Source organism: Lysinibacillus sp. 1 U-2021 (assembly GCF_029916965.1).
In the GTDB taxonomy this organism is placed as follows: domain Bacteria; phylum Bacillota; class Bacilli; order Bacillales_A; family Planococcaceae; genus Lysinibacillus; species Lysinibacillus capsici.
Genome location: NZ_CP123966.1, coordinates 4,937,958 through 4,995,628, shown reverse-complemented (window position 1 = coordinate 4,995,628; position 57,671 = coordinate 4,937,958). Strand labels below are relative to the sequence as shown.

The window sequence follows — 57,671 nt, the reverse complement described above, 5'->3', positions numbered from 1 at the left end:
ATAAGCATGATTGGCTTTTCTATGAGATCGGTATACACCATCTCGCCTTTTTCTAATACAGGAAATTGCCGTTCAAGTTCCTCTAATTCTTCCATTCTTTCAATGGTTAATAGCTCTTTTTTAATCACTTGGGCGATACCAACAGGTTTCACAGCATTTGTGATACGTTCATCTTGAGATAGAATAAAATAGTTCATCTTTCGTCTCCTTTTTTCACACTGTCTACTTCCAAATGACACTAGCAGCCTGGAATGGATCTAGCTTTACATATTCCTTTGCTTCCTTAGAGAAAATAGCCATTTCTAAATTGGCTCCCGCAAAATTTGTATTTCTAACATTTGCCCCCATAAAGCTGGCCCCTCGTAAATTCGCTAGCTCAAAATTGGCGCCTTCTAAATTCGCATCGGTAAAACGAACCGGTAAATAGCCAGGTATTTCCCATTTCTGACGATCTAGTAGACCACTCGCTCCTTGTACTTGTTGAAAATTCGCTCCCTGTAACTGACTATTACTAAAATCCGCCTCATAAATTGTGCTAAAGCTCAAATCCGTGTCCATTAGCTGACTCTCCCGAAAGCTAGTACCAATCAACAGACATTCACGCATATGACAATTGGTTAAATTGGCTTTGTGGAAAAAGGCATAGCGAATATCCAAGCCTTCATATCGCCCACCTGCTAAATTTAAATGGCTAAATACCTCGTATGGATATTCCTCCTCTAATTGTTCATCTAGCCAAGCCTTTATTTCTTCACTATCCTTCGCTGAAAAATCCTCGCTATAGACAACCTCGTTCATATCCATAAACTCGCCTACACGTATCTCGACAGCCACATCCCGATCTAGCGCCAAATACTCTGGACATCGAATAATGTCAGGTAGCGCATATCTAGCGAGACTTATTACATATTGGTGAAAATGTTTGGCTTCCTGAAGTCTAATGCGATCTATATCTGCCTGAGTAATTGCCCCCATAAAAGTTTTGCTATACAAACTTAATTCTTCAATGTATTGCTCTAAAAAATGATGCGCCCAACCTGCATCATAAGTAGTTAAAAGTGGATGAATATCAAAAAACCATTCCTCATCCGTAGCTTCTACTAAATAGTGAGGGTTGCTCTCTAGTAGCTCTGTGCGTAGCATTGAAAACGTAATATGTGCAATCGGTCCTTTCTGTTGAAGCGTTTGCTGTTGTTTGAGTTGCTGACATATTTTTTGAAAAGACATCCTAAAATCCTCAGCGAGCCTATCCTTGGAGGCTTGAAAAAAATCCTCGAGCAATAAGAGATATTTCAACCGTCTTTTTTCTACTTCGTTATCATAAAAATGCTGTAAAACTCCCTGTGTCTGCATATAAGTCTCCTTCCTTCTCATTCACACGCAACCATTTTAATTTGCCTTTACTTCCTTCCCAAAAATCTGCACACTGCCATTCATCGTTATTTTACTTTCTTTGCATTGTAAAGAAATTTCTTCCTCCGCAGACAAAAGAATTTTCTTACTCGCATTCACTGATATATCTGCCTCAGAGATTAGTTTAATTTCTTTTTTACTAAATATTTCAATACCATTTGCTTCGTTTAGCCGAATAAAAATATCCCCATCCTGTGCAGTAATAACCACTTCAGTTGGACTCATTTTAATTTCTTTACCAAAGGCTGTACGATAATATTTGGTTGAGGGATCATCTAGTTTGTTCGTTGCTGAAGTATCTAAATTTTTTCGTATGGAGCTGCTAGAAATTCCTTCCTCCTCCCGATGTGAAGGAAAATAGACATGAACAAAATCATTAATTTCAGGCATACAATACCAACCACTATGTCCCTCTGCTGTATAGCCTGTAGAATAAAGAAACCAATGTGCTTTGCCTTTATCCTGCTTCTCATCAATCGCTAAATGCACCTTAATATGATCCTTTGCGACTTCTAATACTTTTCCTTCCAGTGATAAGCCTGAGATCGCATCGTTAAATAGTTCACTTTTATTCATGCCATTTTTCGTTGACAGCGTATAATAATGTTTCAGCAAGCCATCCTTCATGGTTGTGTATGCTTCACATATATAAAGCGTTTGTTGATGAAAAGTGACATGATCTCCTATTTCCATTACCTTATCTGTTTCCACCTCATAGTATAGAAAGTCATGCTCTCCCATACCTCCATTACCATTCTCTGTATATAGAAGGTAATCTGCTAGTTTTTTTCGGGTCGTATAATGGTAATCTTCTAGCTTGCCTTTAGCTCTACCAGCAGGCACACCAAAATGGAACTTTGGCTTATCAAAGGTAGCAGCAGGCACTAGTCCAGTGTTAAAACGTGAGGCTAGTCTTTTTAAAAATTGCCAATCTGTCTCTCGATATTGCAGGGTAAACTTGTCTAATTTAGCACCCTTTGTTGCTTCATCAATAATGTCAAGACCAGGATAAAAAGGATGTAATAGTTTGAATAAAGACGAATAGGTCATTTCCTTATCCTGATAGGAGCGATTTTTCTTTTTAATGTCTAGCTGGTAGGTGCTTGAAGCCGCTTCTACTTCAATATAATAAATGCCACGAACTGAACGAACCTTCACATCTAAAATTACACCTTTAAATAAGGGTGAAGGGATACCAAGATGATTAAGCTGATTTACTTCAATTGCTGATTTTGCCTCCGTCATTTCCACATATGTGTCTCTCGCTACTTCAGGCACAATACCAGTAAAACGTAACGTAGCATGTTCATTCATTTTTTTTACGATAGTAAGCTCTTGAATACTAATAAGCTCAAAAGGTAGAATTTGAATATTATGATAAGCTGTCACGACACTACTCATCGTATTCCCCCTCCGTTCCTACTATTTGAAGCAAATCGCAAGGATTCCATCATAGCTCTCGCAATCGGACGCCAAGTTTCAAGGTCCTCCTCCATACAATTGAAGGTTCCAATAAGTGCTATTCCTTCGATAGAGGCAAAGAACATTAAATTAAAAATATCGCCATCAATAGCCGGTGTAATAATCTCTAAAAAGCCTACTGTCTTTTCGTCAATCTTCAGGACATCCGTATCAAGCCAATCAGCTGAAGGTTGAGCTTGTTCAAGGATATCAATCATATTTTCTTGAAAAGCAGCAACTCCCTCCTCCTGTAATCGATGTGGAGTCAGGTTGAAGGCAAGATTAATCGATGAGGATTCATCTGTATAAATTAGATTTGGTCGACGGTCCGATGGGTACTTTAAGGCTGCTAATTCAGTAGACATCTTAGAAAATAGTTTTGGCATACGAATCGTCATTTTACCATCCAATAATGACTGCTCCATCACCCCTATCTTCTCATCATCAATGATGATGTAGCTTTGATAGATATTTACTTTTTCAAGGTCTTGCTCCTCCTGCTTAGATGCCTGCTCAGGCTCCTGTTCCTTTTGTATGGCTACTTGTCGCTGGGCTAGCTCATGTTGCTCCTGCTCTCTCATTTCATTTCTTAATGCAATAATTTTTTCATCTATAAACTTCATCCCAATCACCTTCCGTTTTTTCATCAACTATATTTCAACCTAACAACTATTATTTGCTTAGTCCCTACACATCCTTCATGACACAGAATTTGAAATCTGATCCTTCCATTGCCTCAACCATCTCATCAAAGGCATACCTGTTGGCAATGCTTCTCTCTACTTCTTCCTCACAAAAATATGAGTTTGAGTGCTATCTTTTCTATGTATAGGATCTTTTATTTCCGCCTTTAAAGTAATTTTAGGGAGATTAAAAATAATCTAAGGAACTATAAAAGTTCCTTAGATAATTAGTAGTGTTTTATCCTGCTGCAATCTTAGACAGCGTAGCCACCCTCGATTTTTGCCAAGTCTGTTTTGTCTTTCTTTTGTTTAATAAATAAGAAGAATTCACCGATACCTTCTGTGTCACCATATCTTTCTGTATAATCCACCACAAAAGCGTTCGGGAAATGAATTTTTCTTACTACTTGATCCGCTGAAACAACCTCTAATGTCACTTTACGGTAACAGTCAGCCTTTTCAGCTGGTACTAATGACCATAAACCTAATTTCATCGTATCATCAGAATTATCACCATCAGTTGCTGTAAGAATTTTACCTCTTACTTTTAAAGTGATCAAGTCTGGGTGCTTTTCAAAATATGGAAGCGTTAACAATTTATCTTTTAAGCGAAAGGCAAATTTATTTTCGCCCTCCGTTAATGTTCGGCTTTCCCAGCTCACAAGCTCACATAATAGGGCACGTAGTTTTTCGGGTGTATCCCACATAAAAGTATTCATAATTTTTGCTCCTTTTATAGTAAAGTATTTTATTTTCAAGATGATACAAATAGATAATTAGAATAGAAATGCATTTTTTACTATCATTTATATTCCACTATGTGAAATTAAATCTACATAGTGGAATATAAATTCATCGTAAATGCAAAACAACAAATTGTCAATTTGAATTTTTATGAATACTCGTAATTTTCTGCGCTAATTGAGTGGAACTATGTATATATTTCATGTAGCATCTATTTATATGCATAAAAATTAGTTAAAATAAAATGAAACTACATTTAAAAGCAGGGCTACATGTAAAAAATTGAAGGTACATAAAAATTTGATAATTTGCATGAATTTTAATTTCATAATGATCCTAGTTAAAGCTAAATGGATCTATAAAAACCTTAAGATAGTGATCATATGGGGAAATGAAAGGGAGTAATTGTAATGATTCAATCAATCGAAAGAGCTATGTTAGTTATAAATATACTGGCGAAGCATCCGAAGCGTTTTTTTACTGTGCAAGAAATTTTTAATGAAACAGACTTGCCTACTAGCACAATTTACAGATTATTATATACATTAGAAAGTTTTGATTTAGTAGAGAGAAATGAGAATAAAAAAGAATTTCGATTAGGGTATACATGGCTCCAACTTGGAATGAAAATGTATCATGAGACGGATATTAGAGAAAAAGCACATCCTCTATTAGAAAACCTTGCATATAATGTGCGCGAAACAATCTACTTAAGTATTGCTAAACAGTTTGCATCCATTATTATTGATCGAATTGATAGTCCTAAAAATGTCCGTATTATTGATATGATTGGTGAAAAAATTCCATATCCTATAGGAGCTCCAAATAAAGTATTACTTGCGTTTTCTAAAAGCGATGTACAGCAACAATTTTTCCAACAACTTGAGGAGCCTGAGAAAGAAAAATTGATAGAGAGCCTCAATGATGTAAGAGAAAAAGGCTTTGCCATAAGCGTTGGAGAAAAAACAAAGGGGACAGTATCCATAGCAGCACCTATATTTGATTCAAATAAACAAATAATTGCAGCCATTAGTGCAGAGTGCTTTGAATATGATACAGATGCTGGAAAATTAGAAAGTATAACACAGGAAGTTATTAAAACTGCACAGCAGCTATCTTTTGAATTAGGGTATATATAAGATTGCTTATTACGATAAAAACCATCTGATGTCAGTAATTAGTAGACATTAGATGGTTAATTTTTATATGAAAAGTGAGATTACTGTTGCTTGCTACTTATCAACCTTTTATAATAGTGGCTTTTCGAAGGTTTTATATTTAGCCATAGTAGAATGACAGCTACAAATGCCATCATAAAGGATGCGCTAACGACAACTGAGCGGATGGTTATCCATTCAGCAAAAATCCCAAAAATAGCAGTAAAAATAATAATAAAAAGAGCTTCAAAGAATCCATAAATACTTCCTATTCTACCCATGCTCTCAGAAGGAATATTATTTTGATAAAATGTATAAAATCCTGTATTCGCAAAGGCAGTAGCAAAGGATAATACAAAGCAACCTAAAGCGGCTATAAGAAAGGAAAAGGATGATGTAAATATTAAATAGCCCAATGCTGTTACGAGAGACCCCATACCTATTAACCAAGAAGTTGGTATTTTTTCAACAATAACAGAGTTGGTTAGCGAGCCAATTAAAACACCTACCCCTGCGATACTGACTAAAATACCATATTCTCCTTCGGATAAAGCTAATATTTGTGTTGCAAAGGCAGCCTCCAAAGAATCAGTAGCTGTCATCAAGATGATGATAGCACTAAACAACAAATAGACTACCATCACATAGGAATTTTTTAAGCTAAAGCGTATGACCATTTGCCAATCCTGAAGCAATACGCGATAAAGAGATGTTTTTTCTGTGTGATTAATAAATTTTTCAAGCGCTTCAATATTCGGCATTTTGAACGTTATACAGGCTGATAGAAATAAAGCAATCGCGTTTAAATATATGGCCATATAGGGTGTTCCGACTGTGAACAAGAAACCTGCGATTGCTGGCCCAGTTAGAAATGCACCAGAGTCGAGTAAACTGCGTAATGCATTAAAACGTTTCCTTTGTTCGATAGGAATTAACTTAGTGATATAAGTCATAGATGTCGGCTGATACATAGAGCTAGCTACTGTAATGAGAAAAACAAGGACATACATCCACAAGAGGCTTGAAAAGCAGGGGAGTATGACAATGAGTATAGATTGAAACATATTTAGAATAATCATTAGCTTTTTCTTATTAAAACGATCGATTAGGCTGCCTGACCAAAAATTAGTGAACAAGGAAGAGATCGCTCTTACAATATACAATCCAGAGACAGCCAGAGCAGATTCTGTGAGGTTTAACACAATTAAATTTAAGGCGATAAAATAAATCCATTCGCCAACACTGGAAACACCAATACTACATAATAGGATGGCAGGATAGCGCCAACTTTCCAAAGCTTTTCTCATATAAATTCCTCCTTAAGCAAAGTGACGATTTGCAAAATAAAAAACCCCACCCCCAAGACGATTAGTCTTAGGGACGAGGTTGTAGAATTTATATACTCACGTGGTGCCACCCTAGTTTACTATTATGTCACCATAATAGCCTTTTCAGTACGGCATAGAGCCTATGCTTATACTGTAACTCTATAACGGGAGTTCCCGTCGCACCATCATTCAAACAAAATCCAATGCGCTACTCCGAGGCTTGTTTCAATAATTCGTTCTTACTCGTTTTCAGCAATCCGAGCTCTCTGGGAAGAACTTCATTATTTACTCTTCTCTTCAATGTATTTTCGCTAGTGTAGCATATGTACATCATTTTGGTAAATAGTACTATAAAAAAATAACTAATTATTTTGTAGAAAGCTTTTTAATTGTGTTATAAGCGACTGGCAAAGCTGTATGGATAAAACAGCATTCAAAGGAATTTCAAGTGAATGATTAAGGTCCTCCAAAACTGCAAGCTGAAGGGTAGCAAGTTGCGCTAGCTTTTCCTGTGAATAGTGAGGGTCCGCTGTACCAATTGCCAAAAATGCATGTTTGTCTAATAGATTTGTCATTGTATGTTGAAGAGAAAGTAATGGGGTGAAAAGTACATAACGAGCAGGAATAGAAGGAGTCTGCTGCATATAATAATCGACAATCGGCATAGTACCTAAAGATTTTCCTAGATAAACGACTTCTCGATAAGGCTTTGATTGCAAGCTATTTTCTACTATAGGGTTGGCAACACGATAGACCATTTTTGATATGGCTTGGGAGTCCTGTTCGAATTGCTGTTGCTCAAATGTATAATTGATTTGGACGACATCATAGCCAAGTTCTAGCATTAATGCCGTAGAATAATAAAGTACAGGTTTATCATAGGTATATCCCGTACCAGAGAGCATAAAACATATTTTATCGCTTTTTCTGTCAAAAAAGTTATAGGATATACCATTGTACATGGAATGCTTAGGTTTGATTTTCATGAAGATTCCTCCATTTATAGTAATAATAGTTTATAATTGTACTATAACAAAGGGGGAGAAATTTATGAAGGCTATTATTATCAATGAGTTTGGAGCACCTAATGTTTTAACATCTATTGATTGTCCAAAACCGACTATTTCTGAGGGTGAAGTCTTAATACGGACAACCTATACAAGCGTGAACTTCGCAGATATTAAAAACCGTACAGGTAATAAAGCTAAAGCAAATTTTCCGATGGTTCTTGGTTTAGATGTTGCAGGGGTGATTGAAGAAGTTTTTAATGATAACAGTGGTTTTCAAAAGGGTGACCAAGTTATCGCATTCCCGAAAAACGGTGCTTATGCAGAATTTGTTGTAGCAAAGGAACAACTAGTTTTTAAAATTCCTAGGGGTGTATCAATAGAGAAGGTAGCAGCTGTACCGACAGTTTTATTTTTATCGTATATGTTAACACATCAAATAGCGGCCATTGGTCAGCAGGATGCTGTCTTAATTCATGCTGCTTCTGGTGGGGTAGGGACAATGCTTGTCCAAATGGTAAAAAGGCTCGGAGCTAAGCAGATTATAGGTACGGTAAGTAATTTAGAAAAAGCCCCAATCGTTTATCAGCTTGGTGCGGATCATGTACTTACATATGATCAATTTAGTACAAATGTCAATGAACTTACAAAGGGTCGGGGTGTTGATATTGTATACGATTCTATTGCAGGAGCTATCACCGAGGAGAGTTTAACTTGTTTAGCCCCTTACGGCACTCTTGTCCAATTCGGGAATAGTGGAGGCAGAGCAGGAAATATAAAAACAGCAGATTTACACAGTAGCTGCCGCAATATAAAAGGATTTAGCTTAGGTACGACAAGAGCTTTGAAGCCAGAACTGTTACAACAGGTGGCACAGGATATTTTCTCTTTAGTAAACGAAGACAGTTTTCAGGTGCCAATTGCTAAAATATTCCCACTAGAGGAAATGAAAGAGGCTCATGAATTTATGGAAAGTCGTCAGCATCAAGGAAAAATACTAATTAAAATATAAAAGCACAAAAAAGATGACACTCCAAATATGGGTGTCATCTTTTGTCCATCAACCATCTAGTTCAGTAAGTTTTTCATAAATACGTCTTTTACGATAAAGCATAATACCAGTTTCGGCTACATCCTGAATCATGCCTTTATTAGCATAGGCTCCAAAAACCATCCCTGCAATAGGGATCATTTGAAACAGCTTTTTCCAGCCTAGCTGATCACGATATGTGTAAAATACTTCCTGCCATCCTTGAAGCTGAGAAATCATGTTATCTGAAGCCTTTTTTGAGCTATTCATAGTAGAAAGCTCCTGTAAGATTGCTTCTTTACCAACAATATCAGCAGAGGTAAATTGTAAACATTTCACAATAAAAATACGTTCCATTTTATCGTTCGGATCATAGCCATGTATAATTGCTATTTCTTGCAAAGTTTTTAGTGCAGTCCCTAAAATCATAGGAATATCAATGGCTAAAGTAAAGATGCCACCAAAGCCAGTAGAGGCTCCTTGTACAGTAGCAAATTTCACACGTTCATTTTGTAATTTGTCACTGAGGGAGATCATGTCCTCTAAAGGAATCTGACCAATATCAGCTATAGTTATAATATGCTGTGTGGAAGAAAGGTCACGAATTTTTTGTATCATGGCTTGTTCATTGATTAAATACTTTCCACCTGACTGAATATAATTGCCTAGTTCATCTACCAATAAAGCAATTTTATTTTGAAGAAAGGTAGGTGTCATTTTATCTAATAATTTAAATGGTATTCTTCCTAATTTCTCCCAAAACCATAAATCTTTTTGATCTTTTTCCCACACTTGAATTTCTTGTAAATGCTGCTCTAATAACTCTCGATTCTCCATTATTGTCTTATCCCCTTATGTGTCCATTTAACTTTAAATACGAAAAAAAATATATAAAGTTTCGCTTTATTTAAATGAGATTTCAACAAACTAATGAATCACATGCTATTGCCAAACGGACGCAAGAAGTGCAATTCCTTCCTTTATTTGCTGAAGCGTCAATCCACCATACCCAATAATGATCATTGCTTCATTTGTTCCATTCTGATAGGAGGTAGAGCATGGATAGACTTGAACCCCTACCTCTTGAGCAAGATGGATCGCTCTACTCTCGGAGAGATGTTGTGGTAGCTTGATGACTATATGAAGCCCGGATTTTTCACCGATTACTTGAAATTCATTAGAAAAATGTGTAGAGATGGCAGTCAATAATGCTTGCTGCTTTTTACGATAGATTGTTCGCATTTTTGCCAAATGCTTATCGAATAGACCTTGTGCAAGAAAGTCTGCTAAGACAAGCTGGTCTACTTTGGAGACAACCGATTTTTGCTCAGAATGAAAAGTCATAAACGGCATAACTAGAGACTTTGGAAGGATCATATAACTAATGCGTAATGATGGAAGCAATGTTTTCGAAAATGTTCCGAAATAAATGACACGCTCAAGCTGATCCATTTTTGCTAAAGAAGGGATTGGTAGCCCCTTATAACGAAATTCAGAATCATAATCATCTTCAATAATAAGAGCCGCGTTCGAGTTAGCCCATTGTAACAATGCTACTCTTCTTTCTATGGTCATAATCATGCCTAATGGAAATTGATGAGCAGGTGTTGTGTATAACATGTGAACTGGTGTTGAAGGGAGTGTAATCCCTGAATAGTCCACAGGAATCGCCTTTGTGGACAATCCACATTGCTGTAAAACGGCACACACTCTTTTAAATCCTGGCTCCTCTAACCCAACGCGTGTCGCAGACCCAAGAAAATGACAAAGAGCCTGAAGCTGGCTTTGTGTACCACTATAAATAAATACCTGTGAAGCCTCACAGCTAACCCCACGTGAACGCTCTACATAGCGGGCAATCTCTGTGCGTAAAGTTGTCTCTCCCTCCCAAGGGCTTGTTGATAAGTTGTTACTATTAAAATGCTTTTTAATAAGCTTGTGCCAAGCAGTATAGGGAAAAGCCTCGTTGTCCACATGTCCATTTGTAAAATCAAATTGAATATTGTTAGGGATATTGATACTTGGAACAGATACATGCCGGGGTACTTGCTGTAGCCAATCCAATTCAAAGGGCGCAATAAAATAACCAGAACGCTCTTTACTATAAATATAGCCTTCTGCAAGTAACTGCTCATAGGCTTCCTTTATGGTGTGCACACTCACATTCAATGTTAGGGCGAGAGCTCGCTTAGAAGGCAGTTGTTCATGAGCAAGTAATTTTTTAGTGATAATAGCACGCTTTATTTCTTCATAGATCTGAATGTATTTTGCTTGATTGCCTGTAAATATAATGGAGAGCTCCACAAAATTGCCTCCCTTCTCTGGTATGGTTGATTTTTTAGTAATTGGTTATATATATCATATCAATTTTACCGTTAAATAAGTAAAAAAGGAGTGAAGTGTAATGGAGTTTATAACATTAGAAAATAAAGTAGTTAAACTAAAGCCTTTAGAATTAAGCGATTTACCAGGGATTTTAGAGACAGGAAGTTATCCAGAAATTTGGTCACATATGTCCATAACGATAGAAAAAAAGGAGGATGTGAATAAATTTGTGGAAAACGCCTTAAAGGCAAAAAACGAAAAAACAGAATTTCCATTTGTGATTGTGGATATACAATCAGGGGACATTATCGGGTCTACACGTTTTATGGATATTGATGACAAGCATAAGCGATTAGAAATTGGCTATACTTGGCTAACACCCACATACTGGCGTACAGCTATTAATACTAATTGTAAGTATTTGCTATTACGATACTCATTTGAGCATCTTCAATTACAACGTGTACAAATAAAAACGGATCATGATAATATCCGTTCTCAAAAGGCAATTGAGCGGATCGGTGCTACAAAAGAGGGAATATTGCGTAACCATATGATTCGTAAGGATGGGACGACTAGGCATACCGTTATGTATAGCATCACAATAGAAGAATGGCCACAGGTGAAAGAGCATTTAGAAAAGCTATTAGTTCCATTAGAATAGCCATAGGTATAAAAAGGAATTTGAATAATCCATAAAACCCTTTTTTCTTATAAAAAGTGTCAAAAAATAAAGGGGAGGGTAGAGTAGAGTACTGAAAAATTGAAAGAGGGTAATCTACTTGAAACCTAAATACACGTTAAGACAAATTTATGGTGATAATGCTGTGTATACACCAAGAACACCGTATAGTGATAATCCGTGGATGATGGATGATCCTCATAAGCTAGATGCTTTAACCTCAAGAGAAGTTGCTATTGCTGATATTCCCGTGCTAGTACATCGAGCAACACAAACAGAAAAGGCGCAAGAGCTTCATCAATTAGCAGGATTACCATGGGTCGAACAGCCTTATAGTTATGAGACTCAAGAGGAATATCTTTCACAGATCCAAACTTGGTGTAAGGAAGGGAAGACCATTGTATGCCAATATATACATGACCTGGAGCATATGGATCGTCAATGTTATTGGATGGATGCTGAGAAATTTAATGAGTTGAATACAAAAGCTTATATTGATCATTTAATCGATAGTAAATATGTGCCAAGTCGTCTTAATGTGGAGACGTATAGACTTTCAGATGCCATTAAAAATTGGCAGCCTCCTGTAGTATTAAAGCCTGGTGATGATTCGCCAACCTCGGGAGGATATGGCGTTACCATTTGTCATAATAAAGATGAATTGACGGAAGGTTTACGACAATTTCGCATGACGGGAACTGAAAGTATAATTATTGAGGAGCTTTTACAGACAAAGGACAACTATAGCTGTCAATTTGTTTACTCAGAGGAGCTAGGTATTCAATACTTGGGAGCTTCCCAGCAAATTACGGATGATAACGGCATTTACGAAGGGAATATCATTGTAGATAAAGTACCCGAAAAAGTAATTGAAGTAGGAAAGCATATTATGGAACGTGGCGTTGAGGAAGGCTTTGTAGGTGTGGCAGGCTTTGATTTAATTGTCACGGAAGCTGGTGATGTTCAAGCAATAGACTTAAATTTCCGCCAAAATGGTTCAACCTCAATGCTGATGTTTCATGATGCTTTAGGAAAGCCCATCAATAAATTTAGCTCCTATTCATCACAAAGCCCACAACAGAATGATCACTTCTATCAAACAATTAAGAAATATATAGAAAAAGGTATGTTATTTCCTTTATCTTTCTATGATGGTGATTATTTCGAGGAGTCCGTCCCTTCAAGATTTGTCGGTGTATGGTATGCAGATACGCTAGATGAAATTGAAAAACGGGAGAAGGAATTATTACCTGAAGAAAAGAATGGTCTTTAATCGACCATTCTTTTTTTATAGATAATTGCTGCGAAAATCCAAGAAAGAAGAGACCATACAATTATCGTAATCATAGGAATGAGAACATCTGCCATAGAATACTTACCTTCTAACGCCTCTGCTAAAAGTAATAACTGTGAGCTTGGTAGCCATTCAGCTAATTTTAAGATTGGGTAGGCCGAAGATAGAGCTAAGGCCAGAGGACCAAATGAGAAGATAACCATTACAGGCAACACAATAATAGATGCTTCCATAATAGATTTAGCAAATAAACCACATATTGTACCTAGAGCAATATAAAACACAGCAGAAAGCAATAATGCAATTGCTAAGATAAAAAGGTTTGCAGGTTCGTAGCCAACTAGAAAAATAGCCATTGTTACAGATACAATTGTAATAATTAGAACAAACAGGCTTTTACCAATTAAAATATCTCCAAGTGTGGCAGGGGAGAGCATAAGACTGCGAAGCGTGTTTTTTTCTTTTTCTTCTGCAATTAAACTACATTGTACGTAAGTAGTCACTATGGAAAATGTCATGTTAATTGGTAGAAAATACATGCTAATAGTATTTGCACCTAATTGATTATATAAAAACGCCATTATAAGTGGTAGTAATACCATAGATGATACGGCATAGTTACGTGAGAATTCCTTATAATCCTTCATCAATATAGCTTGAATACGTGCCATTGAAATGTTCATATTAAATCACTCCCTGTTATTTGCATAAAAATATCACCTAGTGTTGGCTCGTTTGTATAGATACGTGTAACTTGATCGGATTGCATCCATTGAAATAACTTCTCTGCATCTTGAGAACCATTTTCTATAATATCCTGTTCACCATTTTTAAGCTCTACTGTAATAGTGTCAGAGCCAAATTCTTTTTTTAGATCTTTTGGAGCGCCGATTGCTCGGATTTTTCCCCTATGAAGGAATGCTACACGGTCACAAAGTATCTCTGCTTCGCTCATATCATGCGTAGTTAAAAATATCGTTGTACCCAAGTCATTTAATCTTCGTAAGCCGTTATATATATGCTGTGTATTTACTGGGTCCAAAGCAGAAGTAGGCTCATCTAAAAATAACAATTCGGGCTTGTGCATAATGGCACGTGCAAGTGTAACACGTTGAATCATTCCTTTGGAAAGCTGACTGATCTTCTTTTTACGTTCAGCATATAAATTGACAAAGTCCAAAGCTTCTTTTACAGCAGATTGAGATAGCTGATATAAATTACTATAAAGTATTAAATTTTCTTCAATTGATAGTCTCGTATACAAGCCACTATTATCTGTTAAAATACCAAAACGTTTACGATTTTGACTTTGCTTCATTTCAGATGCATGCTGCCCAAATAATAGAACATTACCAGCCGATTTATCTGTTTGTGCTGTTAATATTTTAATTGTAGTAGTTTTACCAGAACCACTTGGGCCAAGAAAGCCGAATATTTCCCCTTTTTTAATGGTAAAGGAAACATCCTGTAATGCTGTTTCATTATTAAATGTTTTTTTCAAGTTTTGTACTTCAATCACTGCATTCATGTATAAACCTCCTGTTTGTTGTTGATGTCTACACTATAAACAACAAGTAAAAGGGGTACAGTAAAAATGGGGTGAATGGCAGAAAAAAAAGCATGGGAAGAACATTATTGAAGGTGACAGGAGTCGATTATTTCCTGGGAAATCTACTAAATTCCGAGTATTTCCTTTAAAGTTGCCAATTTATTTTTCGACAGTGGAACAACTGTCTTTTCTGTACTGTTGAGTGCTAAGCTATAGCTATTGCGTGTCCAAGTAATAATCTCTCGAACCTTTTGTAGGTTCACAATATAAGAACGATGGCTTCTAAAAAAGCCGAATGGTGTCAATTTTTGCTCTAACTCATTTAGCGATAGAGTACATGGATAAGCTTCACCTGCTACATAAATAGATACTTCTCCTTCAACACTTTCAATATAATCAATTTCGGGTGGATTAAATAAAATAATCTTTTCATTTTTCTTTGTTGGGATTTTATCTAGTCGAATGGGTGCATCTTCAAGAGGCTTTGGAGCTTGCTCAAGGCTACCCTCTTTTACGTCTAAAGGATGTAAGTCTGCCCCATCTAATCGATGTATAGTTGTACTTGCAACCATTAAGTCTTCTAGATTATTTGATAACAAAATGATAATTTTATGCTCTTTTGCGAGATTTTTTAGTAACTGTTGGATAGTTTGCTTTGAAAATTCATCTATATTTTGAAACGGTTCTTCTAAAATTTGAATAGATGCCGGATGTAGGTACATATTCAATAGTTTTAATCGCTGTTTTTCACTATTAGAAAGCTTACTAATTCTATTGTTTTTTTGTTCAGTAAGTTTAAAAAGCTTCAATATGTTCTCTGTTTCATTAGTTGGGCGGTTAAAAAGCTTTAAAATGAACTGGATATACTCGCGCGCTGTGAGTCGCTCATATAACGAGCTTTCACGAAAAGAAGTACACGTATCATCTCGTTTCATAAACCATTGCATTAATGTATGTATTTTGGAAACATCTGTATAGATGCCTATAATCGTGCCAGGTTGTAGAGAAAGATGGAAGCTTGGATAAATAACATTACCTGCTTCAATATATGGATCAACCTGAATATCAATATTTTGTTCCATGTTTATTCCTCCTATAGCTTGCTAGCTTGTAAAAAGTATTGAATATCGTTGAGTGCTTGCGAGTGGCTCAACTGACAGTAGTTTGAGTTAGAGGCATCCATAAAGCCATGTAAGCCTTGAAATTGTTTGATTTGAACATTCGGTATGCTTACAAGAGTATCCTTCAATGATTGAATATCAAAGCTATCTTCATGGCTAGGTAAGACAACCAAAGTTGGACAAGATGGAATGTTATCAAGGTATTGGCGGATCCGTGAGCCATATACACAAATGACACGGTGTAGGGGGAGTGTAGTTAATCTCCAGGCTAAAGTTGCACCTACACTATATCCAATTAATATTACCTCGTTGTAGTTATCACAAGCCTCCAATATTTTTGGTGAAAGCAACTCAAGAGGAGCATCAAAGCCAACTGTCTGTAAGAAAAAGTCATAGGCTTGTTTTTCCTGGTCATATGGAAATGAAAGCCCTTTTGGATAAAGTGAAATAAGGGAAACGGCAGTGTCCTCATCACTGTATATTTGTATTTGTTCTTCAATAAAAGGATTAACTCCATAGATTTCATGTAATATAAAAATTTTTCTTTTCATTGTGCCCTCGATCTTTTTTCCAATAGTGTATCAAAAAGTAAGTAAAACGTATAATCTGCTTTTAGAATGAATAGTGCAAAAGCATAATGATGAAAATTTTTATGGACAAATACATAAATTTAATATCATGATTTGTTATAATTTTATTTGATAATGATTATCATTATCGTATAATGGGATTAAGGAGGATTTTCCAAAGCAATATTTACATTTAGACATTTACGATTGAGCTGTATGCAGTTGAGCTAGTCCAATTGTTGAGATAGTAATGACCAAATGAAAGGTGTGTTAGGAATTGTTAGAACAAGAATTGTATGATGTAACCATTATTGGTGGTGGGCCAGCGGGTTTATATTCAAGCTTTTATTGTGGTTTACGTGAAATGAAAACCAAGCTAATTGAATCACAACCACAGCTAGGCGGTAAAATTCATGTTTATCCAGAGAAAATGATTTGGGATGTGGGAGGTGTAACGCCTATATCAGGGGGGCTACTTATTAAACAATTAGTTGAGCAAGCCTTAACCTTTAATCCTTCTATTTATACAAATGAAAAAGTGCTGACCATTGCTAAAAATGAAGATGGTATATTTGTCATCGCAGCAGAGTCAGGGAACATTCATTATTCCAAAACAGTTATCGTTGCTATTGGTGGTGGCATCCTAAATCCTCAAAAAATTGAAATTGAGGGGGCTGAACGCTTTGAAGTATCTAATTTAAATTACACAATTAAATCCTATGAAAAATTTAAAGATAAGGCAGTTATTATTTCTGGTGGTGGTAACACAGCGGTAGACTGGGCATTAGAATTAACGGAGGTAGCATCCAAGGTCTATTTAACTTATCGAAAAGATACATTGTCTGCACATGAGGCTCAAATTACAGAGCTTGCAAATAGTTCGATCGAATGCCATTTCAATTCTGAAATTACTAGGCTGATTGCAGACGATCAAGCAGGAATGATTAAAGCTATTGCTTTAACAAATCATGAAACTGGGACTGTAACAGAAATTCCTATTGATGAAGTTGTTATTAGTCATGGGTATGTGCGTGATAAAGAATTGTTAGATAATAGTCCATTAGCCATTGAGCGCAAAAATGATTATTTTATCGCTGGTACGATTAATAGTGAATCATCGATCCCAGGCCTTTATGCTGCGGGTGATATTTTGAGCCATGATGGTAAAATTCATTTAATTGCAGCAGCCTTTCATGATGCACTTCATGCAGTGAATAGTGCGAAGAAGTATATTCAACCTGATGCTTCTGAGGGAGGTATTGTTTCCTCACATAATGACATTTTCAAACATCGTAATCGTAAGCTATTACAGGAAAGTTTAAAATAATCGACTTTAGGAGCACTAATATATCGTTGGTGTTCCTTTCTTTTTGTCTTGATGTATATTTTAGAGGAAATACTTCTGGTGGACTATCAATATAACGCTGATTATAGAGTATATTTAAGAAAACTATACAAAGAATATGATTGTCATGGATATCGCGAAACATTTTAATAAAGAACCTATCTATTTGAGAAAAAAATGAGTGTTCGACAAATACTTATCTCGCGGATGTGTTGTATTTAAAAATCTAAAATGTACCTGACAAACTTTCATTTATCATTAAAGAATTTGCTGAAAAATCTCCAAGACAATTCCGTAAATAGATGAATTAACAAATACCTAATGAAAAAATAACTTTCATTAGGTGTTTTTCATCTAGAAAGAACATAGCTTTTCCTTTTTGGGACACCCTAAACTAGAAAAAATGACATGGGGTGATGATCATGAAAATAGAAAGGTCGTCCGAGTGGGAAGAGGGCTTTATCGATCGATTAAATCATCTTGAAAAATGGGATAGCTGGACATTGTACAAGATGAACTATGATATTGTGAAAATGAAACTAATTCCTGATTTTACAGGATTGCAGGCTACAAAGTATTTACCTAATTTACAACCTTTGAAACACCAGTTAGAAGCAGCCGAAACAGTGATTGAACGTATGAATGGGAAAGCTATTTTAGCTGATGAGGTGGGGCTAGGTAAAACAATTGAAGCGGGCTTAATCTTAAAGGAATACCTTATTCGAGGGCTTGTGAAAAGAGCTTTAATTTTAGCACCTGCTTCTTTAATTAATCAGTGGATTGAAGAGTTAAATATAAAATTTCATATTCCTGCCGTCGCATATAAAAAAAATTGCCCGATAGAGCGCTATGATGTCCTCATTATGAGTATGGATACGGCAAAAAAGAGTCCACATAGAGAGCGCATTTATGAGCAGGATTATGACATGATAATTATTGATGAGGCACATAAATTAAAAAATAATAAAACACAAATTTACGAGTTTGTACAAGGCTTAAAGAAAAAATTCTGCTTATTATTAACTGCCACACCTATTCAAAATGATATCTTTGAATTGTATTATTTAATCTCCTTATTAAAGCCTGGGCATCTTGGTAACTATGATGCCTTCCAATCGGCTTTCTCTGCTAGCAAGCATGATTTAGAACATGATGATTATTTAAAAGAGTTGGTTAATCAGGTAATGGTAAGAAATCGTAGGGAAGATACGGGGATTGATTGGACAAATCGTCGTGTTCAAATTGTACCGATTACATTTACGGACGAAGAAAGAGAAGTTTACGAAATGCTTGGCAACCTTCAAAACACAGGGTCATTTTCATTAATTACCTTGCAAAAAGAAATGTGTAGTAGCAAGGAAGCTACGGCATTAACATTAACGAATATGCTAGATGATCATGTACAACCACAAGAAATTGAAGCGATTATTACTAAATTAATGACCTTGGAAGTGAATTCAAAGGCGGAAAAGACATTGGAAATTGTTAAACAAGCAAATGACAAGGTTATTATTTTTACAGAATATCGTGCTACGCAAATTTATTTGCAATGGTACTTACATTCTAATGGCATATCAAGTGTGTTGTTTAATGGTAAATTTAATAAAAGTAAACGAGATTATATGAAGCACCTATTTAAAGAAAGAGCCCAGGTGCTCATCGCTACTGAGGCAGGAGGAGAGGGGATAAACCTTCAATTTTGTCATCATGTGATCAACTATGATCTACCTTGGAATCCAATGAAGCTAGAGCAACGTATTGGTCGTGTCCATCGTTTGGGGCAGGAGCATGATGTCCATATTTATAATCTCGCCATTGAACATACAATTGAAGAGAAAATCTTGGAATTGCTTCATACAAAAATTGATGTGTTTGAGAAGGTGGTTGGCGATTTAGATGCCATATTAACAAACTTTAAAGAATCTGTATAAGGTAGGGAGGTGCAGCTATGTATCCACAGCAAGTTCACCACTATTTAAAGGAATTTTTTATGGAGAATAACTGTGCAATTATAGGAGAAGAGAATCATTATCTAACCGTTCAATTAACGATAGACATCGATAAAAGAATTATGAATAGGCCATTTTATTGGCAATATGTTGAAGCAACGAATAGTGAACCAAACCCAGCGCAAGTAACCTTTATTACAAATCAAACAGCAATGGCTGGTAATTTATTTGGAGAAGCTATTCATTACGGCTCTCCACGTTTAAATCAGATATTTTTAGCTACAAGGGAACTAGGAGCTTATGTTCAGTTGTTTGAAAAAGTGGATCGTGAGATGGGGCAGGTTATTTTAACGCCCTGGTTAGGTGTTAACTTTAAAGTTTCGTATTGCTGTGATCGTACAAAAGAAATGCTTTACTCATTTGGCATTAATTTATTGACGGGCGTCATCAAGGAGGGTTTTCATGAAAGGATTTGTTCTTCGGACTTTAACATAGAACCTGAAGAAAATGTATTTCATGTGCAATATATTATTAAGCCTGCCAGAGCACTGGAAAGATTGAAAGCTACAATTGAGTCAATTATTGAGCAGGATGACCATTCCTGGGCAACGGAAGCACAAAAACGATGGCAACGTGATCAACGTGTATTAGATTATTTTTATGAGGATATAGATGATAAACCAGAGTGTTATGAAATTGAAAGAAAAGCATTAGAGGAGCAATATGAAGCAAAAATTAAAATAGAAGTCATTAATGGGGGATTATTTTATCTCTTTTAAATGAGGAGCTGTCTGACAAAAAGACAGCTCTTTTTCTGCTTTAATGATCTTCAACCATGCTTTGAAGCTGAGCCAATTTATTATCCCAAAATAAATGAAAGTATTGGAGCCAATCTTCAATCTCCTTTAAACGCTCACTATGCAAGGTATAGATTTTTTCACGACCTTTTTTTTGAGCAGAGATTAGCTCCGCCTGTTCCAATATTTTTAAATGCTTTACGACAGCCGTTCGACTAATCGTAAAATGCTCAGTAATATTGGAAATAGGTCTGTCGCTTGCTGCAAGGAGCTGTAAAACACTTCTTCTTGTGGGATCAGCGATTGCTTGAAAAATATCATACTTTACGGCTGCTTCAGTCATTAGAATTCAGCAGCCTCTTTTAATTTATGATTAATAATCATTGTCCATCCGTTATCCATATTAGTACGTACGGCTTCAGTAGCAGTGTTTGCTTTCGGAATAATATGTGAAGCTTCCTTCCAGCCACCATGTGTTAAAGTAAATTCAGTATGCTCGCCTACTTCTTTTAACTCAAAAGTTACGAACCAGCCATCTTGATCCCAAGCAAATCGTAGAAAGTGCGGTGCATCTACACGTTCTACTTTACAGGGTGATGGGCCGAACGGTGATTGAATAGTGAATTCGTATCCTTCGATAGGTTGAAAATCATTTGGCATAAACCAAGAAGCTATTTTGTCAGCTGTTGCCACAGTCTCCCAAACTTTTTCGATAGGGGCATTTAATGTAATTGTTTTGACAATATCCTGTAATTTTTCAGTCATGTTCTATTACTCCTTTTTCAACGTTATTAAGTCCACTAGCAGAGGAATCTGTATAAAATATAACCATAAGGTGTTATGAATATATAACACCCTACGGTTATATGTCAACGGAAAAATTTTGTATCTTTCTGTTGGTCTTGGCGTATGTTACAATTACTTTTATAATTTTCTGACAGAAAGGGTGGGCGTAATATGGTCAATATATCTGTATTCTTAGTTATGTGCATTTTACTTATTATTTTACCTGGCCCTGATACAGCGATTGCAACAAAAAACACACTGACTGTAAGTAGAAAGGGTGGTTTACAAACAATCATAGGTTCTTGTTGCGGTTTATTAATTCATACTTGTGCGGCTGTTATAGGACTTTCGGCGATTATTGTAAAATCTGCCTATATATTTGCTGTTTTAAAATATGTTGGTGCGGTTTATTTATGTTATTTAGGAATCAAGACCTTGTGGACACTTCGAACAATTCGAACACAATCTCCAGTTGTAGACGATGAAGGAAGTATAGAACACAAATATTCTCACCAATCTTGCTTTAAACAAGGGTTTCTCACAAATGTGACAAATCCAAAGGTCGCCGTATTTTTCCTAACATTTCTCCCTCAATTTGTAGATGGAAATAGTGGAACATTTTTTCCTTTTTTAATAATGGGTCTAATTTACACAGCATTAACAATGCTATGGTTTATCTTCTACGTGTACCTTTTAGATCGAATTAGTGCATTTATGAAAAAGCCATCAACTAAGGCAGTAATTGAAGGATTAACAGGTGCAATATTAATTGCATTTGGTATTAAATTAGCATTAGAAAAAGCACACTAAAAAATACACCACCTTATTAGATTATTTTTTACTATAGGGTGGTGTATTTTTTGTTGGCACTTATTAAGATAGAGTCATTCCTCACAGTTCTTTAATTCATAAACATGTTGCTTAATGTAAGACCTAAATAATGCCTATTAACTATTCGATTTTCAAGCAATTGCTTCAACATCTGTTACATCTCCAATCTTTGATAAATTATGACAATATTTATAAATGATTGTAGGTCATATCACTCTTAAAAAACTCTCCAAAAGTCGAAAAGACACGTATAATGGCAGGGGTGAAAATATCTAAAATTTATAGTTCAACACATTGCAAAGGATTAAAAAGAAAGGATGGAGAATTTATTGCTAAAGGGCAGTAATTGAAGATGCTTTTATAACAAATACGAATAAATGGAGAAGATAGTGATGGAATTAAGAGATTTAAAAGCCTTTATGGCTGTTGTTGAGCATAGGAGTTTTACTAAGGCTGCACATGATTCCTTTGTATCTCAGCCTTCATTAAGCAAAAGTATCAAAAAATTAGAAGCATCATTACAAGTTGAATTGTTGAACAGATCAACGCGTAATGTAGAACTTACTGATGCAGGTAGTATTGTTTATCATCAAGGACAAAAAATAATGCAGGCTGTCCAAGAACTACATATTTTGCTAGACGATTTATTAAATATTAAGACAGGTGCTATCAAATTAGGGATTCCACCTTTAATTGGAACTTTATTTTTCCCTGAAATCGCTAGGAGATTTCATCAACTATATCCTGAAGTGCATTTAGCGCTTATCGAACGTGGTGCAAAAATGGTAGAAATGCTAGTTGAAAATGGTGATGTTGATATGGGCATCGTTGTATTACCAGTAGACGAAAGGAAGTTTGCTGTTCAACCCTTTATAGAAGACCAGTTTTATGTCTTTATGAATGAATCTCACCCCTATGCACACCAGGAATCCATAGCTTTAAAAGATTTAGAAAATGAAACGTTCATTATCTTTGCAGAGGAGTTCACGCTTCACGACTATATAATTAAATCCTGTGAAAGTGTTGGTTTTACACCTACAATCGGCTATAAAAGTTCACAGTGGGACTTGATTGTAGAGTTAGTATCCTCCAATTTAGGGGTTACATTGTTACCCCATTCCATTGCAGCTAAGCAAACAAATACCAATGTGAAAATAATTCCATTAGATGATTTTGAAATGCCGTGGCGTTTAGGGATTATTACGAAGAAAAATGCCTACCAATCTTATGCATTAAAACAGTTACTTGAAATGATAGGTAAGAATGGGGAAAATAGATTTATTCCATATAGGAATAAATAGTATTCTAATTAATTCCTTTACTTGTAAAATAGCAATGATGTAGAATTTTTCTTAATAAACGAGCAATTCAGGGAGGTTTCGAGATGGGTAATGGGAAGGTATGGAGTTCGTTTGAAGAGGTGATTGCGGATATTAAGGATGGAGATACATTAGCTGTAGGTGGCTTTGGGCTATGTGGTATACCCGAAAAATCAATCGCAGCATTAGTGCAAAAGGGAACAAAGGATTTAACGGTTGTCAGTAATAACTGTGGTGTAGATGACTGGGGATTGGGTTTACTATTAGCAAACAAGCAAATAAAAAAAATGGTTGCTTCATATGTAGGAGAAAATAAGATTTTTGAACAACAATTTTTAAGTGGTGAGCTAGAAGTAGAGTTGACACCGCAAGGAACTCTTGCAGAACGTTTGCGTGCAGGTGGAGCGGGTATTCCTGGTTTTTACACAGCTACAGGGGTTGGAACGCCAATTGCTGAAGGAAAAGAAGTGAAGGTTTTTGATGGCAAAGAATATATTTTGGAAGAAGGTATTGTTGCTGACTTTGCGCTGGTCAAAGCATGGAAAGCCGATAAGCTAGGAAATTTAGTTTACAGAAAAACATCACGCAATTTTAATCCATTAGCTGCTATGTCAGGGAAAATTACAATAGCTGAAGTGGAGGAAATTGTAGAAGTAGGTGAGCTAGATCCTGATCATATTCATACACCAGGGGTTTTTGTACAACGTGTAGTATTAGGTGAAAATTATGAGAAGCGTATTGAGCGTTTAACGGTGAAGAAGGGGGAAGCATAATGGATACAAGACAAAAAATTGTTAACCGAGCAGTAAAAGAAATAGCCAACGGTATGAATGTCAATTTAGGCATAGGTATTCCAACACTTGTTGCGAACGCAATCCCAATCGATTATGACGTACTCTTACAATCCGAAAACGGACTTCTCGGTATTGGTCCTTATCCAGTAGAAGATGCAGTAGATCCGGATTTAATCAATGCAGGTAAAGAAACAGTTACGGCAGTTCCGGGGGCATCCTTCTTTGACAGTGCAGAATCATTTGCGATGATTCGAGGTGGACATATTGACCTTGCCATCTTAGGAGGGATGGAGGTATCTGAAACAGGAGACCTTGCTAACTGGATGATTCCGGGGAAAATGGTAAAGGGCATGGGTGGCGCAATGGACCTCGTCGTTGGTGCAAAGAGAGTGATTGTCGTCATGGAGCATGTGAATAAAAATGGTGAATCTAAAATTAAAAAACAATGTGAACTGCCACTAACGGGTAAAGGTGTCGTACATCGATTAATTACAGATTTGGCTGTATTTGATTTTACAAAAGATGGTATGCAACTAATAGAATTAGCAGATGGTGTTTCTTTAGAGGAAGTAAAAGAGAAAACAGCTGCTTCTTTTAGCGTTGCTCTTATACAATAACTTCAGACCTAGGACTGTTTCCAGCGTTATGGTCTCATTTTACAATAGTCTAAAAGGGGATTTCATAACAATGGAACAGCAATGGACAAATGAATTAGCAGTCGCACAGGTGCGTGTGGCAAGACCAACCGATCAGCTAAAGGAAGTAGAACGATTTTACTGTGAAGGTGTCGGATTAAAGAAAATTGGTTCGTTTACAGAACATCGTGGCTACAATGGTTTAATGATTGGTCTTCCAGATGTAGGTTATCACTTAGAATTTACTGAGCATAGTGACGGTAGCCCTTGTCCAGCACCAAGTAAGGACAATCTTCTCGTACTTTATATCCCAAACAGAGATACGATTCGTCATATTGCCGAACGTCTTGCGCTCATGGGATATCCCGAAGTTGAGCCTGAAAATCCATATTGGGCTGAGAAAGGGGTAACCATTGCAGACCCTGATGGCTGGCGTCTAGTATTCATGAATACGGAAGGCATTTAAATAGAAAATTTTAAGCACGAGCACGTAAGTAGTCTCGTGTTTTTTTGTAACCTAAAATACCCCTTGTAGTATATAATCTGTTTAGGGGGTTACTAAATGCAACGAATAAAGACATTAAACAAATGGTGCGAGGTTTTAGAGCAATCGAAGTTCAAACCTTGTCTTGTGTTAAAAATTAGCATGACATGTATAAGTAGTATTTCAGCATTAAAGGAATATAAAGAATTACAAACGGAATTGCCTAAATATCTTGTCATTGTACAAATGGATCGGGTAATTTCAAATGCTATTGCCTGTGATCTTCAAGTGAAACACGAATCTCCTCAACTAATAATCCTGCAGGGTGGGAAAGGAATTTGGCAAGCAACTCACTACAAAATAAAGCACGCTCTTTTAGAAAACGCTATAGAACAATATGTAAAAAAAGATACGCCACAATAGGCTGTGGGGTATCTTTATGTGATTAATCTTCTAAAGCCTCATCTTCATGATAATTTGTAGCGCTAGACTCGATATCGACCTGTAGATAATTGGCCCAGTCTATTTTGTGAAAATCCTCTTCACTAAAATAAATATTCAAAACCTCGGTCATTGTTTTGTCCCCATCAGGTTCAGTGAGAGGAGCATACCAAGTAATAGCTGGTGTCTTCACATTTTTTAATTTGGACAAATCAGCGAAAATTTTAGTAGAATCCTTTAGCATCTGGCTTTTCGATCCTTCTGTTACATCTGTATCTTGAATGGAAATTGTGACAACACCGTCTTTTGATTCATCCACAGAGAATTCATTTTTCACAATCGCGCCTACAATATCTTCAACATTCGTATTTTGATCGACTGCTACTTCCTTTGGCTCGGCGTTCTTTCCACAAGCTACTAATAGTAGTGAAGTAAAAACCAATAGATAAATTAATTTCTTCAATGTCATAACCTCCCTTGTTACTCCATCTATGTGCAAAATGGGAGGGAATTATACAAAATACAAGAAGGTTGTCCTTACTTTTAATGAATGGTTAGGAAGTGATTGAATAAGGAGAAGAGGAGAATAAGTTGAATATAAAAAGCACCTTAACCTAAATAGCTAAGGTGCTGTATCAATCATGTATAAAAAGCCGCGTATGCCGTAGTTATTATAGAAAGTTTTAAACCACCACTCCTCAAAGTGGGTGTTCGCAGAAGTTTTCCTGCTTATCCTCATGCACCGTAGTGTGAGGCCCGTCATTCCAACTCCAATAATAAAACTCCCTTTTACAGCTTAAAGGTTAAAACTTAATATTATACGAACAATGCAGCCTTTATGGATATAATAAAGCATGATCGATAAACATGCAAGTAAGATGATAATGGCAAATTAGTCAATGGGCAAGTGTTCCAAATAGCGTTATAAACATCTTGCACTACCTTCAAAAAGATGCTGATGTTTCATATTTTTTTCACAAATGCGAACGAAAAATACGAACAACCTTTGCTAATTAAGGTTGACTATGTAAAGATAGGAGCATAAAGAGGATTTTCCTAGTAAAAATGTAAAAGGAGGAAGCAGAAATGGCAGCTTATCCAAATTGTCCAAAATGTCATTCAGAATATACATACGAGGATGGAGCAAACTATGTATGTCCAGAATGTGCGCATGAATGGAGCATGGACGCAACTGAACAGGAATCAGATGCACTTATTGTAAAAGATGCAAATGGTAATCTGTTAGCTGACGGCGATTCAGTTACTGTTATTAAGGATTTAAAGGTGAAGGGCAGTTCTTCCACTTTAAAAATTGGTACAAAGGTTAAAAGTATAAGACTAGTGGAAGGCGATCATAACATCGACTGTAAAATTGATGGCTTTGGTGCCATGAAATTAAAATCAGAATTTGTCAAAAAGGCCTAACAAACAAAAAAAGCACCTCAACTTTGGTAAAAAAGTTCAAGGTGCTTTTTTGTTTATTGAAAAATCCTACGTAATAGAATGGCAAAAGCTGCGCCAATTAAGGCGAAAATGGTATGTAAAAGTGCGATGTAGCCAGCTCCAATCGCAAGCGTTCCTATTTCTGTTAAAGAAAAGGTTGTAATATAGAGCTCATTATTAAGATTATTAATGATAGCCCAAACGAATACAGGCACAGAGCTTATGATAAAAACAATCCAGATGTTTTTATAGAAAAGGTAAGAAAGACAGCCGAAAAGAGCATATGAGATGACAAAGCCCTTTTGATTGCCGAGTAAGGACGAGTTAATAGCAAACATAAAGGATAATACAATAAATATGATATGAAAAAAGGATACTGTTCTTTTCATGGGTAAGTATGCGTTCTGAGTCGATGAATAGGCTACAAGCTGCTGACATTGCTGACAAGTTGTTAGATGCCGTTCGACAAATTCTATTGTTGATGGTTGAAGCAGTTGTTTTTTATAAAGAGGTATTAAATCTTCTATAATAGAGCATTCCTGTGACAATACTTTCCCTCCATTCAATCTCTCCTTATTATACGACTTTTTGTGGAAAATAAAAAAAGCCTTCCGTGAATTTTTCAATCGGAAAACTTGTACATGCACCCTATTAGTTTGATGTTAATACTTCATTTGTTAATGCTTGAATATCGATATGTGTTTTTTCCTTTACTGCATCCTTTAAAATTTCTGTGCGGAAATATTGGACGGTCGCTTCAAGCGGAATAGCCAAGAGTTTTGAAAGGGCTGATTGGTACATATAGACAAATTCTTTGTCAGTATTACCACGCTTTAATTCTGCGAAAGCCTCATAAAACTGATCGAGTTTATCCGCAAATTCAAGTAGCCGACCCTCTAAAGTATGATCCTTACCTTCTTTCATCCGTTCAAAGAAAGTAGCCTGAAATTCTTGTGGAATTTCATTGATAATAAATTTTTCCATCATCTTTTCTTCCACGTGTGCTAGCATTTGCTTTAACTCTGGGCTAGCATGTTTTACTGGTGTCTTAATGTCACCAATAAACACTTCCGCAAAGTCATGATTGATTGTCTTTTCATATAAAGACTTCCAATCAACTGTCGCACCGTGCATTTCTTCTAACGTTGCGAAAAACATGGCATATTGTGACACTTTCCAAGAATGGGCTGCCACATTGTGCTCTTCAAATTTGAAGCGACCAGGGCAACGAATAATACGCTCTAAATCATTAAGGCTTGTGAAAAATTGATGAATTCCTATAAAAATCACTCCTTTTTGTTCTATAAGTGCATGTTACTATAAACAATACCCTCTTTATACGGTTTTCAAACAATTTAACAATGATTCAAGCTATGTTTACAAAGGATTCACAATTGCTGATAAAGTCAATTCAGCTTGAATGCTATAATGAAGGGGACTGATGAAAAGGGGAGTACAGAGCATGTTTTCCATTTATACACTTCTTCTTTATATACATATTTTAAGTGCTATTCTTTCGATTGGGCCTTTGTTCGTTGTGCTAACCATTGTAAAAAAAATGCACACAGCTTCAATGGATGACATGCCACCATATATAGAAGCCTTTAAGGGGGCCATTACGCTCGTCAAACATTCAGGGCATGTACTAGTAGCTTCGGGTATTTTGTTAATGTGGCATGCGGGCTATCAATGGAATACCTCATGGATTGTATTAACTTTCCTCGTGATGTTTGCATCAATCGTATTTCTCGCAAGAGCGTTTAAACCGACGTTGCGTACTTTTAATACACCAGCATTTAATCAGCAACAATTTGTTTCACTTTTGCATCGTAAAACATGGATGTATATAGTATTATTGCTTATTATGCTATGGCTGATGGTAGCAAAGCCCGTTCTTTGGTAAAAAAGATAATGTCATCCACAGAAAAAGGCTTTTTCACAAGGCGAGAGATTGGTTCCGCCAGTGTCCTTTCCTTATCAGCAGTAACGATCAAATAATCCATTAGTTGAATTGGGCGTTTATTTTCAATGTGGAGAAGTGATGGTTGATGACACTCCTCACTAAAATGAGTAGTTAACACCTTCACTTTATTTGGAAAACTTTGCTAAAAGGAAACATTTTCACCTTTCATATGTTTCAACACTATGAAAAAATCGCACCCCTTAAGGAGTGCGATTTTTTTAGCTTACTAAGCGTTTAAAATAACTTTTTCGAATTAATACATAGCTAATGAGGAAAAGCACAAAGAAACAACAAGAGCTAGCTATGGAAACTTGTAAAAATGCTGTAGAAACCATTGTTCGCATAGCTAAAAGTGTAATTAGCAAGAGTGTAATAGCTATGGTGAACGGTACAAAAATAAGAATTGCCAATTCTTTAGTGATAATGGTAGCTAATTCATTTCTAGAAAGTCCTAGCTTACGGATACCAATATACTTTTCCTTCTCTTGTTGTAAAGTTGTTTGTAAATAGAAGTACAATATACTCATGGCTGCACTTAAGAAAATGAGACTTAGCATGGAGCCGATAAAGAACATCACGCTCTTAACAAACATCTCTGTGTTATATAAATCAATTTTGGATGTTACATAACGTTCTCCAGGTAAAGAGGGTAAGTTACTTGTAATAGCTTTTGCCAAATCTGTATGGGCTGTCCAATCTTCCAGTTCATAAATATATGTTTTATAAACAGGGTAGTCAATAGTTTTGTAAATGTCATCAGGTACAATGAAATAACTTTGCTGGAAGCCAGTAGATAGCAGATTTTGCTCATGGGTGCTGGCTAGTTTGAAAGACTTTATATACAAATCGCTGGCATTATTTGTTGTAGGTGCTACATCACGACTGCCAGCGACGGCAATAAATTCATCTTTACTTAGCTTGTTGTCCTGATGCTGGATCTGGTTATAATCCGATAAAGACATATAGCCAATGCGTTGATCTTCATTTGATTTAAATTCAATAAAATACTTGTGAGCTTGAACCGTTGATAAAGTATTTTCAAGATAATCAAGATCAGTCTTTACCATATTGTCATCAGCTTTTGGATCAGCAATATATTGAAAGCTATATGGATAATTTTCTTCACTAGCCTTTTTTACATTGTAATAAGAGCTAAATAAAATACTTGTACATAGAAAGACACCGCTTAATAGGATAGTAATTAGAAACAGCATATTTGCATGTGATTTCATTTTTGCATTTAAATTGGATGCCAAAAGCATATTGGTTTTTTGAAGATAGGCAGGAGACTTTTCATATATTTTCAAAAACAAACGAAATCCTTGTGTAATAACTAAATAAATCGTACTAAGAATGCTAATAAAAAATAACAGATAATAAAGAACACTTAAAGTGTCTACAATGGAATGCTCGATTTTTAGTAAGTAAACTAAAGTGGCTGATATCAAAATACTTAGTATTAATAAGACATAATGAGGCTTAATAGATTTCTCGATAACTGTATCACTTTTTAAGAGTTGGATAGACGTTTCTTTATTAATGAACCTCGTAACGACTGTAGATATCACAACAAATAAAATCAGAAATAATCCTATGGTTATGCTGATTGCTTGAAGAGGTAGGTACATGCCAAATGTTTCTGCCTCTAAAATAACTCTTGCACCCATTAAGAAAAGAGGTGTAATAACAAGTCCGAGAACGATAGCTGCCAGAATAGCTAAAACGCCAATCAACAGATTTTCTCGGAAGACCAGCTTACGAATTTGCTTCATGGAAGCCCCAGTAATCATAAATATTCCTAAGGTCTTGGTCTTTTTACGTAAAAATGCTGTGATTGAATAGGTAATGTAGATAAAAGAGAATAAATAAACGAGCATACTAGCTAACATTAAAGAAATTCCAAGTGTAGAGTCTGGATCTAGGCTTTTCAGATTTGGATGAAAGACGATAACAGAAAAGAGAAAGAAAATTATAATAGAAAACATACTACTCAAGAAGTAAGAAACATACGTCCATTTGTCACGTAAGATATTTTGGATCACAATATGATTAAAGCTCATGCTGTCCACCACCTAGAAAAGCAAGCGTGTCCATAATTTCCTGATAAAATTGCTTGCGGTTGTTGCCTCGATGTATTTCGTTATATAATTTCCCATCTTTAATAAAAATAATGCGATTGGCAAAGCTTGCTACATAAGGATCATGTGTCACCATGAGAATAGCTGTATTAAGCTTTTGATTAATCGAGGAAAATAAGTTCATGACATCATTGACAGCCTTGGAATCCAAGTTTCCTGTAGGCTCGTCTGCTAACAATAAACTTGGCGCATGAATAACGGCACGAGCGATGGCTACTCGTTGTTTTTGTCCTCCTGAAATTTCATAAATACGTTTAGGCAACAGTTCCTCGATACCAAGAAATTGAGCGACATCCTTTAAACGCTGAAGCATTTTTGAAGCAGGTATGCTATCTAATGTTAATGGCAATAAAATATTTTCTTTCACTGTTAATGTATGCACAAGATTAAAATCCTGAAATACAAAGCCTAGTTCAGAGCGTCTAAATTTGGCGAGCTCCTCATCATTTAATGCGTAAGGATTATGATTGTTTATGAGGATATCGCCAGCGGTAGGACGATCAATCGTGGATACACTATTTAAAAATGTTGTTTTCCCACTACCTGAAGGTCCCATGACAGCTACAAATTCCTGTTGCTGTAGCTGAAAATCGATACCGTTTAACGCTTTATAGGTGATCTCACCGATGTATTCCTTGTGCAAATTGGTTACTTGTAGTATTGCGTTACCCAAATTAAAACAACTCCTTTATGCTCATTAGATAACTTTAGTATAGAAAAGGAGCGGCACATAACCTATTTCTCTTGATGACGTGAAGATGACAACTTTGTCATCTTCATTTTTTAAGACTGTTTGAAAAATTAATGGAAAAAGTAGTGACATGCTCAGAAGATTGTAAAGTGAAGGGGTGCTCTAGTGTAGTTAAAATCTTTTTCACTAAATATAAGCCTATACCTGTTGCTTCACCACTCGTTCGCCCCTTCAAACCTGTATAAAATAAATCAAAGACTCGTGCTATTTCATTAGAAGGGATCGTCTCACCAAGATTTTTTATGTGCAAAGCCGTGTTGTCATAATGGATATGAATGGTGCTTGCCATTTCACTATATTTAATGGCGTTATTTAATACTTGATAAAGTACAATTTTTAACCACTTTCGATCTGAATAAATGATTTGGTCTTCAGCGAACGTCAGCTTTGGAAAAACTTCTCTTATGATAAAGAAATCCTTCAAATCATTGATGACTTCTTGCACGAGTCCTTTTAAAATAATAGGTTCAATTTTTAAATCAGCTACTAAATGAGATGTGCGCTCATACGTTAATAACTGATTGAGGGTAAATGTCAATTTATTGCACTCTTTATTGATGGTATACCATTGCTGCAATTCATCAGTGGTCTTGTTGGGTGTAGCTTGAACGATTAATTGAATAACAGATAAAGGTGTCTTCATTTGATGTGCAAAATGTGATAGAACTAGTTGCTTCTCATGTGCTTGTTCTTCCAATCTTTGCTGTTGGGTTAAAAATAAATACTGTATTTGCCTTAGTTTTTCACTATAGTATTGCTCAATAGCTGCATGTGGTTCAAATAAATGAAGATCATCCTGCGTTTTGATATTTTTTTGTAAATGATGATAAAACTTTCTTCTTCGATAATAACGACCAAGTAGCCACAGAATAAATAGAAAGCTGACAAGAAAAATAAAGTAGGCATAGTGTGAGGATAGGTCATCTAATACATGAATTATCCAAGGTAATAGGAGGAAGCTTATGCAATAGAGAATAATGATACTAAGATGATCTCGAAAGAATAGCTTCATTCACTTTCCTCCACCAATTGATATCCAAGACCACGGATCGTTTTAATCTCAAGTTTAGAGTGTACGGCTTCCAATTTTCTACGTAATCGACCAATATTCACAGACAAAGTATTTTCCTCAACAAAGGTTTCATCATCCCAAATAGCACTTAAAAGCTTTTGACGCGGCACTACATTAGGGTAAGCTTCGAATAATAACTTACTAAGCTGCATTTCTTTTAGCGTTAACAGGCTCTCTTTGGCTTTTGTTTGAAGACGAACTGTATCTGGATTTAATGTAGTATTGGCTATAGTTATGGTTGTTGTCTCGGCTAAAGCATATTCACCATAGGTACGCCGAAGTAGTCCATTTACTTTTGCCATGAGGACATCCAATGAAAAGGGCTTTGTGATAAAATCATCGGCACCATTTTCAATTCCATATACTTGATCAATATCATTTACTCTGGCAGAGACAATGATGATGGGACATGTTGAGAGTTGACGGATTTTCCGTGACCAAAAATAGCCATCGTAAGTCGGGAGATTGATATCCATAATGACCAGGTGTGGTTGTATAGTATTAAATTCTTCAATAATGTGTGGAAATTGTTGTACAGTAAAGCATTCAAACTGATATTTAGCTAAATGCTCGACAATCAGTGAAGCTATATTTGCATCGTCTTCTATTATGTATATTTTGTACATACCTATCGATCCTTCCTTTATTCTATATGTATACTGTACCCTCATTTCGAAAAATCTATATGTAATTGGAAACTTGAGAAAAGAGTCACTACAAAAATGGCGTTGTAATGACTCCGGTTTTTAATCTTTAGGTATATGGAAAGTAACATTTGTACCTTGGTTTATAGTACTTTGAATTTGTAATTGTTGGCCATAAATTCTTTTAAGTCGTAGATTTGTATTTCTTATCCCTATACCAGAGCTTGTCCCTTTGTAATCTTCTTGCAATTCCTTTAATAGAGTGGGGCTAATTCCCACACCATCATCTATTACGCTAATGGATACATAAGTTGTGAAATCTTTAATACGAATACAAACAGTACCGCCTTCTTCTTTCTTTAATATACCGTGCCGAATGGCATTTTCAACTAACGTTTGTAAAGAAATTGGAGGAATTTCAATTTGTATCGTTTCATCAATATCCCATTCAATCTGAATTAATTCTCCAAATCGCTGCTGTTTAATGTAAAGATACGAACGAACTAAATCGAGCTCATGCTGTAGTGGTACTACTCTTTGAAGATTTCTGACATCGAAGCTGGCATGTAAATATTCACCAAAGTAATGCATTAAATCGATCATTCTATCTGTATCAATAGTACTAAGTGAGGCAATGGTATTAAGTGTATTAAATAAGAAGTGTGGTTGGATTTGAGATTGCAGCCAAGCACTTTCTAAATGTAGACGTTGTTGAATACTATATTTTAAATCAATTAAAGCTCGACTTCTTACTTTTAGCTCTAATGCATTAATAGGTTTTGTTACATAATCATTAGCACCATAGGCAAAGCCTGTATAAACATCTTCAGGGTGCTTTCTTATCGTCAATAATAAGATAGGTAATTCCAGCAATGAGTATTGTTTTCGTATTTTTTGAATTACAGCATAGCCTGAAATATACGGAAGCATTGCATCAACAATTACTAAATCCCATGATTCTTGCTGAATCAGAGCTAGAGCTTTCTCACTGGTTGTAACAGTAGTAATTTCGTATTCAGAGATCGAAAATATACTTTTCATCGTTGCTAAATTCATAGGGTCATCATCAATCATTAAGATCCTGAAATGCTTATCTGACACCATGGATAACTCTTGTTCATTTGTGGATAGCTGAGTTTTAGCTTGTGCATTAAAGGTTGCGTATTCCTTATTTTGTCTACCTTCATCTGCAAGAGGTAATGTAAAATAAACATTCGATCCTTTGTTAGGAATAGATTGTATATTTAATGTACCTCCATGTAATTCAATCAGTTTTTTTGAAATAAGTAGGCCAATACCAATGCCTTCATCATATTCTTGGCCCTGTTCATAGGGCGAATACAAAAGACTTTGTACAAAATTGTCCATGCCTTGTCCAGTATCACGAATGTGGATAATAGCCATATGCTGTTCTTCACGAGCAATAATTTCTATAGAGCCTTCACCTGTATACTTTAGGGCATTATGCAAAATGTTAAATAGGATTTGAATAAGGCGATTTTCGTCGGCTAATACATTTGGGAAACTTGGAGGTACTAAAGATACCATATGTATTTGTTTACCATTTGCAATAAAGCGGAGGATATCGAAAACTCCATAAACAGCACCTTGAAGATTTACACTTTGTGTATGGAGATGTAAATCTCCTTCTTTTAAACGAGTAAAATCCAGTATGTTGTTTAACGTAAAGGACATACTTCTACCTATATCGATAAGGTGTTTAAGATTTTTTTCATCTTCAGTAACAAGTTTGTTATGTGGGTTGTCATAAATGGATTGACCTAGGGTAATCATCCTATTCATTGGACTCCAAAGTTTTTCTGCATTACTTGTAAGGAATTCATCTTTTAAAGCATCCTCGTGTTGTAGTTTAGTCACTAATTTTTGAATTTGCTGAGAGTTCTCATGAAAACGTTTGAACCAATAGCTAGAAAAACCAAGCATGATAAATAAATAATCGAATGGATAAACAGGAATATCGAATACGTAAACAGATTTAATGAAACCCCATATAATACCATTTGTGGTGCCGATAGCTGTTAGTGCAATAAAAGCAGAGCTCCTTTTTTGGTTTTCTAAATACTCTCTAAGAGCCAGTACCACTACGTAAAGAAAGGATACTAGATAAAGTACGAAGAAAATATTCTTCGTAGGTATCAGCCATGTCATTGGTAAAACAATCGTGAGTATTGCATTTAAAACATAACAAGCAAAAATCCATTGAAAGGTTTTAGTGTTGTGATATTTGACTAAGAGGACTCTCATAAACTGAACAAAGAAAAAGGAGGCTCCTAGAAAAATAATAGAAGAAAGCTTATAGGACCATACATAATTCAGATGCAACCAATCTAGTAGGGAGCGATCAAACGTAATTAATTCATCTGCTAAAGGCAAAAGAAAGCCAAATGTGAAAAGTAAAACAATAGATTTTCGATAGATGAACAAATATACAAGTATGCTAAAAAGAGAGAATATGATTAGCATAACTACAATAGTTGAAAGAGATAGCCCTACAATTAATTGATGATGCGTCATCGCTGACGCAGTGCCAAATAAAATCCTTTTATTAATAATAGGACTTGTGAGTGTATCAAAATTAGATACATGAAGTATGAGATTAATTTCAGACTGTGTATTAGTAAAATAAACAGTATAAGGTGCAGCTTGACCTTCATGGTCTTCTGCATTATCTGCTACTTTGCCTGATTTTCCTACTAGCTTTCCATTTATATATAAGGTTGATGCAGTTGAAATAGCAGGTATACGAATGGCATATCGATCATTATCTAAAGTGTTTGGTAGCAGAATTTTTAACTGATAAGTGCCATAGGGTTGAGTCGTTGGCTCATTTTTTAACGCAGGAATATTTTGGGTATTATAGGTATTGCTATGACTCTCTTTGTTACCCCCCTTATTTTCAAAATTCACAAATTGTCCAGGATAATAGATCCATCCTCCATCCAAGGAAATAACTTCTTTTTCCGATGTAGCCAAATTGTTTATGTGGACCACACCATCTTTGGCACTAGGTTGATGTGTAGAGGGGAGGAAATAGTTTAACCATAATAACCTTAGAAAAGTAAGGACTATAAAAATGGCAATTATAATAAGTAGATGTTGGGTAGAAGCTTTTCTCAACACAGCAATTTTTCCCTCCTAATGAATCTCTATCTACCATGCCACGAAATTGGAAAAAAGGAAATATAATGGATAATAAAAGAATGATTTAAGCCTATAAGAATAGACCAATTTGGAGTTAGTAGTACTATCGATTTTTTCCTTTTAAATTGAAGGAGGAAAAAATTATTAGTGTTTAAGTTTTCTTTAAGAGGTTTGACGTATGATGATTGAATAAGTATATCAAAATTTAAACATAGATAAGATTAACGAAAAAACATCTCAATGGGAGAAATGATCTATTGTGGGTAAATTCAAGTTAAAGTTATCGTTTCTTATTATTAGTATGACAACTATTGTTGTCCTCATGACATCTAGTATTAGTATTTGGAGTAGCTATCGTAATTTCAATGAAATTTTGAAGGAACATAAAACAAATATACAAGAAACTTATGTAATGGAAGTCTCGACAATTACGGAAAGCTATTTACAAGATGCTAAGACAGATGACCATTCATTAAAGCTGTATACGCAACAAATGGTTGATACTTTACTTGATGAAAGAATAGTGTCCTTCAATTTGTTTTTTAAAAAAGTCCTAGGCCCAATCATAATAGTTATAGCGACTATAATGGGATTTGCTATTTGGTTTGCTATTAAAATTACACAGCCTCTCAAAGAGCTATCGAAAAGAATTGAAGTAGATGAAGGAGCACAAGGGATTGAGGAAATTGCTGATTGGTATGATGAGGTGAAATTATTAAAAAAGAATATTCAAAATATGATGATCTGTTCGGAAAGTAAAATCCATGACTTAACAGAGCAGTTGAACTTAGATTCATTAACAGGGATTCTTAATCGCAGAAGAATGGATCAAATTTTACACAAATTAATTATTGATAAGGTTCCTCATGCCATTATCTTAATAGATCTAGATGATTTTAAAAGTATAAATGATACATATGGTCATACTGTAGGAGATGAAGTTTTAAAAGCCTTTGCGATTACTATGCAGAGCAGAGTTGGGGAACAGGGGTTATGCTTTAGATTTGGCGGCGAAGAATTTATGGTCATCTTACCTTCGATGAATATAGAGGATGCAGTCCAATTAGCGGAAAGTCTCCGAATTAAACAAGCTTTACAAGAAACTGTGTGTGGAAGACCTGTGACAATGTCTGCTGGAATTACGGCTTTTACACCAAATGTCCAAAGTCCCAATCAACTGATAGAAATTGCAGATCATGCTTTGTATAAGGCTAAAAAATCTGGAAGAAACTGTTTATGTGTTGTAAGTAATATGAGACAAATGATTGTTAAATAATTAAACTATATAAGCATGCTAGCACTGGACGCTAGCATGTTTTTTCATGTCCTTAGGGGTAAACGCTTGTTTCATGCTCTTTTTCATGTGCATGTAAGACGTTTTGAAAAAGTTCTGTGGTTTCCTGAGATGGTGACACATTTAATTCTGTTAATAGAAGGCTATTAAAAGAATGGTATATTTTTATAGCTTCTGCACGATTTCCAATTTCAGTATAATGTTGGATTAATTGTTGCACGATTTTGTCGGAATACGGATTAAACTCTAAAGCAAATAACAATGAACGCTCTCTGTTTTTAAGGTTCTTATTTTTAGAGTAATAAAGTATCAATTCATCAAGTAGTTGACTAAATTGTTTATTCATCAAATTTGCTTTACTAGTAGTCCATGCATAGTCCATTGTTGCCATAAATTCATCATGGTAATTTTGGATGAGCTCCTCAGCTTTTTCAATATTTAATCGTCCTGTTTCAGCTTTGGTATTTAAGATATCCTCCAAATCAAAGGCATCACATTGAAAATCGTTTAGTTTCAAAATATAGCAGCCATTTGCATATTCAATGACATCCGTGTAGCCATAAAATGAAAGAGTTGTACGTAAGTAGGAGACAGTAGTATGCAATTGTACTCTGGCTTTTTTTACATCCGTATCACTCCAAAGTGAATCTAAAATGTTATCACGAGGTACGGGCATATGAAGCTGTAAAAATAGAAAGGCAAACAATTCTTTGCTTTTAATTGTTCTCCAATGAATTACTTTATCATCAAAAGAAACGACAAACTCTCCAAAGCATCTGATTTGAAGCATAGGCTTTTGATGCGTTCGAGTTTTCTCCGATGATAGATTTTTTTGGAATAGCTTTTGTATTCTGTTAATGGTTATCTCTAAACGAGATTTTGAAACTGGCTTTAATAAATAATCAAGTGATTGTACATCAAATGCCTGAACAGCATAGTCTCGATAGGCAGTTACAAAAATGATACAGATATTTTTATCCCATGTTTTTAACAGTTGTGCTACTTCTAATCCGCTCATACCTGGCATTTCAACGTCTAAAAATGCTACTTGAAAGTCTAAGGTAGGTCCTTCTTTCAATACATCCTTTGCAGTAGTAAAAGTTCGAATGACCTCTATGTTATCAAATTCATTTAAATGTTTTTTCATACTAACCAGAGCTAATGGCTCATCGTCCACGATAATTACCCGAATCACATAAGGAACCTCCTTTCGATAAATATGGCTGTATGATCAGATTGAGATATCTATTATGGATCCTTTATATGGGTGAGTAGGAGCTGTTTGTTGCTGAGGTAGTTCATTCAGTAATTCAATTGCAGTAGTTGTGTTTAAATTAAGAGCATTTTGCATGACACTCATCTGTACTGTTTGTTGGAGTTCCATCAGCTGGGATGACATAAGTGAATTAACTTCCATTTTTATTCCCTCCTTTTCTTTTTTTTATCGGCTAAATATAGCAAATATCTAATATAAAAAAGTCCTAAACAGACCTACTAAATTATAGTTTATAAGCAATAAATTGATTAAATTACTAAAAAATTAATTGAAATTGTATATTTTTCCGTTTTTATAGTAATAATTCCTAATATCAGGCAGCTAGTCCTGAGTTATTAATTTGCAAACTTATGGTTGCTTACATAATAGAGCTTTTAACTCTAGTGTGCTAGCAACAGATTTGCAACAAATAATAAAATGATGGAGGTATTACTAAACATGAAGAAAAGAGCATTAGCTTTAGCGGTAGTATTGACATTTGGTGTGAGTCTCTATGCTAGTCCTTCCTTTGCTAAGGACAAATCGCCAGGCAATATACTATGGGCACTCCCGCAAATTTATAATTTAACAGTAGGTGAGTTCCAGCAATTAAATGAAAAGGATTCATTATGGTTTTACCCAGAGCAAGACTTAGTGAAAGACACGTCAAAAGCAGAAGAACCATTGGGGGATGAATATGTCATCAAAGGTGGGGATACTTTATTTTCAATAGCTCGTATTAATAATGTAACTGTAGATGATTTGAAGAAATGGAATCACCTTGCGTCAGATTTGATTTTAGCTGGTGAATCGATAGCTATTAAAGCTTCAGCTGCAAAACCAAAACCAAAAACTTCCGAGGGGATTGCAACAGCTACTAAGCCTGCTGCACCAGCCAAAACAAAACCAGCAAGTGCTCCAGCAACTGTCTCTGGTAAAACATTAACAATGCGTGCTACTGCCTATACAGCCTATTGTGAAGGCTGTTCAGGAATTACAGCAAATGGAACAGATATAAGGTCTAATCCTAATTTAAAGGTAATCGCTGTAGATCCACGGGTTATTCCACTCGGTACGAAGGTTTGGGTGGAAGGTTATGGCGAAGCAATTGCTGCTGATACAGGGGGAGCTATTAAAGGAAATAAAATCGATGTATTTATTCCTACTGAAGGACAAGCACTTCAGTGGGGTGTCAAAACAGTAACGGTAAAAATCTTAAATTAATTATGGAAGGGGTTTCTCGACCTTTGAGAAATCCCTTTTATTTTGTTGAGTTTCCTATTCAAGCTCAAATGAAATAGGAGCCATTATAGAATCGTAAATGATTAATTGTGCATAAGTACTGAAGAAATTGGAAATCATCAGAAAGAGAGGAGGTATTTTTATGAAAAAAATAAGCTTAATGAGTCTTTCTTTACTAATTTTTGTTGCGGGTTGCAGTTTTTTTGATAAGAAAGAGGAGAAAGTAGCTGTCAATGCATCTACCCCTTTAACAGCTACTGCAAAAGTAATTGGTGCAAATAATGAAAGCTATGGCAATGCATATCTTCAAGAGGAAGATAATGGGGTTATGATGACGCTCGCATTAACAGGCTTACCACCAGGCACACATGGTATCCATATTCATGAAGTAGGCAAGTGTGAACCACCTAAATTTGAATCAGCTGGTGCCCACTTTAATCCAACAAACAAGGAACATGGTAAATTAAATCCTAATGGTTATCATTTAGGGGACTTACCAAATTTGGAAATTGGTGAAGATGGCAATGTGGATCTTAATTTTTTAGCTGAGGGGTTAACTTTACAAAAAGATCAACCAAATTCGCTATTAGATAGTGATGGAAGTGCTATTGTCATTCATGAATCAGCGGATGATTATAAAACAGATCCTGCTGGTAATTCAGGAGCTAGAATAGCCTGTGGAGCCATTCAATAGAATAAAATGCATGACTGTATCTGTTTATTTCAGATGCAGTTTTTTTATATTCTATTCATTATTTATACAGTTAGAATGTTTAGTTTATTTTTTTTAGAAAAGTAAATTAGGAGTTTATTTCAAATATAAAAGGGGTAATTAAATAAAGCTATAGTAATGTAAATTAATGGATTTAAAGTGGTTTTGTATAATTATAAAAGTCTGAATTTACTATAAACTAATTGACATTATTATACTAAGTTTGATAATTTTAAATAGATTCTTAAAAATAACCAAAGGGGGAAGGTTACTATGAGGAAGAAACAATTTAATTTATTAATGCTATTAAGTATCCTTGCGCTTATGATTTTAGCTGCATGTGGATCAGATAGTGGAAGTGGTTCGAAGGACACTGGAGATGACTCCGAATCAACTGAAAAACCTAAGTTTTTAAGTTTACTAACAGGTGGCACACAAGGTACTTACTATGCTCTTGGAGGTACATTCGCTGATTTAATAACTACTGATACAGGCATTAAAACAACTGCTGAAGTATCTCAGGCATCTGCTGCCAATATGACTGCTTTACAAGAAGGAAAAGGTGAAATTGCATTTGTTCAAACAGATATTGCTTATTATGCTACTGAAGGTAAGCTGATGTTTGATGGCAATAAAATTGATACAATTTCAGCTTTAGGTGCGCTTTATCCAGAAACAGTTCAACTCGTTACAACTGAAGCTTCGGGTATTAAAACGTATGCAGATTTAAAAGGTAAAAAAGTATCAGTGGGTGCTCCAGGCTCGGGTACTTACGCAAATGCTGAACAATTACTTGAAATCAATGGCTTAACGATGGATGATATCAAGGCACAAAACCTTGATTTTGGTGAATCAACAGATGGTCTTCAATCAGGTCAAATTGATGCAGCATTTATTACAGCAGGTACGCCAACAGCTGCTGTTGAAGCATTAAATGCTACAACGAAAGTGAATATTATCGGTTTAGATGCGGGTAAAGCAGATGAAATAATTGCTAAATACCCTTACTATGCAAAAGACACAGTAAAAGCTGGTACTTATGGTATTGCAAACGATGTGGAGACAATTTCAGTTCTAGCTATGCTAGCGGTGAAAAAGGATCTTCCGGAAGATGTTGTTTATTCAATGACAAAAGCTATTTATGATAACACGGGTAAAATTTCCCATCCAAAAGGGGAATTCATAAAAGCAGAAACAGGTTTAGATGGTATTAGTATTGACGTTCATCCAGGTGCACAAAAATACTTTAATGAAAAGAAATAGTGTGAATAGTGCTTGAAACTTTCTAAAAAATACGAAGGGGCTCGTTGCATAAAGCTTCGAGTCTCTTTCTTACTGTAGGATATAGGTTTAGGCGAATAGCTTTTAAAGTGGGGGAATAGGTCGAATGCAACAGAGAAAATTCATCATAACAGTTCTTTTAAGTATCTGTATATGTATTGTCATATTTCTTCCTCTTCAAAAGGTGTTCACCTTTACAGAGACGCGTATAGCCCATCCTAAAGTGCACTACATACCCATTTCAGTTGAGCAAACCTTTCAAATAAGATACACCCACTCCATACATAAGTCAGATGTATTGGAATCCTATCAATATATAAAAGGTAATCGTATTGAAATGCTTGAAATGGAATATGAAGATTTAGCTATTGGCATGCCAAGCTATGCAGAGGAACATCAAACACTTATTCAACGGAACGGTAAATATGTTCTCCAATTTAACAATAGTGCCATACTTGATAATTTTACGATCTATATAGGTGATTTAGATTTAGATTTGGTATTCAATTATGCAGATGAAGAATATGATTTAAAAAAAGATTTACAGAGGGGTAAATCCTATTTATTTGAAATTAAGCGATTGTCACTTTACGAACAGTGGAAAGGAGTAAGGATGAAATGACAACACAGGAAAAATCAAGGAAAGAAGAAAAAGTAGAAGAATTTGAGCAAATCTCTGCTGAAGAGCAACAAGCCATACTTGAAAAATATGATATAGAATCCAATGTAAGAACAATCTCAGGTGTAATGAAGCATGTTATTTTCTTTGGCCTTTTAGCATTTTCGCTATTCCAACTTTACACAGCTATTTTTGGGCAATTTCCTGCTCAAATTCAACGTACCATCCACTTAGGCTTTGGTTTAACATTAATTTTCTTATTATTCCCAGCAAGAAAAAAAGCACCCAAGCATAAAATAGCCTGGTTCGATTATATTTTAGCATTACTAGCTATTGCAGTAGGTTCATATTGGTCTATGAACTATACAGAACTTGTGAATCGCAATGGCTCCATTACGCAGTTAGACTTTATTGTTGGGCTAATAGCTGTTGTACTAGTACTTGAGGCTGCTCGACGTGCTGTAGGGTTGCCTATTACAATTATTGCAATCGCTTTCTTGATTTACGCTTACTATGGTCCGTATTTCCCGGCATTTATGGCACATAGAGGACAGGATTTGGAGAGTATCGTCAACCTCATGTACTTTACAACTGATGGGATATTCGGCACACCAATTAGTGTATCAGCCACATTTATTTTTGTATTTTTACTATTCGGGGCATTTCTTGTGAAAACAGGGGTTGGCCAGTATTTTAACGATCTAGCAGTTGCACTAGCTGGAAAATTAATTGGCGGTCCTGCGAAGGTAGCTGTATTCTCAAGTGCACTTCAAGGTACAATTTCTGGAAGCTCTGTAGCTAACGTAGTAACGTCCGGCTCTTATACAATTCCAATGATGAAAAAACTAGGCTATCGAAAAGAGTTTGCTGGTGCAGTGGAAGCAGCTGCATCGACAGGTGGTCAACTTATGCCACCGATTATGGGTGCTGCTGCCTTCCTAATGGTTGAATTTATTGGTCGAGGAATTACGTATTGGGATATAGCAAAAGCGGCAGCTATCCCTGCTCTTTTATATTTTACAGGTATTTGGATTATGACACATTTCGAAGCAAAAAGAGTTGGTCTAAAAGGTCTGCGAGACGATCAAATGCCAAATCGTCAAGAGGTATTTAAGAAGATTTACCTTCTCTTACCGATTGTGGCGATTATCATATTAATGCTAACAGGTACACCAGTTATGCATGCGGCATTATATGGAATTATTATATCAATTGGTGTGGCTATGTTTAATAAAGAAACGCGTCTTAAACCAAAAGATGTGATTGATGCATTGGTGGAAGGTGCTCGAACTGCATTAGGTGTAGTTGCAGCTACTGCTTGTGCTGGGATTATTGTGGGTGTCGTTGTAAAAACAGGATTAGGTTTAAGTTTAGCAAATAGCTTAGTAGCTTTAGCTGGTGGTAGTATTATTTTGACACTTATTTTTGTTATGATAGCTTCGCTTATTCTTGGAATGGGTGCACCAACAACAGCAAACTATGTGATAACATCGACAATTGCTGCACCAGCAATTGTGGCTTTATTATCTCCAAATACACCACAAGAATTAGTGCCAGTAGTTGTATTACTATCTGCTCATTTCTTTGTGTTCTATTTCGGTATTATTGCTGATATTACACCACCTGTAGCACTGGCGGCGTTTGCGGCATCAGGTATTTCTGGTGGTGACCCTATCAAAACGGGTGTGAATTCAGCAAAACTTGCGATTGCGGCATTTATTATACCGTATATGATTGTTTTCTCTCCAGCATTATTAATGATTGATACAACCATTCCGCAAATTATTTGGGTAGTATTCACTGCTATCACTGGAATGGTGGCAATTGGTGCTGGTGTGATCGGCTACTGGTATCGTAAACTTTTCTGGTATGAAAGAATTATTATGATTGCTGCGGGGCTATTACTTATCTATCCTGAAAAATTCTCGGATTGGACTGGTTTAGGAATATTTATTGTGATGTTTGTGATCCAATTTTTGTCCCATAAAAAAGGAAATCATCACGATAATACGAAGGACAAAATGGGAGCTTCAGTATCTTAAATACTTGACTTGCATATAAATCTGCTCAATTAATAACTGGCTAAATATTAGTACAGATGTTAATGAGCAGCTTTTTGTTTTTTAAAGGTAAAATTTTTTAGTAATCATAAGAATCAATGGTATTTTTAATCTGATTTTGAGATAGGTTTTATAGTTATAATGCATAATGTATATAATTTATTGCAATTTACTAAAAATCTATTGTATAATCCTTTTATCAGAAAATTCAATTAATAAGGAGTGGTACAATGGGGAAGTTGTTAAATTCAAAGTTTGAAACGTATTTAATGGATCAAGAATTCGATTTACGTGAAGAAGAAGAGAAAAATGAGGAGCAAATGGTGAATATTCAGTATGAAGAGTATCCAGAAGGGTTTTTTACAAGTTTATAATGAAAATTTGATGGGCTATGTTGAAAGTATACTAACTTTTAGCATAGCCCATTGTATATTATACCTCTATTGATAAATGGCTTTTCCAGTGCATATGAATGTAATATAGGATTAAAATAAGTGTATTAGGTCTGAAGACATATGTACTTTTGTGAAAAAGATTCATGTATAATGGGAAACAAAAATGCGTATAGAGGTGTAGTTATGTCGAAAGCTTTAACAGTAGAAGAAACGATTTATCAATGGTTTGATCATTTTCATCAATATCCCGAAGTAAGTTGGAAAGAGGTTGAGACTACTAAAAAAATTGCTTCCATACTGGATGAATTGCATGTTAGTTATCGTTTATTAGGTGATATACCAGGATTAATAGCTGAAATTGGGACTGGTAATGAAATTGTTGCAGTACGTGCTGATATTGATGCCTTATGGCAGGAAGTTGATGGGAAGTGGCAAGCAAATCATTCGTGTGGACATGATGCGAATATCTCCATGGTTCTTGGTGCATTATTACTACTGAAAGATCGCACCTTACAACATCGTATTCGTTTCATCTTCCAACCTGCTGAAGAACTAGGAAATGGCGCATGTGCAACGTTTGATAGAGGCGCGGTTGATGGAGTATCACATTTATTTGGTGTTCATTTAAGACCAATAGAAGAATTACCACTTGGCAAAGTTTCGCCTGCGATTCATCATGGCGCTGCTTATTTTTTAGAGGGATCTATTCAAGGAATAGATGCACATGGTGCTAGACCACATCAAGGTAAAAATGCCATTGATGTTATTATGGCCGTGCAACAAATGCTACACAGCATTCATTTATCACCATTTGAACCACATTCGGCTAAGTTAACAAAAATCATTGCGGATGGTGGTAGTACCAATATTATTCCAGGTAATGCTAGTTTCTCAATGGATGTTCGCGCACAGCATAATCAACAACTTGAATTGCTGCGCAGTAAAATTGAATCTGGCCTGAAATCAATACAGCAACAATTTGAAATTGATATGAGTTGGAAGTGGATAGATTTCACACCAGGTGCTGAAGTTTCCCCAACTGCTGCGAACATGGCAAAGAATGCCATCATTGAGGCTTTGGGAGAAGGGCATTTAGCAGATGAAATAACTACACCAGGTAGTGATGATTTCCATTTCTATACAGTTAAAAAGCCGGAATTAAAAGCGGCAATGATTGGAATTGGTGCGAATTTAACACCAGGATTACACCACCCTAAAATGACATTTGATCGCAGTGCCTTAATTGATGCTGCGAAAGTACTTGCATGTGTATTAGAAAAAAAGCCTGAATAAAAAAATATTAAAAGCTATATGAGAAAATGTAACTTTTTTTTCATATAGCTTTTTTGCATGAACATTTTTAATGATGCATGGATATTCAAGGGTTTGCATTGTTTTTTATTGCTACTTGAAAGCGTTTTATTACGCTAAAATAAAGGGATTTGCTAGGGAAGCATAAATTTTTTGCGTTGACTTTTAATTTTTTGAATATTAAGCTAAAAAACGTAAAAAATTATTTGCGTCTTGAAAAAACCGAAAAGGGATTTGGTGCAAAAAAAGGGGATGGAAAAATGAAAAAGGATATTAATGCGGGCTGGGCACTACTAACTTTTGCAATTATGATTATTACTATGTTGATTACAGTAGTTGTTTTAGAGCAAAGTCCTCACGTACCTCTTCTTGTTGGCACAACTGTAGCAGCAATTGTTGCCAAAATGCATGGATATAAATGGGCAGAAATTGAAGAGATGATGTATAAAGGGATACGTCTGGCATTACCTGCCATTGTTATAATTATTTTAGTAGGTTTGACAATTGGGGCATGGATTGGCGGCGGTGTCGTAGCAACAATGATTTTCTACGGTCTAAAGTTAATTTCTCCAGCGTGGTTCCTTGTGACAATCATGTTGTTATGTTCAATTGTGTCATTAGCTATTGGTAGTTCATGGTCTACAATGGCTACAATTGGTGTCGCGGGTATGGGTATTGGTTTAAGTATGGGTATTCCAGCGGCTATGATTGCTGGTGCTGTTATTTCGGGTTCATACTTTGGAGATAAGATGTCACCATTATCAGATACAACAAATCTAGCAGCAGGATTAACAGGGACTAATTTATTTGATCATATAAAGCATATGCTTTATACAACAATTCCAGCTTTGATTATTTCTCTTGTTGTTTTTGGATTTTTGGGTAGAAAATTTGCAGAAGTTTCAATGCAATCTGAGGAAATTTTAACAACTTTAAAAGTGATGGAAGAAAGCTTTGTTATTTCTCCTTTACTATTACTAGTTCCAGTGGGAGTTATTGTATTAGTAGCTAAGAAAGTACCAGCAATTCCAGCTTTAATTATAGGAATTGTTTCAGGTTTCTTACTACAGATTTTTGTACAAGGTGGTTCAGCTGCAAGTGCTGTACAAGCATTACAGGCAGGCTTTGAAATCTCAACAGGTAATCACATGGTGGATGATTTATTTAACCGTGGTGGTCTAGACTCGATGATGAATACGGTTTCAATGACGATTGTAGCAATGACATTTGGTGGTATTTTAGAGTATTCAGGAATGTTAAAGGCATTGATGAATGTAATTGTGAAGTTTGCTAAATCTACAGGAAGTCTTATTGCTTCAACGATTGCAGCTTGTGTAACAACCAACGCAACATGTTCTGAGCAATATATCTCAATTGTTGTTCCTTCACGTATGTTCGCGGGTGTCTATCAACAACGTGGTTTACATTCTAAAAACCTCTCTCGTGCATTAGAGGATGGGGGAACCTTAACATCTGTTTTCTTCCCTTGGAATACTTGTGGTGTGTTTATTTTAGCAACTTTAGGTGTAAGTGCAATGGAGTATGCACCATATGCAATTCTTAACTTCGCTGTACCAATTATTTCTATTATTTATGGATATATTGGATTTGCTATTGTTAAATTAACGCCAGAAGAAATAGCAGAAGCTGAGAAGCGTAAAAAGGCGATAGAAGCAGAAAATGCGGATAATATGGTAATGGCTGACTAAAATAAAAATTCTCGTAGATCCACGTGTATCTACGAGAATTCTTTTATAGAGCAGTTTAGTAAGTTGCAAAATTCAATTGGTAAATTTTGCGAGGACGTCCTTGCTGATGGGTCATTTCTTCACCAACAATATTTACATAACCATTATCAACTAATTTTTTGATAATACGCTCTGTAGTACGTCGTGTTACTTGGAGGTATTCAGAAAGATTTTGAGATGTAAATTGAGCTGACTGTCGTTCGTTACTGAAATTGATTATTTTGGAAATATTTAATGGACTTAAACTTGTAAGCTTAGCCATTTGCAAAACATAAGGATCATCGGTTTTTAAAGAAATTTTACCTTCTGTATTAGGGAAAGGCCCTAATAAGTTTTTATGTTCATCAAGAATATAAATCTCAAAAGGTTTAGTAAATGTTAAAGCATGCTGAGCATTTTGTGTGGCCTCCAAAATGGAATAGCCATAGCCAAATGCTAGCTTAAATGGTTGTTCAACTTGCTGTATGAGCTGCTCTAAGTTTTCCTTTTCTAGAGCATTTTGAAGATGTCCAGCAGTTGTGTATAGCTCAAAGGAATGCGTTGAAATTTGCTTAAAAGTTGAAAAGGTAGCTTTCGCAATTTGACTTAAAACAGTTGATTCAATGGCAGAATTTTTAGGGATTTCTAAGAGACCCACTACAGCCTTGAAAGCTTCTGACTTGGTTAATAGTGATTTTGATTTTGTTTCTTCAAGGCATTGAATAATAGATTTGGTAGCATCTAACATACGCATTGACGGTATTTGTAGTGCTTGTAATTCATCAAATACACTATGAATACTGGTAATGACAAAATCAATACTTTTTGAATTCCACAGGGCGATATGGCGTTTTAAAATATTCTCAGTTGGTTCAGTAATCGAAATATGCTGAACATGTGGCTTTTGACCATGAAATTCTATTTCTGCTAAAACATTATCAACGAATGCAGGGTTCATTACATCAATGGATATCCTGTCGATAGCTACAGCATGTTTGGCTACTAATGATAATAATGTTGTAGAAATGGTTGTTTCATCTTGCTTAATATAATTCCAAGGTATTGGAACTTCTGAAAGTAATGATTGAGTGTGTAGATAAGGTAACGTTCCTCCGAATAATATTGCATCACACGGTTTTATTTGCTTCATTAAGGTAGGTGCTTCAGAAGGGTGGCTGTAAAGATAAAATTCTAATTGAATATCGGTTATGTTTTGTGCGATACTAATAATACGTTTCATAAATGCTTTTGAACATATAATCGCTATTTTGGTAGACATGGACATCACTCCTTTTCTATTTTTTTAAACATTTAGCGACGTATTAGCGACAACTTTAACGACAGAGGAGACTGATTACGATGAAAATTAAACAAGTAGAAATTTTTGCTATACATTTACCGCTAATTGATCCATTCATTATTAGTTATGCTACATATGATACAATGCCTTCCATTATTTTAAAAGTAACTACCGATACAGGTGTGGTAGGGTATGGTGAAGCTGTTCCTGATGAACATGTAACAGGTGAATCATGGGAAAGTACATATGCTGTGCTAAAACATCAGCTTGTCCCAGCAATTATTGGGGAAAGTCCAATGGCCTTTGAAAAGCTTCACGATAAAATGAATAAAGTTGTGAAAGATGTACCAGCAGCAAAAGCAGCGATCGATATTGCTTGCTTCGATATTGCTGGGAAAGCCTTAGGGGTGCCAGTATACCAACTTTTAGGTGGACGTTATCATGAAAAATTCCCAATCACACATGTACTAAGTATTGGAACACCTGAAGCAATGGCAGAAGAGGCAGCTAATCGAGTAGAAATGGGCTATCGCTCTTTTAAAATGAAGGTAGGTACAGAGGTACTTCGTGATGTAGCCCGTATTAAAGCGGTACGAGAACGAGTAGGCGAAGACATTGCTATTCGAGTGGATGTAAATCAAGGTTGGGGTAATGCAGCCACTACATTACAGGGTTTACGTGCTATGAAAGATTTAAATATCGATTGGCTAGAGCAACCTGTCGATAGCGAAGACATTGATGGAATGGTAGAAATCAAATCAAAATCTGATGTGACATTAATGATTGATGAAGGACTACGAGGCGTACGTGAAATGCGTGAAATTATAGCCAAGCGTGCAGCAGATAAAGTAAATATTAAATTAATGAAGTGTGGAGGCATCTATCCTGCTATGAAGCTTGCTGTTATGGCGGAAATGGCAGGAATTGAATGTCAAGTTGGTTCCATGGTAGAGTCGTCAGTTGGTTCTGCTGCAGGCTTCCATGTAGCATTTTCTAAGAAGATTATGACGAGTGTAGAACTAACGGGTCCATTAAAATTCTCAAAGGATGTTGGGAACTTACATTATGATGTACCATTTATTTGCTTAAATGAAAAACCAGGATTAGGTGTAGATGTAGATGAAGCTGTCATCCAGGAATTATGTAAGTTTTCAACTGTTGTCACAGCCTAAGGAGGCGTAATATGGAAATTATCTATGATGGTATGCTTGGTGAGACACCATTTTTTGTTATAAAATTAACGCTCCAACATTTACACCAAATTGAAGAGCTACAAGTTGAGGTTTATGAAGCCTTAGCAGATCAAAGTATCCTCCAACCCTTAAGCACAGAGGAATTTGAGTATATTTTAAATGGTCATGGAATGATGATAGGTGCTTATGTAGGGGAAGCGTTGATTGCCTTTCGTGCACTGTTAAATCCTCCTATTGATGATGAGCATCTTGGGTATGATTGTGGAATTGCAGAAAACGAATTTCAACGTGTTTTATATCAGGAAATATCGAATGTTTCACCAAAATATCGAGGTTACGGATTACAGAGAACATTAGCTACAGTAGTGATGGAAAATATCGATTTAGAAAAATACGATTATGTTTGCTCCACTGTAAAGCCATATAATATTCCGAGCTTAAAGGATAAATTCTCGCAAGACCTCGTTATTAAAGGATTGAAAATTAAATATGTAGATAAGCTTCGTTATATTTTTTATAAAGACCTACGACAAGCAATGTCACCGAACTTTACTGAAAAGCAAGTGATATCGATGGGAGACACAACTGGGCAACAGCAACTTTTAAAACAAGGTTTCCTTGGCACGTCTATGTTTGAAGAAAACAACGATTGGTTTGTAGTATACGAAAAATAAAGCACAAAGCCTTACCTTACACATAAGATTGTGGAGGGTAAGGCTTTTTTATTTTTTAAACGGCTCTATTATTTTTTCATTGGGCAAAAACCACAAGCCATTAAACCTGGGATATCTTTTGAAAAACAGCATGATTTTCTTACAGGAACGTTGACTAAATTAGTCGGGCTCAGACCACCTGTATATTGTGCCCACCAAGATTTATTGGAGAAGCGAGCCCATGTTTTTGGGTTCTCTAAAGCCTCAATATCCTCCATGGCTTGATCGGCTAGGCCAGGGTTCGATAATAATATATGATAATGCCATAGCAAATAGCCAAAGAAATTTTCCCAAATGGTAAGAGGGGAGATGGAGGTTACTTTACGAAGCTGCTGGACAATGACGTGTCCATCGTAAAGAATTTTCTCAATAACAGCTTGGCGTTCATCTTCATCAACGTAGCGCCAATCATTTGGATTGGCAAACATGGCAACAGTAAAGCTATTAAATTCTTTTGCAGCATCAAAACGCAATTCAAGTGGCTTACCATCCCATACTTCGTCATAAGCGGCAAGCATATATAATTGCATAGCAAAAAACATACCATAGCGGCGTGCAAAGTGAGAAATAGCTGCTGTTTCTGTTGCTGCATCTGTTATACCCATCATAAGGTTTAAAAAATCAGGATGATAAAAGTCTTTATGTATATCAGCTAAAGTAAATAAAGTCCGCTTAGGTTCAGTTGTATAAATACTGTACGAATTTAATTGTTGAACTTGATCCATTGTTAAAGCTGGCATAGTTATCCTCTTTTCCTTTGAACATCTGTTAACTTCATTATAAAGTAATCATTTTTGCTTCACAAATGGAATATCATGTAGTAAAATACATTAAACATATAAGAAAGGTGGGTTTTTTGATGTCGCACCTTCATACAATTCCAAGACCTCTAGTTAGACTGAACCAGTGGACTATTCTTTTGAGTGTCATTTTATCATGGGTAACAGGAATTACCTGGATATTAGTAATTCCACTAGCTGCAAATTTACTAGGTATTTTATGCAACTATAACCCGATACTTCGTGTAGGGAAGCTCTTTTTAACAAAGGCTCCATCTACATATATACCAGAGGATGCTCAGCAGCAAAAATTTAATTCAAGTATTGCTAGCCTTTGTTTAGCAGCTGGTTTATTAGGTTATCTGTTACATTGGCAGGTTGTTGGTCATATCTTTACTGGCCTGGTTGCAATTGCATCATCCATTGCAATAGCAGGCTTTTGTATAGGCTGTTTTTTACATTTTCAGTTGAAGCAATGGCAGTACCGACGCTCATTAAAAAAATCTTTTTGAAAAGGTAAAAAAATTATAAGATTATGATTGACATTTTAATTGATAATGATTATCATTATCGTATAAAGATTATTCCTCGTCTACAATACAGTGTAGAGAGGATGAACTTTAGCTACTTTTCTCCAGAAGTTTGCTAGTTCATGATTACGCTCCTAAAACCCCCCTCATTTTTTGGGAACGTGAAAATCTCAGACGACTTATTCTAAATTTAGAATAGAGTCGTCTTTTTTTGTAAAAAACAGCCCATAAAATGGACTGCTAGGAAGTTGTGTTTTGTTGCACAGCATTCTTTTTCCCGATAATCATTGTATAGTAACTATGTAATAGCATACCAACAATGATGACTCCGAGACCTGCAAGTGCAAGCGGGCTAGGGAAGGCAATTCCTAATAGTAATACCTCACCTATAATAACAAAAAGAATTTCTGTTGACTGAGTTGCTTCCACAGCGGCTAGCTTGCCTTGATGGTCTCTTACGCGATCCGTTGCTATGAAAAATAAAACTGTTGCTATAACGCCTGAGCTAATTCCAACAAGCAATGATTGAAACATTTGACTTGCTGAGGGAAGTCCTACTGTAAGAATGGCATAAATAGCCATGATAATCCATGCTGGCATCGAAGCAATGGTCATTCCTAACACCCGCTGAAAAGTATCGATTCGGCCCCCGCAAACTTCCATCATTTTACGATTGCCGAGGGGGTAAGCAAAAGCTGCAACGATGACAGGTAAAATACCAAGCATTAAACTTCTAAGCGATACTGATTGTGCATGAGGTATTTGTATAAGCAAAATACCTACTAAAATGACACATGAAATAAGCAAGGATATGAAAGGTATTTTTTGTCGCACTGTTTTACCAGCAATGATCGATACAAAAAGAGGAGCTAATAATACACCAGCAACGATTGTAAACTGCCATGTACCTGAAACCAACCAACCTGGACCAAAAGCAGCAGCAAATGTTAATGGCGCGTAAAATAAAACAAATCCAACAAAGCTCCAAAGTAGCCATGCTATAGGCTGTGCTTTTATTTCACCAGAAAGCTGTGAAAAGCCCTTACGATAAAAGACAATGATAAGCAAGAAAGGGAGCATAAAAAAATAGCGTAATGATGCACTCCATAGCCAACTACCACCTTGCATTTCCATGGCGTGATTTAAAATAAATGTCACGGCAAAGAAAAGGGAAGCTAAAATACCTAATGCAATTTCTTTCATAAACATCACCTCAATTTGAGTTTATAACCTCAAACCCTTTATGTAATTTGAAAATTCAGTAATTATGGCTGAAAAAATTACGAAGAGAGGAAAAACCCCTCTTCGTAGCTATGAAAATTTTTCATGATTTCTTAGGTAAATGCGTATAGAAATAAGTTCATTCAAAATTAAAACTATTATTTTGCTTGCTGTTCAAAAAGCTGAACGATTTCTATGATAACTTGAGTTGCTTTTTCCATTGTTTCAGCGGATACATATTCGAATTTACCATGCATGTTTTCGCCACCAGCGAAAATATTTGGTGTTGGTAGGCCCATATAGGATAATTGTGAGCCATCTGTACCACCACGAATTGGCAGGGTATTCGGTGTAATATCTAATTTTTCCATTGCAGTACGTGCAATGTCAACAATTTCTTTTACAGGCTCAATTTTTTCACCCATATTGTAGTATTGATCTTCAATGGTAATGCTCAGTGCATGCTCACCAAATTGTGCTTGAATTTTAGCTGCAGCATCACGCATTAATTGTTTTTTCTCTTCAAACTTTTGGCGATCATGGTCGCGCACGATATAAGATAGCTCAGTATGCTCAAGAGCCCCTTTAAAGCTCATTAAATGAATGAAACCTTCATAACCTTCTGTCTTTTCAGGAACTGCGTCAGCAGGCATTTCATTTTGGAAGGCAATGGCCATTGTAATAGCATTCACCATTTTATTTTTTGCTGAACCAGGATGGACGCTAGTGCCTTTTGTAATTACTTTAACGCCAGCGGCATTGAAGCTCTCGAATTGTAGTTCGCCAAGTGGTCCGCCATCCATCGTATAGGCATAGTCTGCGCCGAAAGTAGCTACATCAAATTTATGTGGCCCACGACCAATTTCTTCATCTGGCGTGAAGGCTACACGAATTTTACCATGCTTGATAGTAGGATTTTTAATGAGGTACTCCATTGCCGTCATAATTTCAGCAATCCCTGCCTTATCGTCAGCGCCTAATAATGTAGTACCATCTGTTGTGATAAGTGTTTGGCCTACATAGTTTTTAAGCTCTGGGAAGTCAGTCGGAGACATAACCAAGTTTTCGTTTAGCTGAATATCTCCACCATCATAATTATCTACACGCTGTGGCTTCACATTTGTACCTGTATAGTCAGTAGCGGTATCAACATGGGCTAAAAAGCCGATAGTTGGTACTTCTTTATCTGTATTAGCTTCTAATGAGGCAAATAAATAGCCATTTTCATCTAATGTAATGTCTGTTAAACCAATTTCGGCAAGTTCGTCTTTTAAAACATGTAATAGGTCAAATTGTTTTTGTGTAGAAGGAGTTGTTTCGCTTGTGAAGTCTGATTGTGTATCAATTTTTGCATAGCGTATTAATCGCTCAATTACTTGTTCTTTCATAAGTATGGCCTCCTAATGTGTATATGTTAAAATTCTTTGTGCATTCACAAAGCCGATTCCAGACGTAATTATGCCTTGACATAATTGATATTATTGTAACACTTTACTTCGGATTTCGGAATATTGAAGGATACTTAAAGCAATAAGTAATTGGGCGCTATAATAAGTCAGCATGATAATTTCATGAGAAAATGCTAGTGGCATGACAAATTTGTTAATAGCTAAATAAGAATCAGATGCAATAAATAATATTGCACCAATTGTTGCCAGAGTAGATCCAGTTTTAATAGCTGTCCATCCCATTGTGAGTATCACAGAAATGTAGGCGATTACGGCAATACCAAGTATGGTTTCACCTGTTTTAAAGACAGATCCCGCAATCCATATAGCCATACTTGTTCCATAGAGTAATAAAAGTATCTTTGCCCAAGTTGGTACATGCCGCTCATTTGCAGTAGAGAAAGCAAAAATATAAAAGATATGCCCGATAAGAAAGCTAGTTAGACCGATTAAAAACCACTGCAATGTATAGTCTCCAATCATGCAGAATACAAGCCCAGCAATAATCAAAAGTTGGTATTTTTTAATATGTAATGGCTTCTGAATCGCAGCTAAAATAATGATGAGCAACATAGGAATCACTTTAAAGATGAGTTTTAAACTTTCAGCAATATGGGAAAAGAGAAAAATATAATAAAGACCCAATAAAATAATGACACTGATTAATAATTTTTTTAACAAATTTTTCAGCTCCTTTCCTTTTGAAATTCAATATTTATGGTAGAATTCCTTTCTGTACAACGTATGTATGAAACTTTTTTAGTATGTAACCGTAAAGTAAGTAGTGAGAAAGAAGAAGAGAGGATGAACCAAATGACTAAGCTACTGATAGCTTCTGCAGTCATTGCATTGATCGCAAGTGTGTTAGTGACACCGCTTATTACGAAGAAGCGAGAAGATGGACAATCGAAAAAAGTAATAGGATATTTTTTTATAGGAGTCTTTATACTAGGGTTTTTAGCCACAGGGATTACGTTATATGTAACAAAAATTGATGTAAATTGGCTTGTTTTTTGGCCGGCTATTATTTTATTAACGTTAGCGGGTGCTCTGCTAGCAAGTGGTATCGAACGGAAAATAAAAGGTGTTTTATTTTTAGCAAGTTTAGGGGTAGCTGTGTATGTTTTATCAGCACCCTTATGGAATGCTAATGAAAAATTTAAGTCATCCGAAATGAAGGAAGAAGTTGAAATAAAACCATTCGATGAGACACAAACACCTGCAAGTGTACCACCGAAATTTGCTCGTAATAAAATGAAAAAGGCTTTCGGACAAGTGCCAAATACGAGCTACTATGAATTAGGACGCTTACAAATTCAAAAGGTGAGGGGCGAATATGTTTATATTGCACCAGTTGAATTTTCTGGATTCTTTAAATGGATGAACGGTGGTACAACACCTGGTTACTTCATAATGAGTGCTACAGATTCTGCGGATAATCCTAAATTTATTAAAGAGGAAATGAAATATGTGCCTTCTGCATATTTAAATGCTAATTTAGAACGTCATATTCGTTTACAACATCCATTCCTAATTTTTTACGGTGACGTACAGCTGGAAGTAGATGATGAAGGAAAGCCATACTATATTCGCTCATATGGGGAATTTATTTCTGCGCGTAATGGCTTTGATGTAAAAGGAATTGTCTTGGTTGATGCGCTGACGGGGAAATCA

Annotated in this window: 58 protein-coding genes, 1 other RNA gene and 1 other annotated feature (2 of these 60 cut by a window edge); of the genes, 28 read left to right on the top strand and 31 right to left on the bottom strand. The window is 35.8% G+C overall.

The annotated features are described in order from the left end of the window. From QH639_RS26310 to QH639_RS26290, 5 genes are all read right to left on the bottom strand, one after another. A protein-coding gene (locus QH639_RS26310; protein WP_259419289.1) for a serine protease crosses the window boundary here: on the bottom strand, nt 1-197 show its 5' end (the start). Its footprint begins 361 nt before the window's first position; 197 of the gene's 558 nt are visible here — the first part of the coding sequence; it begins with the start codon at nt 195-197; the stop codon falls past the left edge of the window. A 25-nt stretch (nt 198-222) separates the two neighbouring features. Continuing rightward, nucleotides 223-1,353 carry a pentapeptide repeat-containing protein gene (locus QH639_RS26305; protein WP_259419290.1) on the bottom strand — a complete coding sequence of 377 codons (1,131 nt, stop codon included), beginning with the start codon at nt 1,351-1,353 and terminating at the stop codon, nt 223-225. A gap of 36 nt (nt 1,354-1,389) precedes the next feature. Further along, nucleotides 1,390-2,814: a DUF2345 domain-containing protein gene (locus QH639_RS26300; protein WP_259419291.1), complete on the bottom strand. Its 1,425-nt coding sequence runs from the start codon at nt 2,812-2,814 to the stop codon at nt 1,390-1,392. Continuing rightward, the gene (locus QH639_RS26295; RefSeq protein WP_244905084.1) at nt 2,811-3,521 is read right to left on the bottom strand and encodes a hypothetical protein; all 711 of its coding nucleotides are present in this window, start codon (nt 3,519-3,521) and stop codon (nt 2,811-2,813) included. Before QH639_RS26295 ends, QH639_RS26300 begins: the two co-directional genes overlap by 4 nt. Before the next feature lie 290 nt (nt 3,522-3,811). Continuing rightward, the gene (locus tag QH639_RS26290) at nt 3,812-4,276 is read right to left on the bottom strand and encodes a hypothetical protein (protein ID WP_281115474.1); all 465 of its coding nucleotides are present in this window, start codon (nt 4,274-4,276) and stop codon (nt 3,812-3,814) included. A gap of 435 nt (nt 4,277-4,711) precedes the next feature. On the opposite strand from QH639_RS26290, the gene QH639_RS26285 reads away from it, so the two are divergent. Next, nucleotides 4,712-5,440 carry an IclR family transcriptional regulator gene (locus QH639_RS26285; RefSeq protein ID WP_131522467.1) on the top strand — a complete coding sequence of 243 codons (729 nt, stop codon included), beginning with the start codon at nt 4,712-4,714 and terminating at the stop codon, nt 5,438-5,440. 80 nt (nt 5,441-5,520) lie between these two features. Here QH639_RS26285 and QH639_RS26280 read toward each other — a convergent pair whose 3' ends face one another. Together QH639_RS26280 and QH639_RS26275 are read right to left on the bottom strand one after the other, a co-directional pair. Beyond that, complete coding sequence (locus QH639_RS26280) at nt 5,521-6,765, bottom strand: MFS transporter (RefSeq protein ID WP_131522468.1); 1,245 nt, start codon at nt 6,763-6,765, stop codon at nt 5,521-5,523. A gap of 66 nt (nt 6,766-6,831) precedes the next feature. Further along, nucleotides 6,832-7,096, bottom strand: a binding site (T-box leader). 52 nt (nt 7,097-7,148) lie between these two features. Continuing rightward, entirely contained in the window at nt 7,149-7,772 is a 624-nt protein-coding gene (locus tag QH639_RS26275; protein ID WP_131522469.1) for a hypothetical protein, read from the bottom strand. 64 nt (nt 7,773-7,836) lie between these two features. On the opposite strand from QH639_RS26275, the gene QH639_RS26270 reads away from it, so the two are divergent. Next, a complete protein-coding gene (locus tag QH639_RS26270) occupies nt 7,837-8,805 on the top strand; it encodes a quinone oxidoreductase family protein (protein ID WP_131522470.1) in 969 nt (322 codons plus the stop codon). A 48-nt stretch (nt 8,806-8,853) separates the two neighbouring features. Here QH639_RS26270 and QH639_RS26265 read toward each other — a convergent pair whose 3' ends face one another. Both QH639_RS26265 and pdxR read right to left on the bottom strand, forming a co-directional pair. After that, entirely contained in the window at nt 8,854-9,660 is an 807-nt protein-coding gene (locus QH639_RS26265; protein WP_131522471.1) for an EcsC family protein, read from the bottom strand. A 105-nt stretch (nt 9,661-9,765) separates the two neighbouring features. Further along, on the bottom strand, nt 9,766-11,127 hold the full coding sequence (gene pdxR / locus QH639_RS26260) for a MocR-like pyridoxine biosynthesis transcription factor PdxR (RefSeq protein WP_131522472.1): 1,362 nt from the start codon (nt 11,125-11,127) through the stop codon (nt 9,766-9,768). 100 nt (nt 11,128-11,227) lie between these two features. Between pdxR and QH639_RS26255 the strand changes: the two genes are divergently transcribed. Together QH639_RS26255 and ldmS are read left to right on the top strand one after the other, a co-directional pair. Then, nucleotides 11,228-11,812, top strand: coding sequence for a GNAT family N-acetyltransferase (locus QH639_RS26255; protein ID WP_131522473.1), 585 nt, complete (start codon nt 11,228-11,230; stop codon nt 11,810-11,812). A 118-nt stretch (nt 11,813-11,930) separates the two neighbouring features. Then, complete coding sequence (ldmS, locus tag QH639_RS26250) at nt 11,931-13,103, top strand: L-aspartate--L-methionine ligase LdmS (protein ID WP_131522474.1); 1,173 nt, start codon at nt 11,931-11,933, stop codon at nt 13,101-13,103. Here the strand turns inward: ldmS and QH639_RS26245 are convergent. The 4 genes from QH639_RS26245 to QH639_RS26230 all read right to left on the bottom strand — a co-directional run bounded on the left by QH639_RS26245 (nt 13,100) and on the right by QH639_RS26230 (nt 16,345). Then, nucleotides 13,100-13,807 carry an ABC transporter permease gene (locus QH639_RS26245; protein ID WP_131522475.1) on the bottom strand — a complete coding sequence of 236 codons (708 nt, stop codon included), beginning with the start codon at nt 13,805-13,807 and terminating at the stop codon, nt 13,100-13,102. The genes ldmS and QH639_RS26245 overlap by 4 nt on opposite strands. Further along, entirely contained in the window at nt 13,804-14,652 is an 849-nt protein-coding gene (locus QH639_RS26240; protein WP_131522476.1) for an ABC transporter ATP-binding protein, read from the bottom strand. Before QH639_RS26240 ends, QH639_RS26245 begins: the two co-directional genes overlap by 4 nt. 146 nt (nt 14,653-14,798) lie before the next feature. Next, nucleotides 14,799-15,755: a LytTR family transcriptional regulator DNA-binding domain-containing protein gene (locus QH639_RS26235; protein ID WP_131522477.1), complete on the bottom strand. Its 957-nt coding sequence runs from the start codon at nt 15,753-15,755 to the stop codon at nt 14,799-14,801. A gap of 11 nt (nt 15,756-15,766) precedes the next feature. Next, nucleotides 15,767-16,345, bottom strand: coding sequence for a dienelactone hydrolase family protein (locus QH639_RS26230; RefSeq protein ID WP_131522478.1), 579 nt, complete (start codon nt 16,343-16,345; stop codon nt 15,767-15,769). Nucleotides 16,346-16,640: 295 nt separating this feature from the next. Here QH639_RS26230 and QH639_RS26225 point away from each other — a divergent pair, with 295 nt between their 5' ends. The 3 genes from QH639_RS26225 to QH639_RS26215 all read left to right on the top strand — a co-directional run bounded on the left by QH639_RS26225 (nt 16,641) and on the right by QH639_RS26215 (nt 20,436). Beyond that, nucleotides 16,641-17,690 (top strand): NAD(P)/FAD-dependent oxidoreductase, encoded by a 1,050-nt coding sequence (locus tag QH639_RS26225; RefSeq protein ID WP_131522479.1) that lies wholly within the window; start codon nt 16,641-16,643, stop codon nt 17,688-17,690. Nucleotides 17,691-18,124: 434 nt separating this feature from the next. Next, the gene (locus QH639_RS26220) at nt 18,125-19,639 is read left to right on the top strand and encodes a DEAD/DEAH box helicase (RefSeq protein ID WP_048393198.1); all 1,515 of its coding nucleotides are present in this window, start codon (nt 18,125-18,127) and stop codon (nt 19,637-19,639) included. A gap of 17 nt (nt 19,640-19,656) precedes the next feature. Beyond that, on the top strand, nt 19,657-20,436 hold the full coding sequence (locus tag QH639_RS26215) for a YqhG family protein (RefSeq protein WP_131522480.1): 780 nt from the start codon (nt 19,657-19,659) through the stop codon (nt 20,434-20,436). A gap of 40 nt (nt 20,437-20,476) precedes the next feature. Here the strand turns inward: QH639_RS26215 and QH639_RS26210 are convergent, their stop codons facing one another. Together QH639_RS26210 and QH639_RS26205 are read right to left on the bottom strand one after the other, a co-directional pair. After that, on the bottom strand, nt 20,477-20,797 hold the full coding sequence (locus QH639_RS26210; RefSeq protein ID WP_131522481.1) for an ArsR/SmtB family transcription factor: 321 nt from the start codon (nt 20,795-20,797) through the stop codon (nt 20,477-20,479). Then, a complete protein-coding gene (locus tag QH639_RS26205) occupies nt 20,797-21,219 on the bottom strand; it encodes an SRPBCC family protein (protein ID WP_131522482.1) in 423 nt (140 codons plus the stop codon). The genes QH639_RS26210 and QH639_RS26205 overlap by 1 nt, the downstream gene beginning before the upstream one ends. A gap of 192 nt (nt 21,220-21,411) precedes the next feature. Between QH639_RS26205 and QH639_RS26200 the strand changes: the two genes are divergently transcribed. From QH639_RS26200 to ytxJ, 6 genes are all read left to right on the top strand, one after another. Beyond that, nucleotides 21,412-22,050: a LysE family translocator gene (locus QH639_RS26200; RefSeq protein ID WP_131522483.1), complete on the top strand. Its 639-nt coding sequence runs from the start codon at nt 21,412-21,414 to the stop codon at nt 22,048-22,050. 413 nt (nt 22,051-22,463) lie between these two features. After that, entirely contained in the window at nt 22,464-23,372 is a 909-nt protein-coding gene (locus tag QH639_RS26195) for a LysR family transcriptional regulator (RefSeq protein ID WP_131522484.1), read from the top strand. Between the two features lie 83 nt (nt 23,373-23,455). Next, on the top strand, nt 23,456-24,163 hold the full coding sequence (locus tag QH639_RS26190) for a CoA transferase subunit A (RefSeq protein WP_131522485.1): 708 nt from the start codon (nt 23,456-23,458) through the stop codon (nt 24,161-24,163). After that, entirely contained in the window at nt 24,163-24,801 is a 639-nt protein-coding gene (locus QH639_RS26185; protein ID WP_131522486.1) for a 3-oxoacid CoA-transferase subunit B, read from the top strand. Before QH639_RS26190 ends, QH639_RS26185 begins: the two co-directional genes overlap by 1 nt. 70 nt (nt 24,802-24,871) lie before the next feature. Then, nucleotides 24,872-25,285, top strand: coding sequence for a VOC family protein (locus QH639_RS26180; RefSeq protein ID WP_131522487.1), 414 nt, complete (start codon nt 24,872-24,874; stop codon nt 25,283-25,285). A gap of 96 nt (nt 25,286-25,381) precedes the next feature. Next, nucleotides 25,382-25,726: a bacillithiol system redox-active protein YtxJ gene (ytxJ, locus tag QH639_RS26175; protein WP_131522488.1), complete on the top strand. Its 345-nt coding sequence runs from the start codon at nt 25,382-25,384 to the stop codon at nt 25,724-25,726. Nucleotides 25,727-25,748: 22 nt separating this feature from the next. On the opposite strand, the gene QH639_RS26170 is transcribed toward ytxJ, so the two are convergent. Both QH639_RS26170 and ssrS read right to left on the bottom strand, forming a co-directional pair. Further along, nucleotides 25,749-26,213, bottom strand: a complete 465-nt coding sequence (locus tag QH639_RS26170; protein WP_227745007.1) for a hypothetical protein — start codon at nt 26,211-26,213, stop codon at nt 25,749-25,751. Nucleotides 26,214-26,390: 177 nt separating this feature from the next. Beyond that, nucleotides 26,391-26,583: non-coding RNA, 6S RNA (ssrS, locus tag QH639_RS26165), on the bottom strand. A gap of 247 nt (nt 26,584-26,830) precedes the next feature. Here ssrS and QH639_RS26160 point away from each other — a divergent pair. Continuing rightward, nucleotides 26,831-27,169, top strand: a complete 339-nt coding sequence (locus tag QH639_RS26160; protein WP_048393229.1) for a zinc ribbon domain-containing protein YjdM — start codon at nt 26,831-26,833, stop codon at nt 27,167-27,169. A 53-nt stretch (nt 27,170-27,222) separates the two neighbouring features. On the opposite strand, the gene QH639_RS26155 is transcribed toward QH639_RS26160, so the two are convergent. Both QH639_RS26155 and QH639_RS26150 read right to left on the bottom strand, forming a co-directional pair. After that, nucleotides 27,223-27,735, bottom strand: coding sequence for a zf-HC2 domain-containing protein (locus QH639_RS26155; RefSeq protein ID WP_131520663.1), 513 nt, complete (start codon nt 27,733-27,735; stop codon nt 27,223-27,225). Between the two features lie 103 nt (nt 27,736-27,838). Beyond that, nucleotides 27,839-28,477, bottom strand: a complete 639-nt coding sequence (locus QH639_RS26150) for a YfbR-like 5'-deoxynucleotidase (protein WP_131520664.1) — start codon at nt 28,475-28,477, stop codon at nt 27,839-27,841. 172 nt (nt 28,478-28,649) lie between these two features. Here QH639_RS26150 and QH639_RS26145 point away from each other — a divergent pair, with 172 nt between their 5' ends. After that, complete coding sequence (locus QH639_RS26145) at nt 28,650-29,090, top strand: hypothetical protein (protein WP_131520665.1); 441 nt, start codon at nt 28,650-28,652, stop codon at nt 29,088-29,090. Between the two features lie 278 nt (nt 29,091-29,368). Here QH639_RS26145 and QH639_RS26140 read toward each other — a convergent pair whose 3' ends face one another. The 5 genes from QH639_RS26140 to QH639_RS26120 all read right to left on the bottom strand — a co-directional run bounded on the left by QH639_RS26140 (nt 29,369) and on the right by QH639_RS26120 (nt 36,719). After that, nucleotides 29,369-31,210, bottom strand: a complete 1,842-nt coding sequence (locus QH639_RS26140; protein WP_237899160.1) for an FtsX-like permease family protein — start codon at nt 31,208-31,210, stop codon at nt 29,369-29,371. Next, nucleotides 31,200-31,961, bottom strand: a complete 762-nt coding sequence (locus tag QH639_RS26135; RefSeq protein WP_131520667.1) for an ABC transporter ATP-binding protein — start codon at nt 31,959-31,961, stop codon at nt 31,200-31,202. The genes QH639_RS26140 and QH639_RS26135 overlap by 11 nt, the downstream gene beginning before the upstream one ends. A 103-nt stretch (nt 31,962-32,064) precedes the next feature. Further along, nucleotides 32,065-33,051 carry a sensor histidine kinase gene (locus QH639_RS26130; protein WP_131520668.1) on the bottom strand — a complete coding sequence of 329 codons (987 nt, stop codon included), beginning with the start codon at nt 33,049-33,051 and terminating at the stop codon, nt 32,065-32,067. Continuing rightward, nucleotides 33,048-33,737, bottom strand: coding sequence for a response regulator transcription factor (locus QH639_RS26125; protein ID WP_131520669.1), 690 nt, complete (start codon nt 33,735-33,737; stop codon nt 33,048-33,050). Before QH639_RS26125 ends, QH639_RS26130 begins: the two co-directional genes overlap by 4 nt. Before the next feature lie 120 nt (nt 33,738-33,857). After that, complete coding sequence (locus tag QH639_RS26120; RefSeq protein ID WP_237899167.1) at nt 33,858-36,719, bottom strand: hybrid sensor histidine kinase/response regulator; 2,862 nt, start codon at nt 36,717-36,719, stop codon at nt 33,858-33,860. A 457-nt stretch (nt 36,720-37,176) separates the two neighbouring features. Here QH639_RS26120 and QH639_RS26115 point away from each other — a divergent pair, with 457 nt between their 5' ends. Continuing rightward, complete coding sequence (locus tag QH639_RS26115) at nt 37,177-38,193, top strand: GGDEF domain-containing protein (protein WP_131520671.1); 1,017 nt, start codon at nt 37,177-37,179, stop codon at nt 38,191-38,193. 52 nt (nt 38,194-38,245) lie between these two features. Here QH639_RS26115 and QH639_RS26110 read toward each other — a convergent pair whose 3' ends face one another. Continuing rightward, nucleotides 38,246-39,406 (bottom strand): response regulator, encoded by a 1,161-nt coding sequence (locus QH639_RS26110; RefSeq protein WP_131520672.1) that lies wholly within the window; start codon nt 39,404-39,406, stop codon nt 38,246-38,248. Between the two features lie 36 nt (nt 39,407-39,442). After that, the gene (locus QH639_RS26105; protein ID WP_237899171.1) at nt 39,443-39,628 is read right to left on the bottom strand and encodes a putative motility protein; all 186 of its coding nucleotides are present in this window, start codon (nt 39,626-39,628) and stop codon (nt 39,443-39,445) included. A 297-nt stretch (nt 39,629-39,925) separates the two neighbouring features. On the opposite strand from QH639_RS26105, the gene QH639_RS26100 reads away from it, so the two are divergent. The 8 genes from QH639_RS26100 to nhaC all read left to right on the top strand — a co-directional run bounded on the left by QH639_RS26100 (nt 39,926) and on the right by nhaC (nt 48,795). Further along, entirely contained in the window at nt 39,926-40,690 is a 765-nt protein-coding gene (locus tag QH639_RS26100) for a 3D domain-containing protein (RefSeq protein ID WP_048393249.1), read from the top strand. A gap of 160 nt (nt 40,691-40,850) precedes the next feature. Further along, on the top strand, nt 40,851-41,402 hold the full coding sequence (locus QH639_RS26095) for a superoxide dismutase family protein (RefSeq protein WP_054549059.1): 552 nt from the start codon (nt 40,851-40,853) through the stop codon (nt 41,400-41,402). Nucleotides 41,403-41,693: 291 nt separating this feature from the next. Then, complete coding sequence (locus tag QH639_RS26090) at nt 41,694-42,683, top strand: TAXI family TRAP transporter solute-binding subunit (RefSeq protein ID WP_131520674.1); 990 nt, start codon at nt 41,694-41,696, stop codon at nt 42,681-42,683. Nucleotides 42,684-42,807: 124 nt separating this feature from the next. Next, a complete protein-coding gene (locus QH639_RS26085) occupies nt 42,808-43,323 on the top strand; it encodes a DUF1850 domain-containing protein (RefSeq protein WP_131520675.1) in 516 nt (171 codons plus the stop codon). Next, nucleotides 43,320-45,362 carry a TRAP transporter permease gene (locus tag QH639_RS26080; RefSeq protein WP_237899173.1) on the top strand — a complete coding sequence of 681 codons (2,043 nt, stop codon included), beginning with the start codon at nt 43,320-43,322 and terminating at the stop codon, nt 45,360-45,362. Before QH639_RS26085 ends, QH639_RS26080 begins: the two co-directional genes overlap by 4 nt. Nucleotides 45,363-45,610: 248 nt before the next feature. Further along, entirely contained in the window at nt 45,611-45,754 is a 144-nt protein-coding gene (locus QH639_RS26075) for a hypothetical protein (protein WP_167444843.1), read from the top strand. A 204-nt stretch (nt 45,755-45,958) separates the two neighbouring features. After that, a complete protein-coding gene (locus QH639_RS26070) occupies nt 45,959-47,068 on the top strand; it encodes an amidohydrolase (protein WP_281115473.1) in 1,110 nt (369 codons plus the stop codon). Between the two features lie 278 nt (nt 47,069-47,346). Further along, complete coding sequence (nhaC, locus tag QH639_RS26065) at nt 47,347-48,795, top strand: Na+/H+ antiporter NhaC (protein ID WP_131520676.1); 1,449 nt, start codon at nt 47,347-47,349, stop codon at nt 48,793-48,795. A gap of 55 nt (nt 48,796-48,850) precedes the next feature. On the opposite strand, the gene QH639_RS26060 is transcribed toward nhaC, so the two are convergent. After that, nucleotides 48,851-50,092 carry a helix-turn-helix domain-containing protein gene (locus tag QH639_RS26060; protein ID WP_131520677.1) on the bottom strand — a complete coding sequence of 414 codons (1,242 nt, stop codon included), beginning with the start codon at nt 50,090-50,092 and terminating at the stop codon, nt 48,851-48,853. An 80-nt stretch (nt 50,093-50,172) separates the two neighbouring features. On the opposite strand from QH639_RS26060, the gene QH639_RS26055 reads away from it, so the two are divergent. Continuing rightward, nucleotides 50,173-51,285, top strand: a complete 1,113-nt coding sequence (locus QH639_RS26055) for a mandelate racemase/muconate lactonizing enzyme family protein (RefSeq protein WP_004229770.1) — start codon at nt 50,173-50,175, stop codon at nt 51,283-51,285. Between the two features lie 11 nt (nt 51,286-51,296). Then, nucleotides 51,297-51,980, top strand: coding sequence for a GNAT family N-acetyltransferase (locus QH639_RS26050; RefSeq protein ID WP_259419723.1), 684 nt, complete (start codon nt 51,297-51,299; stop codon nt 51,978-51,980). Between the two features lie 68 nt (nt 51,981-52,048). Here the strand turns inward: QH639_RS26050 and QH639_RS26045 are convergent, their stop codons facing one another. Then, the gene (locus tag QH639_RS26045) at nt 52,049-52,759 is read right to left on the bottom strand and encodes a Fe-S oxidoreductase (protein ID WP_131520679.1); all 711 of its coding nucleotides are present in this window, start codon (nt 52,757-52,759) and stop codon (nt 52,049-52,051) included. A gap of 119 nt (nt 52,760-52,878) precedes the next feature. On the opposite strand from QH639_RS26045, the gene QH639_RS26040 reads away from it, so the two are divergent. Further along, on the top strand, nt 52,879-53,310 hold the full coding sequence (locus tag QH639_RS26040) for a DUF4395 domain-containing protein (RefSeq protein ID WP_259419724.1): 432 nt from the start codon (nt 52,879-52,881) through the stop codon (nt 53,308-53,310). A 258-nt stretch (nt 53,311-53,568) separates the two neighbouring features. On the opposite strand, the gene QH639_RS26035 is transcribed toward QH639_RS26040, so the two are convergent. The 3 genes from QH639_RS26035 to QH639_RS26025 form a co-directional block, all read right to left on the bottom strand. After that, nucleotides 53,569-54,531, bottom strand: coding sequence for a DMT family transporter (locus QH639_RS26035; protein ID WP_131520681.1), 963 nt, complete (start codon nt 54,529-54,531; stop codon nt 53,569-53,571). 176 nt (nt 54,532-54,707) lie between these two features. Continuing rightward, complete coding sequence (gene pepT / locus QH639_RS26030; protein ID WP_131520682.1) at nt 54,708-55,937, bottom strand: peptidase T; 1,230 nt, start codon at nt 55,935-55,937, stop codon at nt 54,708-54,710. 90 nt (nt 55,938-56,027) lie between these two features. Continuing rightward, a complete protein-coding gene (locus tag QH639_RS26025) occupies nt 56,028-56,678 on the bottom strand; it encodes a lysoplasmalogenase (RefSeq protein ID WP_131520683.1) in 651 nt (216 codons plus the stop codon). 132 nt (nt 56,679-56,810) lie between these two features. On the opposite strand from QH639_RS26025, the gene QH639_RS26020 reads away from it, so the two are divergent. Then, nucleotides 56,811-57,671, top strand: partial view of a hypothetical protein gene (locus tag QH639_RS26020; protein ID WP_259419725.1) — the 5' portion only. It continues 819 nt past the right edge of the window; 861 of the gene's 1,680 nt are visible here — the first part of the coding sequence; its start codon is at nt 56,811-56,813; its stop codon lies off the right edge, out of view.

What these genes read in the sequence shown, in the direction of transcription:
- QH639_RS26160 (WP_048393229.1), top strand. Translation starts at nt 26,831, where the DNA reads ATGGCAGCTTATCCAAATTGTCCAAAATGTCATTCAGAATATACATAC.
- QH639_RS26085 (WP_131520675.1), top strand. Translation starts at nt 42,808, where the DNA reads ATGCAACAGAGAAAATTCATCATAACAGTTCTTTTAAGTATCTGTATA.
- QH639_RS26060 (WP_131520677.1), bottom strand. Translation starts at nt 50,092, where the DNA reads ATGTCTACCAAAATAGCGATTATATGTTCAAAAGCATTTATGAAACGT.
- QH639_RS26140 (WP_237899160.1), bottom strand. Translation starts at nt 31,210, where the DNA reads ATGAGCTTTAATCATATTGTGATCCAAAATATCTTACGTGACAAATGG.
- QH639_RS26300 (WP_259419291.1), bottom strand. Translation starts at nt 2,814, where the DNA reads ATGAGTAGTGTCGTGACAGCTTATCATAATATTCAAATTCTACCTTTT.
- QH639_RS26075 (WP_167444843.1), top strand. Translation starts at nt 45,611, where the DNA reads ATGGGGAAGTTGTTAAATTCAAAGTTTGAAACGTATTTAATGGATCAA.
- QH639_RS26270 (WP_131522470.1), top strand. Translation starts at nt 7,837, where the DNA reads ATGAAGGCTATTATTATCAATGAGTTTGGAGCACCTAATGTTTTAACA.
- QH639_RS26070 (WP_281115473.1), top strand. Translation starts at nt 45,959, where the DNA reads ATGTCGAAAGCTTTAACAGTAGAAGAAACGATTTATCAATGGTTTGAT.
- QH639_RS26255 (WP_131522473.1), top strand. Translation starts at nt 11,228, where the DNA reads ATGGAGTTTATAACATTAGAAAATAAAGTAGTTAAACTAAAGCCTTTA.
- ytxJ (WP_131522488.1), top strand. Translation starts at nt 25,382, where the DNA reads ATGCAACGAATAAAGACATTAAACAAATGGTGCGAGGTTTTAGAGCAA.
- QH639_RS26210 (WP_131522481.1), bottom strand. Translation starts at nt 20,797, where the DNA reads ATGACTGAAGCAGCCGTAAAGTATGATATTTTTCAAGCAATCGCTGAT.
- nhaC (WP_131520676.1), top strand. Translation starts at nt 47,347, where the DNA reads ATGAAAAAGGATATTAATGCGGGCTGGGCACTACTAACTTTTGCAATT.
- QH639_RS26050 (WP_259419723.1), top strand. Translation starts at nt 51,297, where the DNA reads ATGGAAATTATCTATGATGGTATGCTTGGTGAGACACCATTTTTTGTT.
- QH639_RS26220 (WP_048393198.1), top strand. Translation starts at nt 18,125, where the DNA reads ATGATCATGAAAATAGAAAGGTCGTCCGAGTGGGAAGAGGGCTTTATC.
- QH639_RS26045 (WP_131520679.1), bottom strand. Translation starts at nt 52,759, where the DNA reads ATGCCAGCTTTAACAATGGATCAAGTTCAACAATTAAATTCGTACAGT.
- QH639_RS26215 (WP_131522480.1), top strand. Translation starts at nt 19,657, where the DNA reads ATGTATCCACAGCAAGTTCACCACTATTTAAAGGAATTTTTTATGGAG.
- QH639_RS26105 (WP_237899171.1), bottom strand. Translation starts at nt 39,628, where the DNA reads ATGGAAGTTAATTCACTTATGTCATCCCAGCTGATGGAACTCCAACAA.
- QH639_RS26195 (WP_131522484.1), top strand. Translation starts at nt 22,464, where the DNA reads ATGGAATTAAGAGATTTAAAAGCCTTTATGGCTGTTGTTGAGCATAGG.
- QH639_RS26265 (WP_131522471.1), bottom strand. Translation starts at nt 9,660, where the DNA reads ATGGAGAATCGAGAGTTATTAGAGCAGCATTTACAAGAAATTCAAGTG.
- QH639_RS26080 (WP_237899173.1), top strand. Translation starts at nt 43,320, where the DNA reads ATGACAACACAGGAAAAATCAAGGAAAGAAGAAAAAGTAGAAGAATTT.
- QH639_RS26095 (WP_054549059.1), top strand. Translation starts at nt 40,851, where the DNA reads ATGAAAAAAATAAGCTTAATGAGTCTTTCTTTACTAATTTTTGTTGCG.
- QH639_RS26190 (WP_131522485.1), top strand. Translation starts at nt 23,456, where the DNA reads ATGGGTAATGGGAAGGTATGGAGTTCGTTTGAAGAGGTGATTGCGGAT.
- QH639_RS26275 (WP_131522469.1), bottom strand. Translation starts at nt 7,772, where the DNA reads ATGAAAATCAAACCTAAGCATTCCATGTACAATGGTATATCCTATAAC.
- QH639_RS26055 (WP_004229770.1), top strand. Translation starts at nt 50,173, where the DNA reads ATGAAAATTAAACAAGTAGAAATTTTTGCTATACATTTACCGCTAATT.
- QH639_RS26035 (WP_131520681.1), bottom strand. Translation starts at nt 54,531, where the DNA reads ATGAAAGAAATTGCATTAGGTATTTTAGCTTCCCTTTTCTTTGCCGTG.
- QH639_RS26235 (WP_131522477.1), bottom strand. Translation starts at nt 15,755, where the DNA reads ATGGAACAAAATATTGATATTCAGGTTGATCCATATATTGAAGCAGGT.
- pepT (WP_131520682.1), bottom strand. Translation starts at nt 55,937, where the DNA reads ATGAAAGAACAAGTAATTGAGCGATTAATACGCTATGCAAAAATTGAT.
- QH639_RS26205 (WP_131522482.1), bottom strand. Translation starts at nt 21,219, where the DNA reads ATGACTGAAAAATTACAGGATATTGTCAAAACAATTACATTAAATGCC.
- QH639_RS26200 (WP_131522483.1), top strand. Translation starts at nt 21,412, where the DNA reads ATGGTCAATATATCTGTATTCTTAGTTATGTGCATTTTACTTATTATT.
- QH639_RS26240 (WP_131522476.1), bottom strand. Translation starts at nt 14,652, where the DNA reads ATGAATGCAGTGATTGAAGTACAAAACTTGAAAAAAACATTTAATAAT.
- QH639_RS26090 (WP_131520674.1), top strand. Translation starts at nt 41,694, where the DNA reads ATGAGGAAGAAACAATTTAATTTATTAATGCTATTAAGTATCCTTGCG.
- QH639_RS26230 (WP_131522478.1), bottom strand. Translation starts at nt 16,345, where the DNA reads ATGAAAAGAAAAATTTTTATATTACATGAAATCTATGGAGTTAATCCT.
- QH639_RS26295 (WP_244905084.1), bottom strand. Translation starts at nt 3,521, where the DNA reads ATGAAAAAACGGAAGGTGATTGGGATGAAGTTTATAGATGAAAAAATT.
- QH639_RS26285 (WP_131522467.1), top strand. Translation starts at nt 4,712, where the DNA reads ATGATTCAATCAATCGAAAGAGCTATGTTAGTTATAAATATACTGGCG.
- QH639_RS26100 (WP_048393249.1), top strand. Translation starts at nt 39,926, where the DNA reads ATGAAGAAAAGAGCATTAGCTTTAGCGGTAGTATTGACATTTGGTGTG.
- QH639_RS26170 (WP_227745007.1), bottom strand. Translation starts at nt 26,213, where the DNA reads ATGACATTGAAGAAATTAATTTATCTATTGGTTTTTACTTCACTACTA.
- QH639_RS26130 (WP_131520668.1), bottom strand. Translation starts at nt 33,051, where the DNA reads ATGAAGCTATTCTTTCGAGATCATCTTAGTATCATTATTCTCTATTGC.
- QH639_RS26290 (WP_281115474.1), bottom strand. Translation starts at nt 4,276, where the DNA reads ATGAATACTTTTATGTGGGATACACCCGAAAAACTACGTGCCCTATTA.
- QH639_RS26185 (WP_131522486.1), top strand. Translation starts at nt 24,163, where the DNA reads ATGGATACAAGACAAAAAATTGTTAACCGAGCAGTAAAAGAAATAGCC.
- QH639_RS26145 (WP_131520665.1), top strand. Translation starts at nt 28,650, where the DNA reads ATGTTTTCCATTTATACACTTCTTCTTTATATACATATTTTAAGTGCT.
- QH639_RS26040 (WP_259419724.1), top strand. Translation starts at nt 52,879, where the DNA reads ATGTCGCACCTTCATACAATTCCAAGACCTCTAGTTAGACTGAACCAG.
- QH639_RS26245 (WP_131522475.1), bottom strand. Translation starts at nt 13,807, where the DNA reads ATGAACATTTCAATGGCACGTATTCAAGCTATATTGATGAAGGATTAT.
- QH639_RS26280 (WP_131522468.1), bottom strand. Translation starts at nt 6,765, where the DNA reads ATGAGAAAAGCTTTGGAAAGTTGGCGCTATCCTGCCATCCTATTATGT.
- QH639_RS26180 (WP_131522487.1), top strand. Translation starts at nt 24,872, where the DNA reads ATGGAACAGCAATGGACAAATGAATTAGCAGTCGCACAGGTGCGTGTG.
- QH639_RS26305 (WP_259419290.1), bottom strand. Translation starts at nt 1,353, where the DNA reads ATGCAGACACAGGGAGTTTTACAGCATTTTTATGATAACGAAGTAGAA.
- QH639_RS26125 (WP_131520669.1), bottom strand. Translation starts at nt 33,737, where the DNA reads ATGTACAAAATATACATAATAGAAGACGATGCAAATATAGCTTCACTG.